Below are 55026 nucleotides of genomic sequence, written 5' to 3' on the forward strand. Positions count from 1 at the left end.
CTGAGCCGAAGCTCTCAGGTACAGCTTGATGCCTCGCTTGCGCTTGGCTTGTCGAGTCCGAAGACTCCTCACACGTCTGGAGTTCCTCGGGGGAGGAACCGCGTGTACCCCCCTGTCGGGCGGCCCTGCTCTCGCATCTCTTCGCCTGTCATGCTCCCCGCCTCGCTTGAGGCTCAGAAAAGATACAGGCTAAACCCAAAGCTGTCAACCCTTGCGCCAGCCTGGGTGGGTCTGGCAGAGGCAGATCAAGAAGACCTAATCGGGCCGCATCATCTGGCTGATGCCCAACTCCCCAGTCACAAGAAGGTTCTGCCCGGCGTCCACTTCCTGCTCGGTGGCCCGCTCGCCGACGCGCTGAGACTGGCGGCGGCGTACGACCTCGCGGCGCGGGTGGGGGGAGGCCGTGGGAGGAGCGGGAGTGAGACGCGGAGACCAAAGACCTCATCTTCACAAAACGGGGGGATACGATTTTCGTGCGGACGTATTGGGCCATGTTGCTCATCTGGCTTGATGAATGGCCAACGGCTAGCCTCCAGCACAACTACGGCAGAAGAAGCTCTACGAGCAACTGCTCATTTGCTCGTAAAATCCAAAAGGCGTAACGCATCTAAAATCTAAGTCCGCTCACTCTTATACTTACTTTATTCCTGATGTATCAAATATATAAATTTTTCGGACCATTCCGCTCTCACATAGCCGGACTTGTTGAGGAAGTCAATCTACCGCTTACGTGGGTAACAAGGGCCATCTTCTACGTTCCCATTACAGTTGTTCTTATGGTGGAGGTTTTTGTCGCGATCACGCTTGTCTTTGCATCCTTTCGATTCAGCAGACACAAATTCTTTGTGATAAACAGCGGCGCAGCAGGACTAATGGTATGCCTTCTCATCTTTCTGTATGGTGCCGTCTATCTCCAGTTCAAACCGATCTTAGATTTTGTGACGCGCTGACAGCGGGAGTCAGCCGACCACCTCCTTGTCTACCCCTCCACGTCTCCCCCGCCCCACCGCGCGCCTATCCTCTCCTCATGCAAGGGGCGCGAATCATCCGGGTGTTCGGGGACTGACGTTTCCGGCCCGCGCGCCCACGTCCACCCCCGCGAGGCAGGCGGGGGCTTTTTCTTGGAGGGACGGACCTCTTGAGGGAGACTGAGGCATGACGCAAACGCAAGACTTCACGCCCGGCTCGCTGGACGCGCAGGACGTGCTGCGGCTGGCGCTGACGAGCAAGGTGTACGGGGCGGCGGTGGAGACGCCGCTGAGCGCCGCGCCGGGCATCAGCGCCCGCACGGGGAATACCGTGTGGCTCAAGCGCGAAGACCAGCAGCCCATCTTCTCGTTCAAGCTGCGCGGGGCCTACAACCGCATGAGCCAGCTCACCCCCGAGGAGGCCGCGCGGGGCGTGATCTGCGCCTCTGCGGGCAATCACGCTCAGGGAGTGGCTTTCGCCGCCCAGCAGCTCAGCCTGCGCGCGGTGATCGTGATGCCCGTGACCACCCCGGAGATCAAGGTACGGGCGTGTCAGGCGCGCGGCGCGTCGGTTGTCCTCCACGGCGATTCCTTCAGCGACGCGGAGGCTCACGCCTACACCCTCCAGCGCGACCTCGGCCTGACCTTCGTCCACCCCTACGACGACCCGCTGGTGCTGGCCGGGCAGGGCACCATCGCGCTGGAACTGCTGCGGCAGGTCGAGGGCGGCGCGTACACCGTGTTCGTGCCCGTGGGCGGCGGCGGCCTGATCGCGGGGGTGGCCTCGGTGCTCAAGGCGCTGTGGGCGGACGTGCGGATCGTCGGCGTGGAGCCGGACGACAGCGACGCGATGTACCAGAGCCTGCGCGCGGGCGAGCGGGTGCGGCTGGACACCGTGGGCATCTTCGTGGACGGGGTAGCGGTCAAGCAGGTCGGCGCGTACACCTTCGACCTCACGCGGCGCTATGTGGACGACTGGGTGCGGGTGAACACCGACGAGGTGTGCGCGGCGATCAAGGACGTGTTCGACGACACGCGGGCCGTGATGGAACCCGCCGGGGCGCTCGCGGTGGCGGGGCTGAAGAAGTATGCCGCCGAGCGGGGGTTGAGGGGAGAAACGCTCGTGGCCCTCACCTGTGGCGCGAACATGAACTTTGACCGCCTGCGCCACGTCGCCGAGCGGTCCGAGATCGGCGAGCGGCGGGAGGCGACCCTCGCCGTGACCATTCCCGAGCGGCCCGGTGCCTTCCGCGCGTTCATCGAGGTGATCGGGCCGCGCGCCATCACCGAATTCAACTACCGCTACGCGCCCCGTGCCGAGGCCCGCGTGTTCGTCGGCGTGCAGCTTCGGCACGCGGGCGAACGCGCCGAACTCGTGGACACCCTCACCGCGCACGGCTACGGCGTCACCGACCTCACCGACGACGAACTCGCCAAAGTCCACATCCGCCACATGGTCGGCGGTCGCGCCCCCGAGGCCACCGACGAGCGGGTGTACTCCTTCACCTTCCCCGAGCGCCCCGGTGCCCTGCTGGAGTTCCTCACCCACCTCCACGCGGGTTGGAACATCAGCCTCTTCCACTACCGCAACCACGGCAGCGCCCACGGTCGCGTCCTCGCCGGAATCCAGGTGCCCGACGCCGAGCTGGACGACTTCGCCGCCTTCCTCGCCGGGGTGGGCTATCCGGCGCAGGAGATGACGGAGAACGCGGCGTATCGGCTGTTTTTGACGTAGTTCTCAGCCATCAGCCGTCAGCAGGAGGGGCTTTTGCTGACGGTTGAAAGCTGACCGCTGACGGCTCTCAAGGCAGCTCCACCACCCGAACATTCCCGTCCCGCGCGCTGAGGTACGCCATCCTCTTCCCGTCGGGACTGACGTTCCAATCGCCCTGCCGCACCTGATCGCCGAGGTCGCCGAGGGTGCGCCACGCGTTGCCCTGAACGTCATACTCGCGCAGGACGTGGGGGGAGCCGTCGGGACGGAGGGGGACGAGGAGGAGGCGTCGGGCGTCGCGCCAGCGATAGGAGCCGAAGGCGTCCAGGCGGCGGGGAGCCGCGCCCGACGTGGGCCGCACCCACAGGCCGTTGCGTGCCGCCGAGTCGAAGGCGACGTAATAGATCACGCGCGAGCCGTCCGGGCTGACGCTCACCCCCCGGAAGGAGAGGGCGGAGGCGAGGACGCGACGGGCACCCGTGCGCGTGTCCAGCGTGAACAGGTCGCGGTCGCGGCCCTGCGGGGTGCGCTTGCCGTTCAGGAGGAGGACGTTCTCGCTGAGCCACCCGCTGATGCCGCCGCCATAGAGGGTGGCGACCTGACGAGGCGAGCCGAACACGTCCGCCACGAACACGCGCGAGGAGCGGCGGTCGAAGTTCCCCGCCGTGTCGCTGCGGGTATACGCCAGCCGATTCTCCGAGGCCGTCCACGCCACATCGCCGCCGCGCGTGGGGAGGGTGAAGCGCCGACTGTCCGCGAGCCGTTCGATGGTCGTGTTCTCGCCTGTACCCGGCCTGACCGCCCAGCGCAGCTTCGGCGAGAAAAAGGCGACGGTGGAGAAGCGGCGCGTGACCTCTCCCCCGTTCACCGGAACCTGATAGATGCCCGTGGAGGCCCGCGCGGGCGGCCCGTCGAGGAAGAGGAGCGCCCGCGAGTCCGGCGTCCACACCGCGCCGGGGCAGCACGTTCCCGACAGCACCGCCCGCGACGGCAGCCCCTTCGTGGGCAGGGCGGCGAGGGCGGGGGCCGTGAGGGCGAGGGCCAGCGCGAGCGTGCGCCTCATCGCGCCCCTCCCGGCGAGGGCGGCCACGGGCGCGCGAATTCGTTGAGAATCGCCCCGCCCCGGCGCACCTCCGGCTGGGATTCCGGCGTCTGCCACCTGCGCGGGGCCGAGAGGTCGTACTCGTACCCGCGCCCAAAAGAACCTGCCAGCGCGAGCGAGTCCCAGTCGGCGGCGATGTACGGCAGTGGGTTGAAGAAGCGCTGGTGAGAGCGGTCGCGCAATTCGAGGTGCAGGTGCGGGGCACTCACGCAGGTGAACTGCGAGTCGCCGCTCTGCCCGATGACCTGCCCGCGCGTCACCCGCTGCCCGACCCGCAGCGACGACCGGACCCGCAGGTGCCCGTACAGGCTGCTGAGGTTGCCCGCGTGGTTGATGACGATGTTGTGCGGCGGGCTGCCGTGCGGGCCGTCCACTTCGGCCACCACCCCGTCCCCGATGGAGCGAACGGGCGTGCCACAGGGGGCGCTGAAATCCAGCCCCGCGTGGACCCCCTGGAGGTTGACGTAGGTGCTGCGGCGCTGGCGGTACGCGCCCGTCGTGTTGCCGTAGCCCTGCCCCAGCAGCCACGAGTTCGGCCCCGGTGCCCCCGCGAACGGCAGGCCGAACTGCCGCGCGGGCCTTGCGATGGCGCTGTCCGGCAGGGCGGGCGCGTAGTGTGCCCACGCCACCGCCCCCCCCGCCAGCAGGGCACCCAGCCCCCAACTTCTCTTCCGCATGAGGGATGCTGACGCACGGGGACCCGCGAAACGGTGCGGAGGCTTACAGGAGCGTTCCTGGGAGAGAGGGAGGTGGACCCGGACAGCAGCCGAATCCACCCCTTTCCACGGGTCCGAGGTCAGCGCAACGAGAGGCTGAAGCCGTTTCCGAAGCTGATCTGGAGGGTGGTCGCCGCCTGCGAGCGGAAGGTCCGCGTCGTCAGCGCGTTCGTGAGCGGCTGCCCGTGCGGTACGACGACGATTCGGTGCTCGCCCGGCCCCACCCGCAGCCGCGTGGCCTGCTGACGCGTCACGTTGTCCAGCACCTTGCGGCCATCGAGGTACACGTCCACCCGGCTGATCTCGGCGCGGCGGGCCTGCGAGGGCTGAGCGGGCTGGCGCTGGGACTGTGCCTGACCATTGCGGTTCGGGGTGGTCTGGGTCTGAGTCTGTCTCGTCTGAGCCTGGTCCGGCTGCTGCTGGGTCGGCTGTTGCGTCCGGGTCGGCTGTTGCGTCCGGTTCGTCGGTGGGCACGCCTGCCGCCCGTCCGTCTGGGGCTGGCCGTCACGGGGAGCACAGACCTGAGCGGGATTCGCCTGTGCCGAGCGATTCGGTCCGGCATTCGATTGGGCGAGGGCACCGCCGCCGAGCAGGCTGGCACTCAACAACACGCTGGTGAACAGGGTGAGGGGACGACGCATACTTCCTCCTTTGAACGGGACTTCCGGCGAGGGTGCCGGGAAGCTGTCTTTGACCTTTTCCAGTCGGAGCGTCCGACCTGCCGCCAGCATGGGCCGCCCGCATCCAGATCGCGTCCACGCCGGATGCAGGAATGACGAAGGAAAGCCTTGTCTGCCTCCCCTCAAGGGGAGGTGCCCCGAAAGGGCGGAGCGGTCGCCTCCGGCTGCACCATCCTCCCCACCCATCCAAACGTCGCGGTGGCCCAAGCGAGCGATTCAGCTTCCAAACCTTCTCCCCCCTCCCCGCTATACTTCCCGGTCTATGGCCCGCCCAGCCTGAGAGATGAGGCGGCGGGCAGCGGCGGAACCTCCTTTGACGCCTGGAGATTCCGACACCGAAAGGAGCGTCCACATTGCGCCCAGACTCCAGTCTTCCGGCCCACATGCGCCGGGTGCGCCTCCAGACTTCCGTCTGGTCGCTGCCTCTCCTCCTCCCCACCCTGAAAACGCGCCTCATGGCAAAGCCAATCGGCGCTGGGTGGTTCGCTCCGCTCGCCGCCCTGACGGGCGTGGAGGTCTTTTATGCATAAAATCGCCATCGTGGGCCGACCGAACGTCGGCAAGTCCAGCCTGTTCAACCGTCTCGTGGGACGGCGCGAGGCCGTCGTCGCCGACTTCCCCGGCGTGACGCGCGACGCGAAAGAAGGGCTGATGCTCTACCACAACCACCGCATCACCCTCGTGGACACGGGCGGGTTGTGGAGCGGGGACGAGTGGGAGCAGGCCATCCGCGAGAAGGCCGAGTGGGCGATGGAGGGCGCGCAGGCCGTGATCTTCGTCCTCGACCCGCGCGAGGGACTCTCAGCCGCCGACTACGAGGTCGCCGAGTGGCTACGCAAGCTCGGTAAGCCCGTCATCGCCGTCGCCAACAAGATCGACAGCCCCAAACACGACGTGTACCTCGCCGAGCTGTGGGGCCTGGGCTTCGGCGACCCCATTCCCGTCAGCGCCGAACACGCGCGCGGCCTGGACGACCTGATGGACCGGGTGCTGTCCCACCTCCCCGTCGACGACGAGGACGTGCCGGAGATTGCGCCCATCCGCATCTCCCTCATCGGTCGCCCGAACGTGGGCAAGTCGAGCCTCCTGAACGCGATCACCCAGAGCGAGCGGGCCATCGTCGCCGACCAGCCGGGCACCACCCGCGACAGCCTCGACGTGGAGTGGAACTACGGCGGGCAACGCTTCGTCCTCGTGGACACGGCGGGCATCCGCAAGAAGCCGGACACCGCCATCGAGGAGTACGCGATCCAGCGCAGCCAGGCGGCCATCGAGAGAAGCGACCTGATCTGGCTCGTCGTGAACGCCACCGAGATCGGCGACCACGAACTCAAGCTCGCCAACCTTGCCTACGACAGCGGCAAGCCCGTCATCGTGGTCGTGAACAAGTGGGACCTCGTGCCCGACGAGGAGCTGAAGCGCACCGAGCGGGACCTGAACCAGAAGCTCCATCACATCTCATACGCGCCGCGCGTCTACACCTCGGCCATCAACGACTACGGCATCCACGACATGCTCGCCGAGGCGATGAAGCTGCACGAGAAGTGGCAGAGCCGCACGCCCACCGCCGAACTCAACCGCTGGCTGGACATCTGGCAGATGCGTCAGGCCGTGCCCAACTTCCACGGCAAGCCGCTGAGGATGTACTTCATGACCCAGGTGGAGACGGCCCCGCCCACCTTCGCGGTCTTCTGCAACCGCGCCGACTTCGTGACCCGCGCCTACGAGGGTTTTCTCCAGAACCGCATCCGCGAGGACCTGGGGATGGCCGGGGTGCCCGTGCGCCTGAAGTGGAAGGAGAAGGGGCCGTACAGGAAGGGGAAGAAGGGGGAAGCGGCGGAGGCGTAGGGGCTGTTGGCTTGTCGTTCGTGGACCGGGGGAAACCTCGGTTCACTTGCTTTTGGGAAGATGGTGGCTTCTTCGTCCATTCGGCAGAGACCGACCTCCGCCAACTCGCGCTTTCAGGTGTCAGGAGACTGCCGCAGCATGGGCGTATGAGACTTGTCACCGCGCCCTACCTCGAACAGACGGCGGGCTGGCCCTCCACCGGGCGTCACATCCTCGCGCAGTTTGACGACACATCCGTCGTCGTGTATCAGGCGTACCGTCCGGCCATCGGGCACCACGCCGCCACTCACGGTCGCTTCGGCGGCGAGTACAGCTTCTCGCGCATGAGCTGGATCAAGCCGAATTTCCTGTGGATGATGTATCGCTCCGGCTGGGGCACGAAGCCCGATCAGGAGGTGACGCTCGCCCTGCGGCTGAGGCGGGAGGGCTTCGAGGAGCTGTTGGCACAGGCCGTCGCGTCCTCCTTCGGGGCCTCGCCCTTCTCCACCCAGGAGAGCTGGCGGGCCGCGCTGCAACAGTCCGACGTGCGCCTCCAGTGGGACCCGGACCACGACCCGGCAGGGCAACCGTTGGCGCGGCGGGCCATCCAACTCGGCTTACGCGGCAGGGCGCTGCGCCGCCTCAACGACGAGTGGCTGCTGGATGTGGAGGACATCAGCGACTTCGTGCGGGAGCAGCGTGCCCACATCGCCACCCCGGAGAGGTTGCTTACGCCGCTGGAGCGGGTCTATCCCGTCTTCAATTCAGCGACCGCTGAACGCCTCGGCCTGGGGTGAGTTACGCCCTCCCCTTTCCCTCCCGCATCGCCACCCAGTCCTCCCACGCGAGCGCGGGCAGCAGCACGAAGCTCCCGACGAACAGCGTGGCAATCGCCGCCGGGATGCGTACCGCCGTCCTCCCGTTCAGCACGAGGTAGAGCGCCCCGAGGCTGCTGAGAACGCCGATGTCCATGAACATGACGCGGGCAAAGGTGCTCTGCCGCAGCGTGCCCACGGTGCCGAGGTCGCCGGTCTGGGCGCGTCCGAGGATGGCAGTCAGGACGAGGAGACCGAAGAGGACGCCGTAGAGCTTGAGCCGTTCGGGGCCGGGCGTGCGGTATCTCTCCAACCAGGCGGGCGCGGGTTTCGTCATGGCCCAGCGTACCCGTTCGAGGGTCGGGAAAAAGCCGGGACGAACCCTGAACGCTCCTCACACCCGCCCCCGCTCGCGCCGTGGGTACGGTAGGCTATGTCAACCTTCCTGCGGTGGATGCTGAGCGGTCTCCTCGTCTTCAGCCTCGCGGCGTGCGGCCCTGCGGGCGAGGGGGACGACGACGAGGACGGCACGGCGGTCGAGCAGAACGAGGGCGGGGGCGACGGGGACGACAACGACAACGACGAGGGCAACTGAATACGGTCACACTCTGCGGCCTGCTTAAGCGCCACACTGACGCATGACCTCAGCCCGTCTGCCCGCCGCGCTGGTCCTCGCCGCCACTCTGCTCACCGCCCCGGCGTGGGCGCAGAACGACACGCCGCAGGTCCGCTTCGTCCCCTTCGTGAGCGGATTAGAGCAGGTGACGACCCTGACACACGCGGGCGACGGTTCGGGCCGGATGTACGCGACCGAGCAGCGGGGCCTCGTGCGAGTGATCGAGGGCGGACGGCTGCGCGCCCAACCCTTCCTCGACGTGAGCAACCTGACCCGCGCGGGCGGCGAGCGCGGGCTGCTGGGCCTCACCTTCGACCCGGCCTATAAGACCAACCGCCGCCTCTACGTCCACTACACCGACCGGGGCGGGAACACGGTGCTCGCGCGCTACACGGCCACCCCCGACTTCAGCCGCGCCGACCCGCAGAGCGCCCGCATCCTCTTCACCGCCGAGCAGCCCTACGCCAACCACAACGGCGGTCAGGTCGCCTTCGGTCCCGACGGCTTCTTGTACCTGGGGCTGGGCGACGGCGGCAGCGGCGGCGATCCGCAGAACAACGGGCAGAAGCTCGGCACGCCGCTGGGCAAGCTCCTGCGCTTCGACGTGAAGGGCAACGAGGCGCGGCCCGCCCCCGGCAATCCCTTCCTCAACCGGGAGGGCGTGAACCCCAACATTTGGGCCTACGGGCTGCGGAACCCGTGGCGCTTCTCCTTCGACCGGGAGACGGGCGACCTGATCATCGCGGACGTGGGCCAGAACGAGTACGAGGAGGTCAACCGCCAGCCCCGCGCGAGCAAGGGCGGCGAGAACTACGGCTGGCGCATCCGTGAGGCGAGGAGCTGCTTCGAGCCGTCGGACGGTTGCCGCACCCAGGACCTCGTGGACCCCGTGTTGCAGTACGGGCGCAACGAGGGCCAGAGCATCACGGGCGGCTACGTGTACCGGGGAAATGCCGTCCCCGCGCTCAAGGGCCAGTACGTCTTCGCCGACTTCGGCACGGGCAACGTCTGGGCCTCCCGCACGAACGGGCAGAACTGGAGCAAGGTCCGCCTGGGTCGCGTGCAGAACCCCTCCACCTTCGGCGAGGACGAGGCGGGCGAGGTGTACGTGGCGGAGTACGGAAGCGGGCGGGTGCTGCGGCTGGGGCGGTGAGGAATTCACCCTCCCCAAGTTCCTTACACTTTATGATGTTTGGTAAGGAAGGAGGGGACTATGAATCGCATCGTCCGCAGCACCATCACGAGCAAGGGTCAGATCACCCTGCCCAAAGCCATCCGCGATCACCTGCGCGTGAGTGGGGGGGAGCAGATCGAGTTCGTCGTGGACGGCGAGACCGTCACCGTCCGCAGCGTCACGCCGTCGCAGAATCCCTTCGCCGCCTGGTTGGGTGTCGCCCCTTTGCCAGATGGGCAGACCGTGGCTGGTCTCATCCGGGAGATGCGCGACGGGGAGGACGGCCCGGACCCGGCGCGTGAGGGGGGACCGGGGGCGCGCGTCGTCCACCTCCACTTCGGCGAACCCATCCCCAGGAATTGACGGCGTGCGAGTTAGCCTCGACACGAACATCATCGTGGGCATCTGGTCGGGCACACCCGAAGGCCAGCGAGATTTGCTGACCCTTCAACACCTCCAGCAGGGCGGCGACGAGTTGCTCGTCTGCGGTGTGGTGTACACCGAGTTGTGTGCCCATCCCGGCATGAACCGCTCTCGGGTGGACGCCTTCCTGACCTCGACCAACATAGACCTGGACTCGTCCATGCCGCCCACCGTGTGGGCCGACGCGGCAGATGTAAATCACGCCTACCAGGTCCGGCGGCGGCGTGGTGGCGTCTCCATCCCAAAGCGGGTTGTGCCCGACTTTCTCATCGGCGCGCACGCCCTCCACCGCGCCGACCGGCTCATGACTCGCAACGGCGCGGATTTCAACGACTTCCCCACCCTGACTCTGTTCGTACCCGTGCCCTAACGCAGAGATGGAGTTAAGACAAGCTCACCCCACCTCGACGACCTCCTCCACCCCCCCGTCCTCGTCCACGCGGAGTCGGGGGGTGCCGAGCGGAACGGTGAGGGTGACGGTCCGCAGATACGCCTGCATCCGCTCGGGCATCTCGGAAAGTTGGAAGGGCGTGCGCGGTGCGGCGACGAGGCGGTAGACGCCCGGCTCGCCCGGCACATGGTCGTAGACGTAGGCTCCCCGGCGCTGCGGAGGCGTGAGGTGTTCGTCGAAACCGCCCGCGACCGCGCCCGGTTCCTCGGTTTCGGGCCGCACGTCGATCCAGACGTGGACGGACTCCAGCAGCTCCTCGGACGCGAGCGCCGCCGCCGGAACGTGGGGGTCGCCCGCCGCCAGAAACTGCGCGACGTGCCCCCGCTCGTCGGTGGCGAACCAGTCGAACTCCACGCCCGTGATCTCCTCGCGGGTGATGACGGTATGGCCTTCCGTCAGGCTCACGCCGCGCCCCCCGCCGCAAAGGCCGCCGCGACGACCTCGCGCGCCTCGGCCATGACCTGCCGCAAGTGTTCCGCGCCCTTGAAGCTCTCGGCGTAAATCTTGTACACGTCCTCCGTGCCGCTCGGGCGGGCGGCGAACCAGGCGTGGTCAGTCGTGACCTTCAGGCCGCCGATGGGTTCGTTGTTGCCGGGCGCGCGGGTCAGCTTGGCGGTGATGGGGTCGCCCGCGAGGGTGGAGGCCGTGACCTGTTCCGGGCTGAGGTTGGCGAGGACCTTCTTCTGCGCGCCGTTGGCGGGGGCGTCCTGGCGGTCGTAGGCGGTCTCGCCGTACCGCTCCGTCAGCGCGGCGAAGCGTTGGCTGGGCGTCTGTCCCGTCTTCGCCGTCATCTCGGCGGCGAGGAGGCCGGGGATGAGGCCGTCCTTGTCGGTGCTCCACGCGCCGCCGTTCATCCGCAGGAAGCTCGCGCCCGCGCTCTCCTCGCCGCCGAAGCCGAAGGAGCCGTCCAGCAGACCCGCGACGAAGTACTTGAAGCCGACGGGCACCTCCACCACCCGCCGCCCAATCCCCGCGCCCACCCGGTCGATCAGGGCGCTAGAGACGAGCGTCTTGCCGATGCCCGCGTCCGCCCGCCAGCCGGGGCGATTCTGGAACAGGTACTCGATCATCACCGCGAGGTAGTGGTTGGGGTTCATCAGCCCGTCCGAGGTCACGATGCCGTGGCGGTCGGCGTCGGGGTCGTTGCCCACGGCCACGTCGTAGTCGTCCTTGAGGGCCAGCAGGCTCGCCATCGCCCACGGGCTGGAGCAGTCCATCCGAATCTTGCCGTCGCGGTCCACGCTCATAAAGGCGAAGCGGGGGTCCACCGCCGGGTTCACGATGGTGAGACTCAGGCCGTGCTGCTCCTTGATCGCCTCCCACACGGGCAGGCTGGCCCCACCGAGGGGGTCCACGCCCAGGCGCACGCCGCTCTCCCGGATGGCGGCGAGGTCCACCACCTCCCCGAGTTCGGCCACGTAGGGCGTGATGAAATCGCAGGGGTCCAGCCCGGCGAGCGCGTCGTCCAGACTCACCCGCTTGACCTCTCGCAACCCACCTTCCAGAATCGCGTTCGCCCGCTCCTGCACGGCCCGCGTCACGTCGGTGTCGGCGGGGCCGCCGCTCGGCGGGTTGTACTTGAAGCCGCCGTCCTGCGGGGGGTTGTGGCTCGGCGTGATGACGATGCCGTCCGCCGTGCCGCCCTGCCCCGCCCGGTTGTGACCCAGGATCGCGTGGCTGACGAGGGGCGTGGGCGTGAAGAAGCCCGGTTGGGCGCGCACCTGCACCCCGTTGGCGATCAGGACCTCCACCGCCGACATCCACGCGGGTTCGGAGAGGGCGTGAGTGTCCAGCCCCAGGTACAGCGGCCCGGTGATGCCCACCGCCGCCCGGTATTCGGCGACCGCCTGCGAGACGGCGAGGATGTGCGCCTCGTTGAAGGTGCCGTTCAGTGACGTGCCCCGGTGCCCGCTCGTGCCGAAGGAGACCCGTTGCGCCACGTTCCCCACGTCGGGCCGCTTCTCGTAGTAGGAGGCGACCAGCCGGGGAATGTTCGTCAGGAGGCTCTGCGGGGCGGTCTTGCCGGCGAGGTCGCTGAGGGTCATGGGGGCAGTTTAAGCAGTCAGGGTGCCCGTCCCTCAAGGCGGCGGCTCGCAGCGCGTTTACGAAGTCTTGGCAAGGGACGCCGGGCACCGCGTTTCGCTGGTGGCTGGAAGCTGGCCGCTGGCTGCCCTCCCAGCGTGAACCTCGTCGCGGAAGCCCCCACCCCTCCCCGCGTACCCTGACCCTATGCGCGAGTTTCTGAACGACTGGTGGCGGCTGCTCAAGCTCATCCTCGGGTCGGTGGCGGTGCCGGTGATCCTGTGGCTCCTGCTGGTGTGGGCGGGCGTGCTGCGGTAAGGAGTTGAGTTTGGGCAAGCGAGGTTTGTTACCCCTCCCAGCCTCCTCACAAACGCTTGATGTGCATTAAGCATTAAGAAGACAAGCGTGCCGGATATGTTTTTTTCTCCCTCTCCCCTTGCGGGAGAGGGTCGGGGAGAGGGGTGACGAGCAACGCTCGTCCTTCTGCCAGAGGGCGAAGACGCTCCCACCACCCGATCTGCAATTCACATCAGGCGTCACAGGGAGGGAGGAGCAACAAGACTCAGCCGCTCGCCTTCATGGGCAGCCAGTCGAAAATCGAGCTGACCTCCCCACTTTGTTCCTGGCGACTGGCGACCCCCTCCCGGTGACACCCTGGAACCACTCCCAGCGCCGCTCACCTCTTCGGCGCGTGATACGGTCGCCCCATGACGGATGACCGCAAGGGGACGGGGCGGGGCAAGAGGACGAACAGCTTCGAACATGCGCTCGTGCTGCCGACGGCGCGGGTGACGGAGGAGGCTGCCCTCGCTGCGAGCCATCTCGTGGGCATGGGCGACAAGAACGAGGTGGACGGCGCGGCGACCGAGGCGATGCGTGAGCTGCTCAACACGCTCGACATCCGGGGCACGGTCGTCATCGGCGAGGGCGAGATGGACGAGGCCCCCATGCTCTACATCGGCGAGACGCTGGGGCAGGGGCAGTATGAGGTGGACATCGCCGTGGACCCGGTGGAGGGCACCGTCGTCACGGCGAAGGGGTTGCCCAACGGGCTGGCCGTCATCGCCCTCTCGGAGCGTGGCGGGCTGATGCACGCGCCCGACTGCTACATGGAAAAGCTGGTGGTGCCGCCCCCCGCCGCCGGGCGGGTGCATCTCGACTGGCCCATCGAGGCCAACCTCAGCGTCCTCGCCCAGAGCCTCGACCGCGACGTGGAGGATTTGCTCATCACCATCCTCGACCGCGAGCGCCACGAGAGCCTGATTCAGCGGGTGCGGGAGGCGGGTGCCCGCGTCAAGCTCATCGGCGACGGCGACGTGGTGGCGAGCCTCGCGGTCGGGGTGCGCGGCACGGGCGTCCACGCGCTGATGGGGTCGGGCGGTGCGCCGGAGGGCGTGCTGAGCGCGGCGGCCCTCAAGTGCCTCGGTGCCGAGATTCAGGGCCGCTTCATCGCCGAGGACGACGCGATGCGCGAACGCTTCCGCACGATGGGCGTGGAGGAGGGGCGCGTCTACAAGACGAACGATCTCGCGCCCGGCGAGCAGATCGTCTTCAGCGCCACGGGCATCACCTACGGCGAGCTGCTCAACGGCGTGCGGCGCTTCGGCGGGGGTGCCCGCACCCACACCCTCGTCATGGGCTACGCCTCGCGCGTCGTGCGCTTCATCGACAGCGTTCACCTGGAGGATGACAAGGCGCGCGTGACGATCCGGGTGTGAGGTGGGCTGGAAGGGTGGGCTGTTGGGTCGCTCCCTCTGACAGCGGGTCTGCGACTCACACCGGCCCTCTCCCACGAACGCTTGATGTGAGTTGCGAACCGGGCAAAAGAAGCGTTGTCTTCGTCCAGCAGGAGGCCGAGCGGTGCTCGTCACCCCCCTCCCCAACCCTCCCCCACAAGGAGGGAGGGAGAACAAAGTATCTCTAGGACGCTTGCCTTCTCCTGCACATCAAGCGTCACCAGGGAGGAGGGAGGAAATCACCTCTAGCTTCACCGACCGTTCAACATTGAAGAATCTGCTGCTCTGGGTTAGGGTGAGGCATGACGACTGCTGCCCCCATCCGAATGACCATCGTCTATTACTCGACCTACGGCACGAACTACCAGATGGCCGAGGTCGCCGCCGAGGCCGCGCGGGAGGCAGGAGCGGAGGTCCGTTTGGTCAAGGCGCGCGAGACCGCCCCTCCCGAGGTCGTGAACGGGCAGGAGGCGTGGAAGGCCCAACTGGAGCGCACGGCCCATATCCCCGACGCGACCGTGGCCGACCTGGAGAACGTGGACGCCATCCTCTTCAGCACCCCCACCCGCTTCGGCGGCGCGGCGAGCCAGATTCGCGCTTACGTCGATACATTGGGCGGGCTGTGGGGCAGCGGGGCGCTGGCCGACAAGACCTTCAGCGCCATGACGAGCGCGCAGAATCCCAACGGCGGGCAGGAGACGACGCTCCAGACGCTGTACGTGATGGCGATGCACTGGGGCGCGATCCTGGTGCCGCCCGGTTACACGGACAAGGTGATCTTCGCGTCGGGCGGCAACCCCTACGGCGCGAGCGTGACGGCCAACGGCGAGCCGCTGAGCGACGAGGACAAGGCCACCATCCGCCACCAGGCCCGGCGTCAGGTCGAGCTGACGCGGCGGCTCAAGGGCTGAGGGTCAAGAGGAGACGCGCCCTGGGACGGACCGGGACGCGTTTCCTCTTGACCCTCAGCGGGGGTACAGGTCCCGGAAATACGGACCCCGCACGTTGGCCGCTGGACGCAGGGCCGAGTAGGGAAGCGTCACCGTCTCCGCGCAGGCGAAGGCGACGTGGGGCAGACCGGACGGCGTGAGGGCGAGGCCCTTGCCCGTCAGGTGCGCCGTGAACTTCGGTTCGCGGTCCGTCAGCACGTCGCGGCAGATGCCGTCCGCCCGACCGTGGGCGAGGGAGAGGGCGGAGAGGCGCGCGGGGGTCAGGCCCGGCCAGAGCGCCGTGACGGGCACTTCCCGTCCTGTCGCGCGGTCGAGGATCAGGCCCACGTCGTAGGCGTCGGGATGCACCCCGCCGCAGGAGTACGAGGCCGTCTCGAACAGGCTGACGAGGCGGCGGCCCTGCCACGTCACGCGGGCGGTGAGCGTGTAGCCGTCACCCGACTCGCGGCCCGGCGGCTGACCCAGGTCCGACGTGCAGGTGAGGGCGTTCGCGGCGTGTTCGAGCTGGCGGTCTTGCAGGGCGGCATTCAGCGCGGCACTTCCGTTCGAGATGCGTGGGTAGGACACCCCGCTGAGCGGTTCGCGGACGCCGCCCGCCTCCCTCACCCACGCCCGGTTGAGCTTGAGGAAGGTCAGGGGGTCGGACGCGCGCAGCCGCCGCAGGCCGGGCGAGCTGGGCAGGTTGAGGGGCAGGCGCGTCACGTCGAGCGGGGCGAGAGCGACGGGGAGGGTCCTCCGCCCGTCCGGGCCGGTCCAGGTTCCCGACAGTGCCGCCCCGGCGCGGCGCAGGCGAAGGCACCCGGTCACTCTTCTGCGGCCCTCGGCCACCGACCAGACCTCCTCCCGCAGGAGCAGGGTGTCACCCGTCCAGCCCGGCACGAGCGCAATGTTCACGCCCCGCCGCTCATAGAAATACCGCGCCTCCTCGCCGTCCTCCCCCTTTCCCAGCGCGAGGGCGACGGGCAGACCACCCACGCTGCCCCGGAAAACGCCCGACTCCGCCCACGTCGGGACGCCCGCCTGCCCCTCACACACCTGCTGGGCCGTGGCCGACGCGCCGAGGAGCAACGTCCCCACCACTGCATCCATCAAGCCGCGCATGGAAGCAGGCTACCCCGTGCGGCTGTCGAAGGTCCCGGAGCGCAGGAGTTCCGCCTGTTCCCGCCCGAAGGGGGTGTGGGCGGTGGCCCATGCCACGGCGGCCTCCACGTCGTAGGGGACGGCACGGAAGTCCACAGTCCACACGTCCAGACGGCGTTCGAGCAGCGTCCAGCGGGCGCGCGGGTCGCCGTCCACCTGATCGCTCACGGCACCTGCGTTCACCACGAGGGTGTCCCCCACACGGGTCGCGCCGGGGCGGTGGGTGTGGCCGCATAGCACGACCTCGGCACCGAGCGGCTGAACGAGCGCCCGCAGCTCGCGCGGGTCGCGGGCACGGTAGAAGCCTCCGCCCGCCGGGTCCGCTTGCCAGACCCACAGCAGGCTCTCCCAGGTGCTCGCGGGCGTGCCGTGACAGGCGAGGAGGGCACCGTCCAGCGCGCAGGCCGTGAGGGGCAGGGCGGCCAGCCGGGCGAGCATGCCCGCGTCCACATGGGCCTCCAGCCACGCCCCGTAGGCGCGGGTAAGGGGCGAGCGGCGACCGCCGGGCCACAGCTTTTCCTCGTTGTTGCCGCGCACCTCCAGCGCCCCGGCCTCCGCCAGTTCCGCCTGCCATGCCGCCGCGCAGGCCGGGTCCGCCGCACCCTCCACCTGATCGCCCAGGTTCACGGTCAGGTCGGGGGCCGCCGCCCGCACCTCGCGCAAGACGGCCTCCAGCGCGAAGGCGTTGCCGTGAACGTCGCCGATCACCGCCACCCTCACCAGTCCCGCCTCACGGGTGCAGGCTAACGCCGCCCGGTAGGATACGGGTCATGAGCATCCTGCCCGACTGGCGCATCCGCGAACTCGCCCGAGCGGGGATGATCGAACCCTTCGAGGACCGCCTCGTGCGGACCGCCGAGAACGCCAGCGTCATCTCCTACGGCCTGAGCAGCTTCGGCTACGACCTGCGCTGTGCCGACGAGTGGAAGGTCTTCACCAACGTCCACGGTGCCCTCGTGGACCCCAAGAACTTCGATGCCCGCTCCTTCGTGGACATTCAGGCGAATGAAATTATCATTCCGCCGAACTCGTTTGTCTTAGCACGGAGCTTGGAGTACATACGGATTCCCGACAACGTGATGGTGGTGGCGCTCGGCAAGTCTACCTACGCCCGCTGCTTCTCCGGCGATACGCGCGTCGCGCTCGTGGATGGTCGCGCCCCCACGCTGGAGGAGATGGCGGAGGGAGCCGGGCGGGGCGAAGTGTACTTCGGCTACAGTGTCGGTCCACGCGGGCAGGTGATGGTGACGGAATTGACGGCCCCGCGCCTCGTGGGCCGGGACACGCTGCTGGAGGTCACGCTCGACAACGGTCGGGTCGTCCACGCCACGCCCGACCACGAGTTCCTGCTGCGCGACGGGGCGATGCGGCCCGCCGGGGAACTGCGGCCCGGCGCGTCCCTGATGCCGCTGTACCGTTCGCTGCGGCGCGGGTATGAGATGACCTTCCAGCCCCTGACGGGCCACATGCTCGCCACCCACCGCCTCGCGGACGCCTGGAACCTCCGGCACGGCGTCTACCCGGAGCAGCCCGGCACCCACCGCCACCACCTCGACGGCGACCGGCTGAACAACAATCCGTGGAACCTCACCCGCATGGAGGCGAGCGCCCACATCCGGTGGCACAACACCCGGAACTACGGCGAGGACTTCGACGCGCAGGCCCACGGCGCGGCCATCGGGGACGCCCTGACGCGTCTGCGAGAGGACGACGCATGGTACGCGCGCTACCGGGCCGCCCAGGCGAGCCGCGCGACGCGCTTCTGGACAGAAGACGCCTACGCTTCCCAACGCGCCGCCCTGCTGGAATACCACCGGACCCGCTGGACCGAGGAGGAACGGGAGGCCCAACGCGCGAGGCAGGAGGCGTACTGGACGGCCCACCCGGAGGCCCGAACAGCTCAGGGCCAGCGTTCTCAGGCCGCGTGGGAACGGGGCGGCAGCGAGCGCCGCGAACGGCAGGCCGCCCACGCCCGCACCCTCAAGCTGCGCGAGGACATCACCGAGGAGGCGGTACGCCGGGCACTCGACGCCACCGGCTCCCTGCGCGGCGTGGCCCGCCTCCTCAACGTGGACCGCAGCGCCTTCCGCCGCTTCCCGCACGTCATCGCCGAGTTCCGGGGCCAGCCTGGACGGGGCCGACCCAGCGCCAACCACAAAGTCACCCACATCCGTGAGCTGGCAGGAGACCACGACGTGTACTGCCTGACGGTGCCGGAGGCGGGCAATTTCGCCCTCGATGCCGGAGTCTTCGTGAGCAATTGCGGCATCGTCGCAAACGTAACTCCTTTAGAACCCGGCTGGGAAGGCCATGTCACCCTCGAATTTAGTAATACAACTCCTCTTCCCGCCAAGATGTACGCCAACGAGGGCTGCGTTCAGCTTCTCTTCTTCGAGGGTGAGCGGCCCGAAGTCACGTACGGCGACCGTCAGGGGAAGTATCAAGGACAGAAGGGCGTCACCCTTCCGAAGATGTGAGGGAAGAGATGGAATCCAAAGAGAATTCAAAACTCACCCCCGGCCTGCTGGCCCTCGCCGCCCTGTTCATAGGCGCGGGCATCCTCCATTTCGTGAGACCGGAGCCGTTCGACCGGATCGTGCCGCCGGGGCTGCCCCTCCCCGCGCGCACGGCCACCCTCGTCAGCGGGGCGGCGGAGATTGCGGGCGGGCTGGGACTCCTCCATCCGGCCACGCGCCCGGCGGCCCGGCTGGGACTCCTCACCCTCCTCGTCGCCGTGTTCCCGGCGAACGTCCTCATGGCGCAGCACCCCGAACGCTTCCGCCCGCTGCCGGAGTGGGGACTGTGGGCGCGGCTGCCGCTCCAACCGCTGCTGATGTGGCTCGTGTGGCGGGCGGGGAGGGGGCGCTAATCCGCCCGCAGACCTTCCAGCGCGGCGCGTAACTCGGCGGGAAGCTCGGTCGGGCGGCGGGTCCCCCGGTCCACGTAGACATGGACGAAGTGGCCCTGCGCGCAGGCCGCGTCCTCCCCCTCGCGGAAGACGGCGAGTTCGTAGCGCACGCTGCTGCGGCCCACATGGGCGACCCGCACGCCGACGCTCAGCAGCTCGGGGAACGCGGCGGGGGCGAAGAAGGCACAGCCCGTCTCCACGACCAGCCCGATCACGGTGCCCGCGTGTGGGTCCAGCGCCCCCCGCGCGGCGAGGTAGGCGTTCACGGCGGTGTCGAAGTAGGCGTAGTAGGTGACGTTGTTGACGTGCCCGTACACGTCGTTGTCCGCCCAGCGGGTCGGGGTGGGGTGGTGATGGGGGTAGGCGGTGCGCGCTTCGGGGGTGGGCCGGGTCATGCGACGAGCGTAGAACGTGGGCGATGGACCGTGGGCTACGAGCCGTGAGCTAAAAAGGGGCGAGTCCCCCCAACGGCCTTCAAGGTCAGGGAGACTCGCGGTTCTGGCGCTGGCGACTGGAAGCTGGCGACCCTTCCGAATCAGCCGCTGCTTCGCTGAACGGTCGAGCCTTCCGGAACGGGTGAGGCCGAGTGGAACACGCCCAGACGCGGCAGCACCCAGCGGTCGAGGCCCCACCAGCCCGCCACCCGCCACCCGAGGACGAGCCACGTCGCCAGGATGAACAGCACGGGGTTGGAGGACAGCGTGCCCGCCAGCAGGAAGTTCGCGTTCATCAGGCCGCCGAAGAAGGCGGCGATGCCCGTCAGCAGGCCCAGGATCAGGGCGATGCCGACGGCCACCTCGCCGAACGCCACGAGATACGAGAACAGGGTGGCATTGGGCAGCGCGACGTTCTCGATGAACCACGCGTACCACCCCGTCACCGAGGGCCGCTCCCCGCCCGCCCGTTCCAGAGCGCCACGCAGGAAGCCGCCGATGGCGGTGCCTGCCCCCGACCCGACCCAGGCGGGGTCCGTGACCTTGTGCCAGCCCGCCTGTAGCCATTGCCAGCCCACATAGACGCGAATCAGGGTCCACAGGGGTGCGAGGCGCGTGTCGGCGAAGAGCAGCCGGGAGAGGCGAGGTTCGTTTACGGTGGGAGCTTGAGTGACAGTCATGTCCGTCTCCTTGTCGAGAAGATCGTCCCGCCGTCCCATTACCACGTCGTTACGGGCCGTCCCTGTAACGCCCCCTCGCTACACTGCCCCGCATGGACAATCTGGTAGTCACGGTGGCGAAGCGCACGCCCATCGGCAGCTTTCTGGGCACCCTCGCGGACGTGAGCGCCGCCGATCTCGCCATCACGGTAGCGAAGTCAGTGCTGGAGGGCGTGAACGGCGACGACGTGGCCGACGTGATCGTGGGCAACGTGCTTCAGGCCGGGCAGGGCATGAACGTCGCCCGGCAGGTCGCGGTGAAGTCGGGCCTTCCCCAGCACGTGCCGGGCCTGACGGTGAACCGAGTCTGTGGCTCCGGCCTCCAGGCGGTCATCAGCGCCGCGCAGGGCCTCCGGGCCGGGGACGGCAGGCTCTACCTCGCGGGCGGCACCGAGAGCATGAGCGGGGCACCGCACCTCCTCCCCCGCGCCCGGCAGGGCTACCGGCTGGGGCACGTGCAGGCGCGCGACTCCATCCTCAGCGAGGGCCTGACCGACGCCTTCCACGACATTCATATGGGCCTCACCGCCGAGAACATCGCCGAGCAGTGGGGGCTGAGCCGCGAGGAGCAGGACGCCTTCGCGCTGGAAACGCAGAACCGCACCGCCCGCGCCATCGAGCAGGGTCACTTCAAGACCGAGACCGTGCCCGTCGAGGTGCCGGGCAGGAAGGGGCCGACCCTGTTCGACACCGACGAGTACCCGCGCGCCACGAGCATGGAGGCCCTCGCCAAGCTGAGGCCCGCCTTCAAGAAGGACGGCACGGTGACGGCTGGGAACGCGAGCGGGCTGAACGACGGCGCGGCCATGCTCGTCGTGACGACCGAGGACTACGCGGCGGCGAACGGGCTGCCCGTGCTGGCCGAACTCGTGAGCTACGCGGCCATCGGTGTTGATCCGGCCATCATGGGCATCGGTCCGGCCAGGGCTGTTCCCATCGCACTCGATAAGGCGGGAATGACGCTCGCGGACGTGGACCTGCTGGAGCTGAACGAGGCGTTCGCGGCGCAGAGTCTGGCGGTCATTCGTGATCTGGGGGCCGACCCGGCGAGGGTGAACATCACGGGTGGCGCAATTTCGCTGGGGCATCCTATCGGGGCGTCGGGGGCGCGGGTGCTGACGACCCTGATTCACTCGCTGCGGCGGGAGGGCAAGGAGACGGGCGTGGCGAGCCTGTGCATCGGTGGCGGCATGGGCATCGCTGTGGTTGTGCGGGCGCGGTAGCGGTGAGGGTCGCGCTCGCCCTGCTTCTAAATGAACCGTCGTCGGGGTAGACGGCGAGTCCGACGCCTAGCATGACCCCATGACCGACCCTGCCCCCGATCCGTCCCCCGAACAGAGTTTCTTCGCCACCATCCAGAAGAACGACGAGGCAGGCGTCCGCGAGTGGCTGGCCCACGACCCGGCGCTCCTGCGTGCCCTGAGTCCGCTCGGCGTCTCGCCCATCCTCTTCGCCACGTACTACGGGAAACACGACCTCGCCCGCGTGCTGATCGGGGCCATGCGGGAGGCGGGCCTGCCCCTGACCGTCTTCGAGGCCGCCGCGACGGGGGAACTGGCCGACCTGGGGGGGCAGTTGGACGCGCGGCCCAACCTCCTGAACGCCCACAGCCCCGACGGCTTCACGCCGCTCGGCCTCGCCGCCTTCTTCGCGCGGGAGGAGGTTGCCGCCGAACTGCTCACGCGCGGGGCGGACGTGAACCGGGCGAGCACGAACGCGATGGGTGCCCGCCCTCTCCACTCTGCCGTGGCGGGAGACCACACGGCCCTCGCCCTGCGGCTCCTGGAGGCGGGCGCGGACGTGAACGCCACGCAGCACGGCGGCTTCACGCCCCTCCTCGGCGCGGCGCAGAACGGGAACGCGGTACTGGTGGAGGCGCTCCTCTCGGTGGGCGCGGACCCGGCGGCCCGCACGGAGGAGGGCCGGGACGCGGCGGCCCTCGCCCGCGAGGAGGGACATGCGGCGGTCCTGGAGATTCTGAGCGCGTCACCGAGCGACCCTGAAGGAAGCCGGAAGGCACCCCTCACCCCCACGCGGAACACTGGGGCCATGACGAACGACCGAGACGGACGCAAGGACGGCGGAATCGACGCCCCCGACGGGCCACCCACCGGCGAGCCGATCAACGAGCTGACCAGACAGCCCGACCATCACACGGGCTACCAGACCCGCGACCCGAAAGACACCTCCCAGCCCTTCTACACGACCACGCCCCCCGAGGACCGGGTGAGCAGCGCCGACGAGGGCAAGTACGAACCCGTGCAGGTCCCCGACCCCAAAGAAGTGACCGGGCAGTTCGACCACCTCGCCACCCGTGACCCGGCGGCGATGGAACACACACTCCAGGACGCCGAGTTTGCAGGAGCACAGACGGTCGGCCCCGGCCTCGATCCCGCCGTCCTCAATGCCGTGGCCCCCGGCGAACTCGGCCTCACCGCCAACATCAGCGCCTCCCTGGAGCGCCAGCGCGAGGCCATTGACCCCAACCCCGGTTACACGCCCCCCAGCCAGAAGATTCAACCCGACCTCGGCTCCACCCCCGGCGACCTGCCGCGCGGCCTGCGCCCCGAGCTTCAGGAGGCGGTGCGGGGGGACGGGGACCCGAAGGACACGTAGCGGTCGCCAGTCGCCAGAAGAAACCCCCGCCACTCGGACGGGGGCTTTTTGCTGACCGCTGACGGCTGATAGCTGACGGCTACAGACTAATCAGGAACGGGTCCTCCAACGTCTCGCAGATCGCCCGCACGAAGCGCGCGGCGTCGGCCCCGTCGATGAGGCGGTGGTCGTAGGTCAGCGAGAGGGGCAGCATGTTGCGCGGCTCGAAGGCTCCCGTCTCGCGGTTCCACACCGGCTCGAAGCCGCCGCGCGACACGCCGAGAATGGCGACCTCCGGCGCGTTGACGATGGGCGTGAAGGCGTAGCCGCCGATGCCGCCGAGGTTGGAGATGGTGAAGGTCGCGCCCTGCATCTCGTCGGGTTTGAGCTTGCGCTCGCGCGCCTTGCCCGCCAGCTCGTTCAGCTCCAGCACGATCTCGGTGATGCTCTTGCGGTCGGCGTCCTTGAGGACGGGGACGAGCAGGCCCTGCGGAGTGTCCACCGCCACCCCGAGGTTCACGTAGTCCTTGTAGACGACCTGCTGGGCGGCGAGGTCGAGCGACGCCCCGAACTTGGGGTACTTCCGCAACACATTCGCCACGACCTTCATCAGGATGTGGGTCATCGTGAGCTTGCCGCCCGCCTTCTCCACCCGCGCGCCGAACTGCTTTCTCGTCTCCTCCATCCGGGTCACGTCCGCCTTGTCGAAGTGCGTGACCATCGGAATGGCGGTGGAGGCCGTCATGGAGCGCACGGTCGCCTTGCGGATGCCGCTCATGTCCTCGCGGCGCACGGTGCCCCATTTCTCGAAATTGGGGAGGGCGGTGGCGGCAGCGGCGGGGGCCGGAGCGGCGGGCTGAGACGGGGCGGGCGTCGGCTGGGGGGCGGGTTGGGCAGCAGGTTGAGGGGCGACAGGCTGAGCGGCGGGCGCTGCCGGCTGACTCGCCGTACGCCTCACGTCCTCCTCGCTGATGCGTCCGGCAACCCCGGTGCCCTGCACGGAGCGGAGGTCCACCCCCAGCTCACGGGCGAGGCGGCGCACCGTGGGCGAGGCGGGCAGCACCGGGCGACCGTCGAAGGTCGGCGGCGTGGGCGGGGGGGCGGTGGGCGTGCTCACGGGTTGGCCCGCCTGCTCCTTCTGCGCGTCCACCTGCGCCTGCGCGACGCGGTTCGCCGTGTTCGGATCGGCGGCCACGGCGGTACTTTCGGCCTCGGCGGCGGGACCGACCATGCCGGGCGCGGTGCTGGGCTGGCTCGTCGCGTCGCCACCCGAGGCAGGCTGAGCGGTACCGGACGGCACGCCCCCGGCCAGCGTCAGGATGACCCCGCCCACCTTCACGGCGTCGCCCACCTTCACCGCCACGTCCTGCACGGTCCCGGCGGCGTTCGCGGGCACCTCAACCACGGCCTTGTCCGTCTCGATCTCGATGACGGGCTGGCCCTCGGTGATCGTGTCTCCGGGCTTGACGAGAACCGTGACGACCGTGCCCTGCTCGATGTTGTCGCCCACGTCGGGGAGGGTGACTTGGGCACCGCCCGCCGAGCCTCCACCCGACGTTCCCCCACCTTGCGTGGGTTGCCCGGCCTGCTCGCGTTGCGCGTCCTGCTGGGCCTGGGCGACGCGGTTCGCCGTGTTGGAATCGGAGGCCGTCGCGGGCGCTTCCGGTTCGGCGGCGGGGCTGGTGGGCGCGGCACTTCCAGCCGAAGCCGCCCCGCCCGCCAGCGTCAGAATTGTGCCGCCGACGGGCACCGTGTCGCCCACCTTGACCTGCACGGCCTCGACGGTGCCGCCCGCGCTGGCCGGAACCTCGACCACCGCCTTGTCGGTCTCGATCTCGATGATGGGCTGGCCCTCGCTGATACTGTCGCCGGGCTTGACCAGCAGCGTGACGACCGTGCCCTGCTCGATGTTGTCGCCCACGTCGGGGAGTTTGAGTTCGGTAGCCATATTGGACTCCTTCGGAGTGTCTAGGGTCTGACGGTCAAACCGTCTAACCGCGTTTTGCTGTTCGACCGTTCGACGGTTAGACAGTTTGACAGCCGCGCATCAGCGCAGAACCGGGGCCACCCGCTCCGGGTCGATGCCGAGGTCCGTGATCGCCTTCTGCACCACGTCGCCCGTCACCTGCCCGTCACGCAGCAGGGCGTACAGGGTGGCGAGGACGATATGGTTCGTGTCCACCTCGAAGAAGTCGCGCAACTCCTCGCGGGCCTCGCTGCGCCCGAAGCCGTCGGTGCCCAGCGTCCACAGCTTGCGGTCGAGGTGCCCGTTCAGGCCGTCCGCGCCGAGCTTGACGTAATCGCTCACCGAGATCAGGACGCCGGGCGCGTTCTCGCGGCTGAGCTGGGAGGCGACGTAGCTCAGCTTCGGCTCCTCGGTCGGGTGCAGCATGTTGTGGCGCTGGACGAGCAGGGCCTCCTGGTGGAGTTCCTTGTAGCTCGTGACGCTCCACACGTCGGCGGCGACCCCGTAGGCTTCGAGCTTCCCCACGGCCTCCAGCGCCGCGCCCATCGCCGGGCCGCTGCTGAGAATCTGCGCCCTCAGCTCCGCGTCCCCCTTCCCGCTCGCCTGGAAGCGGTACATCCCCCGCATGATGCCGTCACGAATCTCCTCGTGGCTGCGCCCGTCCTCCGGCATGGGGGGCTGGACCTCGTTCTCGTTGTCGATGGTGACGTAGTAGAACTCCTCGATGTCGTCCACGTACATCCGCTGGATGCCGCGCTCGACGATCACCGCGAGTTCGTAGGCGAAGGCGGGGTCGTACACCTTGAGGGTGGGCACGACGTACGCCTGGAGCAGCGAGTTGCCGTCCTGGTGCTGCAACCCTTCCCCCGCCAGCGTCGTGCGGCCCGCCGTCGCGCCGAAGAGGAAGCCACGCGCCCGCTGGTCGGCGGCGGCCCACACGAGGTCGCCGATGCGCTGCATCCCGAACATGGAGTAGAAGACGTAGAAGGGAATGGTCGGCACGCCGTGGTTGGCGTAACTCGTGGCGGCGGCGATCCACGAGGACATCGCGCCGTCCTCCGTCAGCCCCTCCTCGAGCATCTGACCGTCTTTGGCCTCCTTGTAGGCCATCAGGCTGCCCGCGTCCACGGGCTGATAGGTCTGCCCGCGCGGCGAGTAGATGCCGATGCGCGGCACGAGCGCGTCCATGCCGAAGGTCCGGGCCTCGTCGGGCACGATGGGGACGACCAGCTTGCCGATCTCCTTGTCGCGCAGCAGCTTGCTCATGATCTGCACGGCGGCCATCGTGGTGCTCACCGCGCGGCCCTTGCTCCCGGCGGCGAACTCCTCGTAGAACTCGCCCGTCGGCACGGTGGGATGCGGGTAGTTCACGATGCGTTCGGGGACGAAGCCACCCAGCGCCTCCCGCCGCTCCAGCATGTACTTGATCTCGGGACTGTCGGAGGCGGGGCGGTAGTACTCCAGATGCTCGACCTGCTCATCCGTCAGCGGCAGCTCCAGCAGGTCGCGCAGGTTCTTCATCGCGTGGAAGTCGAGCTTCTTGACCTGGTGCGACACGTTGCGCGCCTGCGCCGTCTCGCCGAGGCCGTAGCCCTTCACCGTGCGCGGGATGATGACGGTGGGCTGCCCCCTATGCCGCACGGCGGCCTCGTAGGCGGCGTAAATCTTGTTCACGTCGTGCCCGCCCCGGTTCAGGAGTTCGAGGTCCGCGTCCGTCCACCCCTCGATCAAAGCCCTGAGTTCGGGCGTATTGAAGAACCCCTCGCGCAACTCCTTGCCCCCGAAGGCCGCGTACCGCTGCGACTCACCGTCCACCAGCGTCTCGAACCGCTTGACGATCTCGCCGTTGTAGTCCTTCTGGAGCAGCTCGTCCCACTTGGAGTCCCACACGACCTTGATGACGTTCCAGCCCGCGCCCCGGAACAGCGCCTCGAACTCCTGAATGACCTTCGAGTTGGCGCGCACCGGCCCGTCGAGGCGCTGGAGGTTGGCGTTCAGCACGAAAACGATGTTGTCGAGGTTCTCGTAGGCGGCGAATCTCAGCGCCCCGATGCTCTGCGGCTCGTCCATCTCGCCGTCGCCGACGAAGGCCCACACCTTCGCGTCGCCCACGGGCTTGAGGCCCCGGTTCTCCAGATACTTGATGTAGCGCGCCTGATAGATCGCCTGGATGGGGCCGAGGCCCATCGAGACGGTCGGGAACTCCCAGTAGTGCGGCATCAGCCACGGGTGGGGGTAGCTGCTCAGGCCCTCGCCGTCCGGGCTGAGTTCGCGCCGGAAGCGGTCCATCTGCGCCTCGCTGAAGCGGCCCTCCAGGAAGGAGCGGGCGTACACGCCGGGGCTGGCGTGCCCCTGGTAGAACACGAGGTCGCGGTCCTGCCCCGCCCCGTGCCCCCGGAAGAAGTGGTTGAAGCCGACCTCCAGCAGCTCGGCGGAGGACGCGTAGGTGGACAGGTGCCCGCCGAGGCCGTCCGACTTCTTGTTCGCGCGGATGACCATCGCCACGGCGTTCCAGCGGATCGCGTTGCGAATCTTGCGCTCCAGCTCCAGATTGCCGGGGTACTCGGGCTGGGCGGACACGTCGATGGTGTTGATGTACGGCGTGTTCTGCTTGAACAGGATGGGCGCGCCGTGGAAATAGGCGTAGTGGTCGAGGTCTTCGAGCAGTTGCGCGGCCCGGTCGTCCCCCGCGTTCGCCAGCACGTAGGCGAGCGAGTCGAGCCACTCCTGCGTCTCGATACTGTTGAGCTGCTCGCGTTCCTGGGAGGACAGACCTGCGCGCGGCGGCGTTTTTGTCATGCGGTCAGTGTAAGCCCGCGCATTCACCGCTTCCAACAAGGCAAAGGCCAATCATTCACCAGCCGGGGAGGTGAGTGTGACAAGCTGGAGTGGAGGAGCCTTGTTCCTCGCCTTACCTCTATGGAACTCCGCCACCTGCGCCATTTCGTCGCCCTCGCCGAGGAGGAACACTTCGGGCGGGCCGCCGAGCGCGTGTTCGTGGTGCAGCAGGCCCTGAGCAACTCCATCCGCAACCTGGAGGACGAGGTGGGCGTGCCCCTCGTGCTGCGAACAACTCGGCGCGTGCAACTGACCCCGGCGGGGCGCGAGTTCCTGATCGGGGCGCGGGAGACGCTGGCGCAGGCGGGGCAGACGGTCGAGCGGGCGCGGCGGGCGGCGCGGGGCGAGGTCGGGCGACTGACGGTGGGGTTCGTGGGCGGGCTGGCATTCGGCGGCCTGCCGGAGATCGTGCGGGCTTTCCGGGAGGCTTTCCCCAACGTCTCGGTGGACCTGCGCGAACTCACCGCGCAAGAGCAGGAGGCGGCGTTGCGCGGCGGCCAGATCGAGGTCGGCCTGATGCTGCTGCCCGTGCGCGATCCCGGCCTCGACTCGCGCCCGCTGTGGCGTCAGCCCCTCGTCGCCGCGCTGCCCGCCGGGCATCCGCTGGCCCGCAAACGGCGACTGAGGATCGGGGACCTCGCCGGGGAACGCTTCGTCTTTTTCCCCCGCCACCTGCGCGCCACCTATTTCGATCAGGTCATGCGCTGGTGCGCCGCCTCCGGCTTCACGCCCAACGTCGTGCAGGAGGCCATCGAGATTCCCACCCTCCTCTCGCTCGTCGCGGCGGGCCTCGGCGTCTTCCTGCCCATCGAGTTCTTCAGCCGCCTCGCCCTGCCGGGGGTGGTCTACCGTCCGCTGGAGGACGCCCCCGTGGTGGAGATCGTCGCCGTGTGGCGGCGCGAGGAGGGCCAGGACCCGACGCTGAGGGCCTTCCTGACCGTGGCGCGGGAGGCGCTGGAGAAGGGGGAGTGAGGCGGGATTGAGCGTTGAGGGGCGCGGCTCGGTCGCTTCGTTCACCCCCTCCCGACCTCCCCCCTCAAGGGGGAGGGGCTAAAAAGCTCATGCTTCTGCTCTCCAAAAACCGTCACTCTCGACGCCCGATTCTTACCCGTGGGCGGACGGTCCACTCCCACCACCACGTCGGCTCGCGCAGCTTCCTGGGTGGGCCTTCCAGATAGAGCGCAACAAGATCAGACCTTGCCACGCCAAGAATCCGACCACGGGCGCGGCCAACAGGCCCTTTGCCCAGCGCAGCGCCACTCCCCCTGCCCCCTCTGGGGGTAGGGGGCTGGGGGGTGGGGGCAAACGGAGCAAGATGCCTCGCCCCTCCTTCACCCAGCCAACATCCCTCCCCTCAGCCCTTCCCACCCACTACGTTCAGGGCGTAAACTGGAGGGATGCTACGGGTCAAGTCGGAATTCACGCCGTCCGGGGACCAGCCGACCGCCATTCGCAGTCTCGTGGACGGGCTGGAGTCGGGGCTGCGCTACCAGACGCTGCTCGGAGCTACGGGCACGGGCAAAACGTACAGCATGGCGAAGGTCATCGAGGAGACGGGCCGCCCCGCCCTCATCATGGCCCCCAACAAGATTCTCACCGCCCAGCTCGCCTCGGAGTTCCGCGAGTTCTTCCCCGATTCGGCGGTGGAGTTTTTCATCTCCTACTACGACTACTACCAGCCCGAGGCCTACGTGCCCGGCAAGGACCTCTTCATCGAGAAGGACGCGGCCATCAACCAGGAGATCGAGCGGCTGCGGCACTCCACGACGCGCAACCTGCTCACCCGGCGGGATACCATCGTGGTGGCGTCGGTGTCGTGCATCTATGGCCTCGGCGACCCCGCCGAGTACCGGGCGCTGAACCTGATCCTGAAGGTCGGCGACAAGGTGAGCCGCGACGACCTGCTGGGCCGCCTCGTCACCATGCAGTACGAGCGCAACGACATCGAATTGGCGGCGGGCCGCTTCCGGGCGAAGGGCGACACGATAGAAGTGTGGCCGAGCTACGACGAGCAGCCGCTGAGGATCGAGCTGTGGGGCGACGACGTGGACCGCCTCCAGATCGTCCACCCGCTGACGGGCGACAAGCTCGGCGACCTCGACGCCACGGTGGTCTATCCCGCCAAGCACTACGTCTCCAGCGCGGGCAACATCGAGCGGGCCATCGTGACGATTCAGGAGGAACTGGACCAGCGCCTCGACTACTTCAAGAGCGTGGGCAAGCTGCTGGAGGCGCAGCGCATCAAGGAGCGCACCCTCTACGACCTGGAGATGCTCAAGGTGCTGGGCTACTGCTCGGGCATCGAGAACTACTCGCGGCACATCGACGGGCGGGCCATCGGTGCCACGCCGTACACCATGCTCGACTACTTCCCGGACGACTTCATCACCTTCATCGACGAGTCGCATGTGACGGTGCCGCAGATTGGCGGCATGGCGAACGGCGACCGGGCGCGCAAACAGACCCTCGTGGACTACGGCTTCCGCCTGCCCTCGGCGATGGACAACCGCCCGCTGAACTTCGCGGAGTTCTCGGAGAAGACCGGGCAGACCGTCTTCGTCTCCGCCACGCCCGGCCCCTACGAGCGCGAGGTCAGCGACTCCGTGGCCGACCAGATCATCCGCCCGACGGGGCTGGTAGACCCGCCCGTGACGGTGCGGCCCATCCAGGGCCAGATCGATGACCTGCTGGGCCGGGTGCGCGAGCGGGCTTTGAGGGGCGAGCGAACGCTGGTCACCACCCTGACTAAGCGCATGTCGGAGGACCTGACCGAGTACATGCTGGAGAAGGGCGTCCGCACCCGCTACATGCACTCGGACATCGACTCGGTGGAGCGTCAGGTCATCATCCGCGACCTGCGGCTGGGGCATTACGACGTGCTGGTGGGCATCAACCTCTTGCGCGAGGGACTGGACCTGCCGGAGGTGTCGCTCGTCGCCATCCTCGACGCGGACAAGCCGGGCTTCCTGAGAAGTGAGCGGGCGTTGATTCAGACCATCGGGCGGGCGGCGCGCAACCTGAACGGCGAAGTCATCCTGTACGGAGACACGATCACGCCCGCGATGAATTACGCGATGGAGGAAACCCGCCGCCGCCGCGAGAAGCAGACCGCCTACAACGAGGAACACGGCATCACGCCCACCACGGTCGTCAAGGGAGTCCGCAACGTGATTCGCGGCGAGGAGACGCCCGACGAGATCAGCTCCGAGAACGTGGGCGACGACCGCGACGCGCTGACCGCCCAGCTCACCGACCTCGAACTCGACATGTGGCAGGCGTCCGAGGACCTCGACTTCGAGCGCGCGGCCTCCCTGCGCGACCAGATTCGCGCCATCGAGGCCAAGTTGCAGGGCAGGGAGTTCAAGCAGGCGACGGTGCCGGGGCAGAAGGTGCGGAGGAAGGGGCGGCGGTAGGAACAACCCGGAGGGAGGGCCGCTTCACACGAGGCGGCCTCTTTCCTTGGTCGCGTTGGTGGGTCGTCCTACATCCAACCGTCCGGCTTTTCCTTAAGCTTCAGACAGTCACTCAAAGGAGAGCGTATGAGCAACGACTACCGGCAGGACCTGTTCCGCTATGTGGCCGAGGAGTTCGCCGAGGATTACCGCGAGGGAGAGCTGCCCCGCCGCGAGTTCCTGCGCCGGAGCGTGCTGCTGGGCGGCTCGGTCCTCGGCGCGCGGGCGCTGCTCGCGTCCCTGGGCGTGATGGGCATCAGCGCCGCCGAACTGGCCGAGGCGCAGACAGCCCCACCCCAGAACGAACCCGCCACCAGCAGCTATCAGGTGGCACCCGACGATCCCAGCATCGAGGCCGCGCCCGTGGCCTACGAGGCGTTGGGGCGGACCAACTTCGCCTACCTCGCCCGTCCCCGTGGCGTGGCGAGTGCGCCCATCGTCATGGTCATCCACGAGAACCGGGGCCTCCAGCCGCACATTCAGGACGTGGCCCGGCGGGTCGCCAAGGCGGGCTTCATCGCGCTCGCGCCCGATTTCGTCTCGTCGGAGGGGGGGACGGCGCGGTTCACCGATACCGCCCAGATTTCCGCCTTCATCGCTCGCACGCCCGCCGAGACGCACGCCGCGCACGGGCTGGAGGCCGTGAAGTTCCTCAAGGCGCAGCCCGGCGCGCAGGTCGAACGCTTCGGGATGCTGGGCTTCTGCTGGGGTGGGGGCATGACGTGGCGCATGTCCACGCTGCTGCCGGACCTCAAGGCCGCCATCCCCTACTACGGGCCGTCCCCCTCCTTCGAGGACATTCCCAAGATCAGGGCCGCCGTGCTGGGCATCTACGGGGGGCGCGACGCCCGCATCACCTCCAACGCCCCGGCGACGAGGGAGGCACTCGCGGCGGCGAACGTGCGGCACGAGTTCCTGATCTATCCGGGGGCCAACCACGCCTTCCACAACGACACCGGGCAGAATTACAAGCGCGACGCGGCGGAGAACGCCTGGGCGACGACGCTGGTGTGGCTGCGGGGGAACTTGTAGGGGGTCGCCAGTCGCTAGAGAGTGCATAGGGCGGCGGGGGGAGGTTGCCACGGGTACCATCGGGCATGAACCCTCGCCTGCGCGGCCCCTGAGCGTGGTGGACTATCTGCGGACGGAGCGTGAAAGCTCCTTCCGGCGGGAGTATGTGGGCGGCTTCTGGTACGGGCCTCACGGCGAGGCGGCGGACGAGGACGGCGCGAGCGCGGGGCACGGCCTCATCAAGACCAACCTGTTGGGCACGCTGTATCCGACATGCCGGGGCCTGGGCTTCCGCCTCTTCTCCTCCCAGTTCAAGCTTCATATCGCCGAAAAGGCTGCGTTCTACTCCCCCGACGTGATGGGCTGCCTGGACGCACCCGAGGACGACTCTTACGCCACCTCGCCCTGCCTCCTTGCCGAGATCGTCTCGGAACGGTCGGAATGGACCGATAGACACGCCAAATATCACGCCTATACGTCCATCCCCAGTCTCCAGACCTACCTGATCGTCGAGCAGGACGAGCGGCGTGTCTATGCCTACGAGCGCGAGGGCGGCGAGTGGGAGCTTCAGGAACTCGCCGGGCGGGGCAGCGTCCACATCTCATGTCTGGGACGGACGCTCTCACTGGACGATATCTACGCCTGGGTCCTCTGATCCCACCGTCCGATCCCACGGCTGGCCCACCCGCACGGTAGGCTGGCGGGCATGACGGCCATGAATCCTAAGGGGGACCTGATCGCACGGCTGACGGCGCTGGGTCTGGGCACGCCGACCTTCGACGCGACGGCGGAGGGACCGCCCCACGAGCGCACCTTCCACGTCACCGTCTCGGCGGCGGGGCGCACGCTCGGCGAGGGCGAGGGCCGCTCCAAGCGCGACGCGGAGAGGGCGGCGGCGGAGGCGGCCCTGGCAACGCTGGACAGCGGGCCGAACGCCGCAGAGAGGGGGGAGCCGGAGGCGAGCGGCAGATGGCCGATCTACTCGCATGTTCTGGCCGAGGCGCTGGAGGTGGCCCTCGACCTCGCGGACGACGATGCGGAACTGGACGACGTGCGCCGGGACGCCGCGCGGCTGTACCGGGGGCTGCTCGCCGACCTCGGGCACGGGCCGGAGGGGGGGTGAACCTTTGAGCCTCACCCTCCCCGCCCGACCTGCGGGCGTGCTGTTCGACATGGACGGCGTGCTGACCTCCAACAATCCCTGGCACCGTCAGGCGTGGCAGGAGGTCGCCGCCGAGCTGCTGGGCCTGACCCTCACCGACCACGACCTCGACACGAAGGTGGACGGCGGGCGCAATCCCGAGATCATCGAGCGGCTGACCGGACAGGTGCCGGACGAGGAATTGGCCCTGCGCTTCCACCACGCCAAGGAGGGCCGCTACCGCGACCTGGCACGCGGCAATCTGCGCGAGGTCGTGGGGCTGGGCGAGTACCTGGACGCGCTGGAGACACGCGGCATCCCCTTCGCCCTCGTCACGAGCGCGGACGCCGTGAACGTGGAGTTCGGGATGGAGGCGCTCGGCTTCGGCCACCGCTTCGGGCCGCGTATCCTGGGCGAACACGTCACGCGCGGCAAGCCCCACCCCGAACCCTTCGAGCGCGGGGCGGCGCTGCTCGGCCTCGACCCCCGCGCCTGCCTCGCCCACGAGGACGCCGTGAACGGGGTGAGGAGCGCGGTGGGGGCAGGTTGCACGGTCGTGGCGTTGACGACCACCGCGCCCTCCACCTCCTTGATTGCGGCGGGGGCGGCGCTGACGGTGCCGGATTTCACGAGTTGGCGGGAATGGCTGGAGGAGTGAGCCGCCAGCAGCCAGCTTCCAGCGACCGGCAGAACACGGCCTTTCTGCTCCTCCCCCCTTACGGGAGAGGCTGGGAGAGGGGTGGCAAGCACAGCCTGCCCTTCTCGTCGCCGTCCATCTGCCCACCCGGAACCAGCCCGACATGAAAGGAGCCGATGCCGAGGACCGCGCCGCCGCCCACCTCGCCTTGCTAGGGCGGGAGGTCGTGGCGCGCAACTACCGCATTCCGGGCGGGGAGATCGACCTCATCACCCGCGAGGGCGAGACGCTCGTCTTCACCGAGGTCCGGCAGAGGAAAAACGCCCGACATGGCAGCGCCGCCGAGAGCGTGACTGCGCGCAAGCTCGCGCTGATGCACCGCGCCGCCCTCACGTACCTGACGCGCGAGCATGGCCGCGACGACCTCCCCTGCCGCCTGGAGGTGCTGACCATCGACGGACCGGCGGCGACGGGAACGGTCACGCTTATTCCGTTGGACGGGGCGTAGCCCGCGTTACCAATTCCTCAGCGACTCAAGGAATATCCGCGCCAGATCGTCGGCACTCGGCATCTTCGGCGCGACGGCGAGGAGGCGTTGTTGCTTCATGGCACCGTCCACGAGAGCGGGAATATCGGCCTCGTCGTAGCCGAGTTCGCGGATACCGCTGGGAGCGCCCACGTCGCGCATGAGAGCGGTCAGGGCACGGGGCAACGCCTCGCGGTCGTCGGGGTCGTACTCCTCGCCCGTCAGGAAACTCGCGGCCTGAAGGTGCCTTGCCGGGGCCGCGTCGAAGGTGAAGCGGAAGGCGGCGGGGGCGGTCACGATCACGGAGAAGCCGTGGGGCACGAAGACCTTTTCGCCGGGGTAGCCCGGATGGCGGTAGACGTGCCGCCGCCCGGCGAGCGGGTACGCGCAGGCGTGCGGAATGTGGACGCCTGCCGAACCGAACCCCACGCCCGCCATCGTCGCGCCGAGCATCATGAAGCCGCGCGCCTCCACATCGTCGCCGCCCTCGACGGCCCGGCGCAGGTACTCGCCGCCGTAGCGGATGGCCTGCGCCGACCACAGGTCCGCCACCGGGTTGCTGCCCTGATAGGGCGGGCGCTCGTCCGCGCTGGCGGGGCGGGGGCGGCTGGTATACGGGCGGCTCAGGAAGCTCTCGGCAGCGTGACACACCACGTCCAGTCCGGCGGCGGCGACCACGGCCCCCGGTGCTGTGCGGGTGAGTTCGGGGTCCACGAGGGCCTGCGTGGGCCGGAGCGCCCGGTGGCTGATGCCCGTCTTGATGCCGAGGTGCGGAAGGTCGAGAATCGCCACGGTCGTCGCCTCCGACCCCGAGCCGGAGGTCGTCGGGATGGCGAGGAGGGGACGCAGGGGTCCGGGCGGTTTGCGTCCCCCGCCGACGGGTGGATTTACGTAATCCATGATCTCGCCGCCGTGCGTGGCGAGGAGGTTCGCCACCTTCGCCGTGTCGATGGCACTCCCCCCGCCGAGGGCCACGAAGCCGTCCGCGTTCGCCTCCCGCGCGGCCCGCACGGCGCGGTTCAGGGCGTCCAGCCCCGGCTCCGTCTCCACGTCGTCCCACTCCATGAGATCGGCCCCGGAGGCGCGCAGGCTCTCCAGCACGGGGTCCGCCACGCCACACGACCGCACGTGAGGGTCCACGACCACGAAGGCGCGGCGCACCCCCAGCCGGGCGAGTTCCCACCCCGCCTCCCGCGCGGCCCCCGGCCCAAATTTCACGGGCGTGGCCTCGATGGTGAAGATCGTCTCGTGGTCGGCCAGTGTCATGCGTTCCCCCCCAAGCTGATTGCCCTGTCCGGGGAGGCTAGCACCGGGCGGGGGACGGCTCAACTGGGAGCGAGGGTCTAGCGGGCGGTTGGGGCACTTCACCGCGTGCGACCCCTCCGCCCCTTCGGGGCACCTCCCCTTGAAGGAAGGCCAACGGCCAACAAAGGCTCCCTTTAAGGGGAGCTGTCAACGAAGCTGACTGAGGGGTCGCACGCAGCGTCACTGAGTCAGCACCCATCCACAACCGTCACACCTGCCCCAAGATCAGAAGACGGGCGGAAGCTCCTGCACGCCGCTCGGCTCGCCGCCCTCCTGATAGGAGTCAGCGGGCGGCTCGGGCAGCTCGTATTCCGGCGCGATGTTCTCCTCGGGCAGGGGTTCGGGCAGCGGCTCCGGCTCGATGGGCGCAGGCTCCGGCGTCTCCACGGGTTCGGGGACGACAGGTTCCTCAACGGGCGCGATGGGCACTTCCGGCAGCGGGTCGGGCTGCTCGGCGGTGGGGATGTCCTCGGGGGGCGTGATCTCGGTGCCCTGCTCGCCCGTGAAGCCCTCCTCCACGGGAGGCTCAGTGGGAATTTCACTGACAGGAACTTCTTCCGGGAGAGGTTCGGGGGTCGGTTCCGATGCGGGCGTCTCCGTCACGACCTCGGGTTGAGGTTCGGGGACGGGGGCTGGGGTCGGGTCGCGCCGTCCGCCGAAGAAACCACCGCCACTGTTCCCGCTGCCGTCCCGCGCGACCTGTTCCCGGTCGGCTTCCTCCTCTCGGAAGGCCATCTCCACCTGACGGACCACCCGGTAGGTGATGCCGCCCGGCTCGGCGAAGGTCTGCCGGGGCCGACCCGCCAGCGCACCCGCCACCGCCTGTTGCCACACCGGGGTGGGAATCTCGCCGCTGTAGGCCCAGTTCGGCAGCGCGCCGCCCGCTTGCTTGCCGACCCAGACGGCCCCACTCACGAGGGGCGTCACGCCCGCGAACCACAGGTCCTTCACGTCGTTCGTGGTGCCCGTCTTGCCGCCCACGTCCCAGCCGGGAATCTGCGCGCGGGTGGCGAGGCCGCCCTGATAAACGGTGAGGTCGTTCACCACGCCCCGAATCATGTCCAGCCCCAGCCACGCCGTCCGCACGTCCCACACCCGCTTGGCCTGCGGCGCGGGCCGGGTGTAGAGGACCTGTCCCCGCCCGTCCTCCACCCGGCGCACGAGGCTCGGCGCGTAGTACAGCCCCCCGTTGGCAAAGGAGGCGTAGGCGGCGGCCATCTGGAGCGGACTCGCCTCCAACGTCCCGATGCTCAGCGGCAGGCCCGCGTTCGGCGGCGGGGTCAGGCCCAGCTCGCGCAACTTGGCCTCGAAGCTCTTCAGCCCGAGTTCCTGCGCGATGCGGACGGTGGGGAGGTTGAGGCTGTGGTCGAGCGCGTACCGCATCGTGACGTAACGGCCCGTCCAGCGCCCGTCGTAGTTCTGCGGCTGGTAGTCGCCCCCGATGGGTGAATCGAGTACCGTGTCGCTCTGCTTCCAGCCCCGCTCCAGCGCGAGGGTGTAGAGCAGCGGCTTGATGGAGGAGCCGACCTGCCGCCGCGCCTGGGTCGCGTTGTTCCAATCGCCGGGCCGCCCGCCCGTGAGCTTCTGCCCGACGAGGGCCAGTGCCTCACCGTTCGCCGGGTTGACGAGCGCGATGCCGAGCGTCGCCCCGTCGGGCAAGCGGGCGTTTAGACTCGCCTGTTCGGCACTCCGCTGCGCCGTGAGGTCCATTCCGGTGAAGACCTTGCCGCCGCCGTACAGCGCCTTGCGCCCGATGGCGGGAATCAGTTCGCGCTCCACCGCTTGAAGGTAGTGGAAGGCCGACTGCACGGGCGGGGGCGGCATGTTCTCCTGAATGCGCTCGGGCCGCTCCAGCACGGCGGAGCGCACAGTGCCGTCCGCATTCCAGCCGATGCGCCAGCCCGCCGGGTAGATCGGGGTGCGCCACGCCTCGTTCGCCTGCGCCCGCGTCACGCGCCCGTCCTCCACCATGCGGTCGAGCAGGCTCCGCATCAGGGGGCGGTACGCCTTGAAGTCCTTGTACCGCTTGTTGGGCGCGGGCACGATGGTCGTGAGGTAGACGCTCTCGGCGAGGTTGAGCTGCGCCGCACTCTTCCTGAAGTACGCACGCGCCGCCGTCTCCGCCCCGATGATGTCGCTGCGGCCCCCATCGCCCCAGTAGATGACGTTGAGGTAGGCGTTCAGAATCTGCTGCTTGCTGAAGTTGCGCTCAAGCTGGTAGGCGAGGATCGCCTCCTTGAACTTGCGCTCCGCCGTGCGCGCACTCTTCAGGTCGGCGAGCAGCGTGTTCTTCACGACCTGCTGCGTGATGGAACTTCCGCCCTCCAGGTCGTTCTGGAGCAATCCCTTGAGCAGCCCGCGCGCGATGCCGATGTAATCGACTCCGTGGTGCTCGAAGAAGCGGCGGTCCTCGCTCGTCACGATGGCCTTCTGCAAGGGCGGGCTGATCTGATCCAGGCGCAACAGGTTGCGGTTGACACCTTCCCCGCTGCCCAGCGTCGGCGTCAGCGTGCCGACGAGCGCCCCCGTCCGGTCGTACACGCGCGTCTGCCCGCTGAACTCCAGCACGTCGAGGTCCTGCACGCTCGGCAGGTCGCGCCCCCACATCCACCACAGGCCGCCCGCGCCCGCCGTTCCCAGCAGGAGCAGCACACCCAGGCCAGTGAAAAACCGCATAGCCCTCACTCTACCGGCCTTTCATGTGACCGCTCAGGGCCAGGGTCACGGTGCGGGGGGAGGTCGGCGGGGGCAGTGAGGGGCATCTCACCGCCCAGGGTAGGGGGCTGGGGAGGGCGCGTCATCCACCGGAAGGGTGAGGGATGGGGGTTGGACGGGGGTTAATGCAGAGTAGTCAGAGGTCATACCGAGCGGCTATGGCATGGAGGGCGTCAAGAGTCGGCGTCAGGCGTCCGGCCTCAATCTCACCCAACCAACGCGCCTCCGGGCCGGGTCCCAACCTGAATAGCTTCAGGAGCGACTCGAACGCCACCCGGCGAACGTCCTCGTCGGAATCATCCGTCAACGCTCGAACGAGGGCGTCATCCCAGGCGTCAGCCTGCACACCGAGGACAGCGGCGGCGGTGAGACGGACATGCTCGTTCACATCCGAAAGCAGCAAGGAACGGACGTGTTCGAGAAGCTCGGCATCTCCTGACAAGTCGTAGTGAAAACCGACGAGTTGTAAAGTCTCACCCCGAACGAATCCGTCGTGGTGGCACAGCGCACGCCGCAGCAGGAGCAGGAGATCGGCGTCCTGCCACTCAGCGAGTTGGTGTACGTCTGTCCAGAGCGCACCCCACTCCTGTAACCACTTCTCGAAGAGGTCGTCCGAGATCGGCCCCTCTACCCAGTGAGCGAAGCGGGCGAGTATTTGCAAACGGTCCGCGAGCATGTCCTTTTAAATCAACCGCCCGTCATCCGCCGGATCAGGCGTCTTCACCGGAACGCCCCGCGCATTCAACGCCTCACGCAGCATGGGAATGTTCTTCAGCGCATGACCCTTCGTCGTGTTCTGGAAAAACACATACAGCTCGCTCAAATCATCCACCACCAGAGCGATCTTCTCCGCCCACTCGTCCATCTCGGCGCGGTTATAGAGATAGTCGTGGCGCTCGGCGGCGCTGCTGCCCTCCCACCAACTGCCCTTGTTGCGCCCGTGCAGCCGCAGGTAGCCCACGTCGGTCGTGACGTGGACCTGCGGTTCGGGCATTCCGCCCACCACCGGGTAATCGGGGCTGACCCAGATCAGGCCGTACTCGGCCATGCCCTCGCGGACCTCCGGCTTGTCCCAACTGGCGTGCCGGAGTTCGACGGCGAGTTCGTGCCCGGTGAAGCGTTCGGCGAGGCCGAGGAGGTACTTGCGGTTGTCCGCCGTCCGGTGGAAGGAGTACGGGAACTGGGCGAGGTACGGCCCCTTCAACCCGGCCTCACGCAGCGGCTCGGGACTCTGGAGCATCCGGTCGAAGTCGGCGTCGGTGGGGGCGCAGTCGTGGGTAAAGACCTTGTTGAGCTTGACGGTGAAGCGCGTGCGACCGGCGCTCTTGCGCGCCATGCCCTCGAACGCTTTCAGGCCGGGGATGGCGTAGAAGGACGAGTTCAGCTCCACGGCGTCGAAGTGCCGGGCGTAGGTCTCCAGGAAGGCGTCCTTCTTCACGCCCTCGTAGATGAGTCCGGGGGCCGCCCACTCCTCGTTGCTGTAGCCGCCACAGCCGATCCATACGCGCATGGGGTCAGCCTAATGCGGCGGGCGGAGGACGGCACCGGGAATGAACGCGAGGTCAAGCTCAACCGAAGCGCGGATGCCGGTTCAGCCGTGCCCAGAAGTCGGAGATCGTCTGCACCGCCTCCTGAAACTGGCCGAAGTCGAGCGGCTTGATGACGTAGGCCGAGGCACCGTGGGCGTAGCTCGCCTGGATGTCGCGGTCCTCGCCGCTGGTGGTGAGCATGACCACGGGGATGTCGCGGGTGGCGGCCTCGCCCCGGATGGCGTCGAGCACGGCGAGGCCGTCCATGTGGGGCATCTTGAGGTCGAGGAGGATCAGGTCGGGCAGGTGTTCGGAGGAACGCAGCACGGCGAGCGCCTCGGGACCGCCGCCCGCGACCGTGATGTCGTGTTCGTCGCCGCTCTCCTCGAAGGCGCTCAGCGCGAGTTCCACGTCGTGCGGGTTGTCGTCTACCAGCAGGATGCGTCGGCGTTCCACAGCAGTCTCCCCTTGCTCCCCCTCAACGGTCGTTCCCAAGCTCCGAACTGTCGGGACATAAAGATTCTATCAAGGCGGGGTGTGAAGGGGCGTTGAACTGCGTCCCGGCGGGGGAAGTCGTCTACACGCCTCCGGGGCGCGGGCGGGACGGTCGCCGCGTAGACTGGCCCCGTGTTGACGAAGCGCATCATCCCCTGCCTGGACGTGCAAAACGGGCGGGTGGTCAAGAATGTCCGGTTCTTCGAGAACCACCGCGACGCGGGCGACCCCCTCGCCTTAGCGCGGGCCTACGAGACGCAGCAGGCCGACGAACTCGTGTTCTACGACATCACCGCCACGCACGAGGGCCGTTCCCTCATGCTGGACGTGGCCGCCCGCGTCGCCGAGCAGGTCATGATGCCGCTGACGGTGGGGGGCGGCGTGAACGCCGTGTCCGACTTCCGCCAACTCCTCCTCGCCGGGGCCGACAAGATCAGCGTGAATAGCGGCGCGGTGCGGCGGCCCGACCTTCTCCGGGAGGCCAGCGACCACTTCGGGGCGCAGTGTGTGGTGCTAAGCATCGACGCCAAACGGCGGAAGGACGGCGAGGGCTGGACCGTCCACGTCGGCGGCGGGCGGGTGGACACGGGCCTGGACCTGTTGGAGTGGGCGGAGCGGGGGCAGGAACTCGGCGCGGGCGAGATTTGCCTCAACGTCATGGACGCCGACGGCACCCGCGCGGGCTTCGACCTCCCGGCCACACGCGCCGTCGCCTCGGCGGTGGACCTGCCGGTGATCGCGTCGGGGGGGGCAGGCAGGCTGGAGGACTTCCGGGACGTGCTGCGGGACGGGGGAGCCGACGCCGCCCTCGCCGCCAGCGTCTTCCACTTCGGGGAATTGACGGTGCCGGAGGTCAAGACGTACCTCAAGGGTGAGGGACTACCCGTGCGCCCGGACTGGCGGGATGCATGACGCCGAATCTGGAGGCCCTGAAGTTCGGCGCGGACGGTCTCATTCCCGTCGTCACCCAGGACGCGCGGACGGGCGCAGTGCTGATGCAGGCATACGCCGACCGGGCGGCGGTGGAGCGCACCCTGACAACGCGAGAAGCCACCTACTACAGCCGCTCACGCGGGGAGCAGTGGGTCAAGGGCGCGACGAGCGGGCACACCCAGCGGGTCGTCTCGGTCCACCTCGACTGCGACGGCGACAGCGTGCTCTACCGGGTGGAGCAGACCGGCCCGGCGTGCCACACCGGGGAGTATTCCTGCTTCCACACGCCGCTGCTGGAGGGCGAGGAGACGCAGACTGGGCTGGACGGCACGCTGGAGCGCGTCTACGCCACGATCACCGAACGGCTCGCCACCCTGCCGGAGAACAGCTACGTCGCGCGGCTGCACGCCGGGGGTCTCGACCGGGTACTTAAGAAGGTCGCGGAGGAGGCGGGCGAGGTTCTGCTCGCGGCGAAGAACGGGGACCGGGCCGAACTGGCGACTGAGACCGCCGACCTCCTGTTCCACACCCTCTTCGTGCTCGCGGAGGTCGGGGTGTCGTCCGCCGACGTGGCCGCCGTCCTGCGGGGGCGGGAGGGGCGGAGCGGGCTGAGGGGGCCGAAGGAGGCGGGTTGAGTGTGAAGTCCGGGTGAAGCTCATCCGGTGATCCGAAGGCGCGGCGTCCGCATACGCTCGGGTGAACCACCAGATCACGGGGAGGCTCCACCCATGAAACGACTTGCGCTGCTGTCCGCCACCTGTGCCCTCGCCCTCTCCGCCTGCGGACTGAACTCGCCCGTCGCGCCCACCGGACGTACCGCCTACGGGCTGGACACGTCCGGGCGGCTCGTCGTCTTCGGCACCGACAACGCGACCGTCAGCGTGGTCCGCGTGACCCTCACGGGCCTCGGCGCGGGCGAGACGCTCGTGGACCTCGATGTGTTCAACGGCAACGGCAGCCTGTACGCACTGAGCGACACGGGCAAGCTGTACCTCGTGAACACGTCCACGGGCGTCCTGACCGCGAACACGGGCGGCAGCCTCGGTGCTCCCCGCGTGATGGATTTCAACCCGGCGGCGCTGCGTCTGCGCGTCTTCAGCACCGGGGACATGAACTACCGCCTCACGCCCGCCACGGGCACGGCGAACGACGGCACGGTGACGGCGGACGGCACGCTGGCCTACGCGGCGAGCGACGCCAACACGGGCAAGGACCCCAACCTCGTCGCGGCGGCGTACACGAACTCCTTCCAGGGCTACCAGCCCGTCGTGGCCGACTACACCCCGGCGACCACCCTGTATTCGCTCGACGCGGACCTCGACACGCTCGTGACGCATACGGGCGGCCCGGCCTTCAGCACCCTGAACACGGTCGGCACCCTCGGCGTGGACGTGAGCGCCGAGCGCACCGGCTTCGACATCGCCGGGACGAACGAGGCGTACCTCACGGCGGGCGGCAGCGCCACCACGACCCTCTACACGCTGGACCTCACGACGGGCAAGGCCACGGTGAAGTCCGTCATTCCTGGCCTCGTTCTCAAGGCGTTCGCGGTGCAGCTCTCCACGCGCTCGTAGGGCAGCTCTCAGCGGTCAGCATTCAGATTTCAGCCGTCAACCACCCGCAGGTCCTGAGTTGTCCCCAACGCCGCAGCGATTGGCCCGAGTGGGCGCGTTCGCTGCGGCGCTCTATGCTGCCCGGCGTGACCGCCCCTCCCCCGCCCGACGCCCCGAAAGCCGAGTGGCGACGCTGGGCGCGAGGGGTGCGGGCAACCCTCAACCCTCATCCCTCATCCCTCATCACCCCTCACCTCCTCCCCTTCCTCCACGCCCACGGCGCGCGCCGCGTCCTCGCCTACCGCGCCCTGCCGGGGGAGCCGGACGTGGGCGGGCTGGCGCACGAGTTCGAGCTGCTGACCACCCGCGCCCGCTTCCGGCCCCAGCCGCACCTGACGCTGCACCCGTGGGAGACGGCGACGGAGATGAGCCGCTTCGGGGCGCTCCAGCCCCCGGCGGACGCGGCGCGCGTGCCGCTCGCGTCCGTGGATGCCGTGCTGCTCCCCGCGCTCGCCTTCGACAGCTCCGGCGTGCGGCTGGGGTACGGCGGCGGCTTCTACGACCGCCTGCTCGCCGACTTCACCGGGCTGACCGTCGGCGTCATTCCGCAGGCCCTCGTCGTGCCCGCCCTGCCCGCCGAGGAGCACGACCGGCGGGTGGGCTTCCTGACGACGGAGGCGGGGGTTGGCGCTACTGCGGCGCGGACTGTAACCAGAATGTGACGCGGGCCGTGTATCTTCCTTCCCGTATCACAACTTCGGAAGGGGGGAAGATGCCAGAACACGCCTCCGGCGTCCGCGCATGACGGCCTCGCAGGCTGCTGCAAATGTTTCGTCCGGCGGACCGGGCACCGTCGCCCTTCAGGCACGCGGGCTGGTGAAGGAGTTCCGGGGCTTCCGGGCGACGAACGACGTGAACCTGAGCGTCCGCGAGGGCGAAATCCACGCGATCATCGGACCGAACGGGGCGGGCAAGACCACGCTGTTCAACCTGCTTTCGGGCTTCCTGCGGCCCACGAGCGGGGAAGTGATTCTGTTCGGTGAGCGCATCGACACGCTGCCGCCCCACGCAATCGTCCGGCGGGGGCTGTCGCGGTCGTTCCAGATCAGCAGCGTCTTTCCGAGCCTCAGCGTGCGCGACAACGTGATCGTGGCCCTGCAATCGCCGACGCGGCTGCCGGGGCAGTTCTGGACGCCGCTCTCCCGGCTGGAGGAACTCGGGCCGCGCGCCGACGCCATCCTTACGGACGTGGGGCTGGAGGGCGCGCACGCCCGGCCCGCCGCCGACCTCGGGCACGGGGAGAAGCGGCAACTGGAGATCGGCATCTCGCTGACGCAGGACCCCCGCGTGCTGCTTCTCGACGAGCCGACGAGCGGTATGGGGTCGGAGGGGGTCAACCGCGTCATCGACCTCGTGCGGCGGGTGGCGCGCGGGCGCACGGTCGTCCTCGTCGAACACAACATGAGCGTGGTCGCGCAGCTCGCCGACCGCATCACCGTCCTGCAATACGGGCAGGTCCTCGCCAGCGGCAGCTACGACGAGGTGCGGCGCGATCCGCGCGTCATCGAGGCGTATCTGGGCGAGGAGGCGCACGCATGACGGCCCCGACCGTCTCCCCCGCCCGCCCCGGCCTGACGGGCACGCCCCTGCTCGAAGTCCGCGACCTCAATGCCTTCTACGGCCAGAGCCACGTCCTGCACGGCGTCAACCTCCACGTCATGCCCGGCGAGGTCGTCAGCCTGATCGGGCGCAACGGGGCGGGCAAGACGACCACGCTGAAGTCCGTCATGGGTGTCCTCCGCAGCCGCACGGGGCGCGTCACCTTCGAGGGGCAGGACCTCACGCGGCTGCCGAGCCACCGGGTCGCCGCCCGTGGCCTCGCGTGGGTGCCGGAGGAGCGGGCCATCCTGAGCAGCCTCTCCGTGCGCGAGAACCTGGAACTGCCGCCCGCCCGGCCCGGCGGCTGGAGCACCGAGCGGGCCTACGAGGCCTTTCCCGTCCTGCGCGAGCGCGGGCACCACCCCGGCTCCAAGCTCTCGGGGGGCGAACAGCAGATGCTCGCCATCGTGCGGGTGCTCCGCAGCGGCCCCAAGCTCCTGCTCCTTGACGAACCGAGCGAGGGCCTCGCGCCCGTCATCGTGCAGAGGATCGGCGACATGCTGGCCGAACTGCGCCGCGAGGGACTCAGCATCATCCTCGTGGAGCAGAACCTCAAGTTCGCCACCCGCCTCGCCGACCGGCATTACGTGCTCGTGGATGGACACGTCGTGGACGAGGTTCACGCGGGCGAGGTGGAGGCGCGGCGGGAGGACCTGTTGCGGTACCTCAGCGTATGAGCGGTCAGTCGGGAGCTTTCAGCTTTCAGCGATCAGCCGTCAGCAAGACAGGCGACGCCGTGTTTCTGCTCCCCAACCCACCTTTCCCCTCTCCCCTTCCCCGGAGGAATTCATGCATAAGCGCACCCTGACCGCCCTTCTCTCCACCGCCGCCCTCGCCGCCGCGCCCGTCGCTCTCGCCCAGAGTGTGAGACTCACCGACAACGCCGTGCGGGTGGGCGTGCTGACCGACCTCTCCGGCGTGTACTCCGAGCTGTCCGGGCAGGGCAGCGTCCGCGCCGCGCAACTGGCCGTGCAGGACTTCGTGGCGGCCAATCCCAGCTACAGGGGCCGGGTGCAGGTCGTCGGTGTGGACCACCAGAACAAGGCGGACGTGGCGAGCAACAAGGCCGCCGAGATGATCGACCGTCAGAACGTGGACATGCTCGTGGACCTGCCGACGAGCAGCGCCGCGCTCGCCGCCTCCGAGGTCGCCCGCCAGAAGAAGATTCCCGTGATGGTCGTCACGGGCGGCACCACCGCTCTGACGAACGAGAAGTGCAACAAGTACACCTTCCACTACGCCTACGACAACTACATGCTCGCCAACGGCACGGGCACGGCGGTCACGAAGCGCGGCGGCAACAGCTGGTACATCATCTACCCCAACTACGCCTTCGGGCAGGACCTCAACAAGCAGATGATCGCCGCCGTCACCGAGAACAAGGGCCGCACCGTCACCGCGAGCGACGCGACCCCCTTCCCGAACACGGACTTCTCCAGCTACCTGCTCAAGGCGCAGGGCCTCAAGCCCAAAGTCTTCGGCACCATGCAGGCGGGCGCGGACCTCGTGAACGTGGTCAAGCAGTACAACGAGTTCGGCCTCCGTCAGCAGGGCATCGGGCTGGGCATCGGCCTGCTGTTCGAGACGGACGTGGCCGCGCTGGGGCAGGACGCCTTCGCGGGCGCGCTCGCCACCGTGCCGTGGTACTGGAACCTCGACCAGCGCAGCCGCGACTGGGCCGCCAAGTTCGAGAAGAGCTTCGGCAAGAAGCCCACCTTCGCGCAGGCGGGCGTGTACTCCGCCACGATGACCTACCTGCAAGCCGTCGCCCGCGCGAGGAGCGACGACGGCGACGCCGTGGTGAAGGCGCTGGAGGGCCACCGCTTCAGCGACTTCTTCGCCCGCAGCGCCTACATCCGCCCGCAGGACCACCGCGTTCTCCTCGACGTGTACACCGTGCAGGTCAAGTCGAAGGCGCAGGCGAAGGAGAACGGCGACTACTACACCCGCGTCTCGACTATCCCCGCCGCGCGGGCCTTCCAGCCGCTGACGGAAAGCAAGTGCAAGTTCTGAGGAGGGTCTAGGGGTCGAGGAGTCGGGCCGTCGAGGCTTTCTCGACCTCTCGGCCCCTCGACTCCTCGACATTTGGAAAAACAACCATGAACACGCAACTCTTCCTCATCCAGGTGTTCAACGGCCTCGTCAACGGGGCCTTCTACGCGCTGCTCTCGCTCGGCCTCGCGGTCATCTTCGGGATGCTTCGCATCGTCAATTTCATGCACGGGGCGCTCTACATGCTCGGCGCGTTCACGGCCTTTGCGCTGGGGCAGGCGCTGGGGCTGGGGTTCTGGCCGTCGCTGATCCTCGCGCCGCTCATCGTGGGAGCCATCGGCATGGTGCTGGAGCGGTCGCTGCTCTCGCGGCTGTACGGGCTGGAGCCGAGTTACAACCTGCTGCTGACCTTCGGGCTGACGCTGCTGACGCAGGACCTCGTGAAACAGGTCATGCTCTCGCAGTACGCGGTGTCGAGCGCACCCTACACGCCGCCCGCCGCGCTCTCCGGGGTGGTGAACCTCGGCTTCGTGGTCTTTCCCAAGTACCGCCTCTTCGTGATCGCGCTGGCGCTCGCCATCTGCCTGATCACATGGTTCGTGATCGAGAAGACGCGGGTGGGCGCGATCATCCGCGCGAGTACGGAAAATCCGAACGTCACGCGCGCCTTCGGCATCGACGTGGGCAAGTGGGTGACGGGCATGTTCGGCGTCGGCGTGGGGCTGGCGGGTCTCGCCGGGGTGCTGGCCGCCCCGATCTACTCGGTGGAGCCGTACATGGGCGCGGAACTCATCATCACGACGTTTGCCGTGGTCGTGATCGGCGGGATGGGCAGCATCCTGGGCAGCGTGGTGACGGGCTTCGCGGTGGGCGTGCTCGCCGCCATCGGTGCGGCACTTTACCCCCCGATAGCAAATACCCTCGTCTTCATCCTGATGGCGATTGTGCTCCTCGTGCGGCCCAGCGGCCTGTTCGGATTGCCGGAGGGGGCGCGATGACCGTCATCCCCCGCACCGCCGCCCGCACGGGCCGGGAGCGCAACGTCCGTGCCGCGTGGCTGATCGGCCTCGGGATCGTTCTGCTCATCCTGCCCCGGCTGATCTACCCGGTGCTCGCGCTCGATATTCTGGCGTGGGGCCTCTTCGCCGTCGCCTTCGACCTGCTGTTCGGCTTCTCCGGCCTGCTGAGCTTCGGGCACGCGGCCTTCTGGGGCACGAGCGCGTATGTCACGGCCTTCCTCCTCGCGCAGGGGCAGAGCGTTCCCGTCGCCATGCTGGGCGGGACGGGGGCCGCGCTCCTGATCGCCGTACCCGTCGCCTTTCTCAGCGTGCGCTCGGTGGGCATCTACTTCTCGATGATCACGCTCGCCTTCGCGCAGATGCTCTCGTTCCTGGCGCTGCAATGGACCGCCGTGACGGGCGGCGAGAACGGCCTTCAGGGCTTCGCGCGCCCGAACTTCCTGGGGCTGGACTTCAGCGACTCCGTGACCCGGTACTACTTCGCGCTGGCGGTATTCGCCGTGGGCTTCTACGTCGCCTACCGCACCGTCCGCAGCCCCTTCGGGCAGGCGCTTCAGGCGGTGCGCGACAACGAGCAGCGGGCGCAGAGCATCGGCTATAACCCGGCCCGCTTCAAGTTCACGGCCTTCCTGATCAGCGCGGGGCTGGCGGGTCTCGCCGGGAGCCTGTACACCTTTGGTCACGGGGTCGTCAGCCTGGAAGTCGTCAACTGGCGCACCTCCGGCGAGGTCGTCATGATGACCCTCCTCGGCGGCACGACCACCCTCTTCGGCCCGGTGATCGGCGCTGGGCTGGTGCTCCTCCTGCGCGACGTGCTGACGACCGCGAACCTGCCCGTGGGCATCGTGACGGGCCTCGTCTTCGTGCTCGTGGTGCTGTTCTTCCGGCGCGGGGTGGTGGGGACGGTTCAGCACTGGCGAAGAAGATAAGCCGTCAGCAGTCAGCGATCAGCCGTCAGCCCACCAAAGCTGACGGCTGAAAGCTTTCTACATGTCCTCCCCGTCCTTCAGCCCCCGAATCTCCTCGATGAACCTCTCCAGGCTGTCGAAGTCGCGGTACACGCTGGCGAAGCGGATGTAGGCCACGTCGTCGAGGGGACGCAGGAAGCTCATCGCCCGCTTGCCGATCTCACCGCTCTCGATCTCGGGGACCTGCACCTCGTCCTCGAAGCCGTAGGCAAAGGCGCGCAACCTCTCCCCCGGCACCGGGCGTTTCTCGGTGGCGAGGGTCAGCCCACGCAGCAGTTTGTCGGGATTGAACGCCTCGCGCTGTCCGCCGCGCTTGACGACCATCAGCGGCTCAAGCTGGGCACGCTCGTAGGTCGTGAACCGCCGCGCGCAGCGCAGGCACTCGCGGCGGCGGCGGATGCTCGCCCCATCGTCGCTGGGCCGCGAGTTCACCACTTTGGAGTCCGGGGCAGAACAGTAGGGGCACCTCACGAGGCCACTCTCCCACGGCACCGTTCCAGAAGCCCGCAGGCGACCCTTTTCCCCGCTGGCGGCTGGAAGCTGGCGGCTGGCGGCTTCCTCACAGCAGCAGCGCCGGGTCCACCACCCGTCCCCGTGGCGCGGCGGGCAGGGGCACCTCCAGCACCGTGCCGCGCAGGTGGAGCAGGGCGGGGGTGGCAAGGGCGAGCACGGCGTCGGCGAGGGGACGGTCCAGACTCTCGTCCCCGCTGCTCGCCCGTCCCGGCAACACGAGGTTGAGGCGCAGGTCCTCGTCGTGGCCGTGTTCCACGAGGCCGCGCAGGGCACCGCGTTGCGGGTGGACTTGCAGGCCGCGCTCGTCGAGGTGCGGGCCGACGAGGGTGAGCCATGTCCCGCCGAGGCGGCGGCGCACGATCTGGGCGATGGCGACGCTGCTCTTGACGTTGTTGTTGAACAGGTCCATCCACTCGCCCTCGCTGAGCATCGTGAAATTGGTGTGCGCCCGCCGGTCGGCGAGGTGGACGATGCCGTGGAGCGCCCCGAAGATTTCCAGCACGCGGTTTTGCGCGCTCAGCCAGTCGAGCGGTACGCTCACGTCGGCCTGGATCGGCACGGCGGTCCCGCCCCCCGCCTCCAGCACGCTCGCGGCGGCAGCCAGCGTCTCGCTGTTGTCCCCCACGAGGACCACGCTCGCCCCCGCCCGCGCCAGCGCCGCGCTGATCGTCCGTCCGTAGCCCTGGCACGCCCCCGTCACGGCGATCACCTGCCCCGCCAGCACGGGCGGGACACCGGGAGGAAAGGCAGCGGCGGTCATGCCCCGCAGCATAGCGCCCCCACTCGGGCGGGAGCGGGGGCGCGGCTTCGGGGATGGAGGGTCAGCCCGCGTGTGGCAGGGGCCGCAGCGCCCCCGGCGGCAGCTCGCCCGCCCGGTGCCCCCGCCCGCACGGCCCGCACCAGTACCCCTGGTCGCCGTCGCGCAGGTCGAACAGAGTGAGGGCTTCCCCGCAGCGGGGGCAGACGTGGGCATACCCGCGCCCGCTGACGGGAAGGGAATCGTCCTTGATACGTAACACCCGCTTCATATTCTGATTCTAACAGAAAGAGCAGGGCGTGAAAAGATGTGCCACACGCCGGAAGTGCAGGTGTTCCCCGCAAAGCTGGCGACTGACTGCCCCTAGAGGTCCGCCTCCTCCCCCACATCGTCGCTCACCTCGGGTTCGACCGCGCCCACGCCCACCCGCCGCCGTTTGCGGAGCATGGCGGGTTCCTTGTCGAGATTGAAGACGAAGTGCCGGGGCCGCCGCTCGCGCAGCCACGTTTCCAGCGCGACGAGGCGGGGGCGGAAGCGGATGAACTCGCGCAGTTGCCGGATGGGGACGAACTTGGCCTCCTGTACGTCGCGGTCGGGGTCGCGCGGCCCCAGCGTCCCGCCGACCTCCCGCCCGGTGTAGAAGAACTGAAGGTGATGGCCCCACGTCTGCGCCTGGAACTCCACGATGAAGGCGAGGTCGCGCAACTCCACGACGAGGCCCGTCTCCTCGTAGGTCTCGCGCCGCGCCCCCTCCTGCACGAGTTCGCCCGCCTCCAGCCCACCTTTGGGCAGCGACCAGCGCCCCCGCTCGCGCACGAGCAGAATCTCGTCGCCGCGCAGCACGATGCAGCCCACCCCGATGCGCGGCTCGGCGAGCGGACGCTTCTGCCCGCGCTTCTGGGGCGCGGCGGGAATGGGCACGCTCGTCACCGCCGGAGCTGTCCCAGCCGGGGCCGGGCGCACGTTGCGCCGCCGCCTGCGCCGCCGCTGCCCGCCCGCGCCGCCCGTCGCCGTCTTCACGTCGTCCGCCATCAGACACCCTCCGGCGCGAGGTCGTTGAAGCGCACGTGAGCGGAGTGGAACTGCAACTTCACCGTGCCGACCGGGCCGTTACGCTGCTTGCCGATGATGATCTCGGCAATTCCTTGTTGGTCGGTCTCTTTGTTGTAATACTCGTCTCTGTAGATAAACATGACGATATCTGCGTCCTGCTCAATTGCGCCGGAGTTGTGGCTCACGAGGCCGTCCGCGAGCCAGGAGGCCGGGCCGGGTACCGTGAGGTCGTAGACGGTCTCCTCCCCGGCGGGCGTCACGCTCACCACCTCGTCCCAGGAGAGGTCGTTCTGCGCCCACTCGCGCAGCACCTCGTCTTCCAGCAAGTCGGCGTACTCCAGCGCCACGGCCCTGGACGGGGCGAACGAGAAGTGCGCGTTTCCGCCGTAGGCCGTTCCTCTCCGGGCCGCCATCTCCCGGTGAGTGACGCCGCGCTCGCGCATGACCGAGCGCACCCGGTCGAAGACCTCTCCCGACAGGGTGTCCACGTTCGTGTTGCCGGGGCGGGAAGCAAGCAGCGCCCGCAGCCGCTCCCCCACCTCCACGCGCGGCCCGAAGGTGCCCACGCGCTCCAGAAAGGCGAGTTGCGCCCCCGTCCCGCTCACGTCCACATTCCAGACGGGCCGGGTCCCCTGCGGAACCGCCCTGAGCCGCGCCACAATCCCGAAGCGCAGCAGCAGCGCCGCCACGTCCCGTGCCAGTCCCTCGCTGCACGTGGCGAAGTACACCCGGCTGGAGCCACCGCGTTCCCGAACGTGGATGCAGCCGTCCGTGGCCCACAGATGCCGCAGGAAGGTCGCCACCAACCCATCCGGCAGGGTGAATATCTCCACTGGAACACGCTTCTCGGCGGAACGCTGCCCGAAGATGCCCAGGTTCTTGAGCCACGCACCCACACCCGCCGCCTGCCAGCGGGTCCCATTCCCGCTGATCACAAGCTGATGCCAGTTCCCGCGCCCGGCGTGACGGCTGACGGTGGACCCCAGCCCCTCCGCCGCGCGAGTCACGAGGCTGCTGTTCTCCTCGGAGGCGGTCGTGTAGCGGAGCGGCTGCCCCCTCAGGAAGCTCCCGTCGCCGATCAGGTGGGCGAGGAGGGCCACCCGGTCCCCCGTCCACTCGCCCGGCGCGGCCCCCACGGGTTCGGGCACGCGCCGCGCCAGGGCCACGCGGTCGCCGGGCCGCACTTCGTCCAGCGTGACCCAACCGCCCAAACGGTAGACGCGGTGCCCGCCCGTCGCGCGCAGTCGCCGCCCACTCCGCGTCACGAGGTCCAGCACGGGCCGCCGCCCGACCTCCCACACGAGGTCGCTGCGCGCGGGCACGATCCGTCCGTCCTCGCGCATCGCCAGGACCTCCGGCGTCTCCCCCACGAGGTCCCGGATGGGCACGCGCCGCCCGTCCGCCAGCGTCACCAGCGTGTCACCCGTTACACACTCGCGCAGGTCGGAGAGCATCGGCCTATGGTTCGGCCTCTGCTCTACAGCACGGCTCAACTGACTTAAAACCATGACCGGCACTTCCAACTCACGCGCGAGTCCCTTGAGTCCGCGCGAAATGGTGCTGATTTCCTGCTGCCGATTGTCACTTCCGCCGTTGCTCTTGCCGCCCGACATGAGTTGCAGGTAGTCGATGACGACGAGGCCGAGTTGCCCGTGTTGCGCGGCGATGCGGCGGAGCTTGCTCCTCAGCGCGTTGAGGGTCAGGTCCGGTTCGTCGTCGATGACCATCGGGGCCTCGGCGAGACGGCCCGCCGCGTGAGCCAGCCGCTCGAAGTCGCGCTCGTTGAGCTGCCCGCTCCGGATGCGGTTCATGTCCACCCGCGCCTCGCTGCACAGCATCCGCAGGGCGAGCTGCACCGAGGGCATCTCCAGGCTGAAGACCGCGACCGTCTTCTCACCGCGCAGGGCGACGTTTTGCGCTATAGACAGCGCGAACGCGGTTTTTCCCATACTAGGCCGCGCCGCCAGCACGTTCAAGCTCCCCTTCTGCAACCCGCTGATCTGCTCGTCGAGGTCCTTGAAGCCGCTGCTCACGCCGTCGGGAATGCCCTTGTTGGCGTGCAGGAGGGTGATGTACTCGAAGGTGTCGTGGACGACCTCGCTCATCTCCTGAAAGCCCTCGGTCTTCTTCTGCTGGGCGACCTCGAAGATCAGCTTCTCGGCGCGGTCGAGCAGGTCCTCCAGGGGCAGTTGCGCCTCGTAGGCGAGTTGCATCGCCTTGCCCGACGCGCTGATGAGCTGACGCAGGGTGTGTTTTTCCTGCACGATGCGCGCGTAGTGCTCGGCGTAGGCGGCGGTGGGCACCTGATCCGCCAGCCCGATGAGGTAGGCCAGCCCGCCCACCTCGTCGAGCTGCCCCCGCACCCGCAGGTCCTCGCTGAGGGTCACGAGGTCCACCGGCTCGCCCCGCTCCTGAAGGATTCGCATCGCCGCGAAAATCTTGCGGTGGCCCTCCCGGTAGAACATCTCGGGGCCGACCGTATCGCCGAGCTGGGCGAGGGTGTCGTTGTCGAGCAGGATGCTGCCCAGCACGCTGATCTCGGCGTCGTTGCTGTGGGGGGGAACACGCGGGGTGAGTTCCAAAGTCGGGGCCTCTCTTTGCAATCTGGTCAGGCACGCCAGGCCGGACGCGGCACCCCAGGCGGGAGGCGCGCGGCAGATGGCGGAAATGAACTGGGTGGGCCAGCGTCGGCCCATTCGCCCGGCGGCGGGCCAGGCTGAACTGCCGCGCATCATACCACCCCGCCCCGCGCCGTATCCCCCACCCCCCCGGCTGCCCCGCTCCTCACGTCCACCTCAGTAAGAGGCTTGTTAGGAGCGCCCACATAACCTTTTCTCAGCAAGGACGGGAGACACCCGGACCTGCAACGCCATCCCAGACCCGACGGAACATCTCCCGATTCCTTATCCCGACGGTCCACCAGGAGAGAAGACATGAAGAACCAGAACCGCACCCAGGGCTTCACCCTCATCGAGCTGCTCATCGTGATCGCTATCATCGGTATCCTCGCGGCGGTCCTCATCCCCAACCTGCTCAGCGCCCGTGGTAAGGCCAACGAGAGCGCCGCGCAGAGCTTCGTCCGCAACACCGTGACCGCCGTCGAAACCAACCGCGACAGCGTGACTGGCAAGCTGATGAAGGCTGACAAGACGGCGATGGCTGCCAACGCCACGGAGGACTGCACGGTGGCTCAGGGTAAGACGGCGACCGAGCTTCCCGCTGGCGTCACGTCCTGCGTCGTTACGGCTGGCACCGCCGACAACTACACCATCGCTCTCGTGATGAACAGCGGCGTCAAGTTCGACTACGACGGCAGCAAGATCAGCAAGTCGTAAACCAACATAGCAGCGCTTGAAGAGGGGTTAGCCCCTCTTTTTTCATATATGGAGTAAACATGCGAAAGACGGCTCGTCAGTCGGGCTTCACCCTGATAGAGCTTCTGATCGTCCTGGGAGTTATCGTGCTTCTCGCCTCGTTCGTCTTCCCTAACGTTCTGGCCTCACGCGCCAAAGCCAACGACCTCGCCGCCCGCGCCTACGGCAAGCAGCTTTTCGGGCACGTGACGGCGTGGGTAGCCGAGCAGCCGGGAGACAGCACGAGTCACCTGCTGCCGGATTGCACTGCTCCCCAGTACCTCGCGCAAGGAGCGCCCAGCTCCCCGCCGCTCGGGGTGACAAAATGTCAGGTTCAACAACTGGGAAGCGCCCGCTACCTCGTCAGAGTGACCACCGTGAACGGTAAAGTCTTCGACTTCAATCAATAGAGGTTACAGGGCAGAAGGGGCGCTCTCCAAACGGGGCGCTCCTTCGCACTTTATTTAAACCACCCCCAACCGCTTCTCTTCCTCGTATACCCGCTCCAGCCCGAACTCCTTGAGGAGCGTCTGGTAGGAGGTGCCCTTCAACTCCGCCAGATGCCGCAGCCGCCGCTCCAGGTCGGTGCTCAGGCGGATGCTGGTGGGGTTAGACTTGCGG

The 55026-nt window shown here is 68.4% G+C and carries 54 protein-coding genes (1 of these 54 only partly in view); 31 read left to right on the top strand and 23 right to left on the bottom strand.

Annotated features, from left to right (window positions below; translation table 11 throughout):
* Positions 1-1155 precede the first annotated feature (1155 nt).
* The gene (ilvA, locus tag V3W47_RS13320) at positions 1156-2703 is read left to right on the top strand and encodes a threonine ammonia-lyase, biosynthetic (protein ID WP_331825710.1); all 1548 of its coding nucleotides are present in this window, start codon (positions 1156-1158) and stop codon (positions 2701-2703) included.
* Positions 2704-2770: 67 nt separating this feature from the next.
* Here the strand turns inward: ilvA and V3W47_RS13325 are convergent, their stop codons facing one another.
* The 3 genes from V3W47_RS13325 to V3W47_RS13335 all read right to left on the bottom strand — a co-directional run bounded on the left by V3W47_RS13325 (position 2771) and on the right by V3W47_RS13335 (position 5141).
* Positions 2771-3745: a hypothetical protein gene (locus V3W47_RS13325; RefSeq protein ID WP_331825711.1), complete on the bottom strand. Its 975-nt coding sequence runs from the start codon at positions 3743-3745 to the stop codon at positions 2771-2773.
* Positions 3742-4461, bottom strand: coding sequence for a M23 family metallopeptidase (locus V3W47_RS13330; protein ID WP_331825712.1), 720 nt, complete (start codon positions 4459-4461; stop codon positions 3742-3744). The genes V3W47_RS13325 and V3W47_RS13330 overlap by 4 nt, the downstream gene beginning before the upstream one ends.
* Positions 4462-4580: 119 nt before the next feature.
* Complete coding sequence (locus V3W47_RS13335; RefSeq protein WP_331825713.1) at positions 4581-5141, bottom strand: hypothetical protein; 561 nt, start codon at positions 5139-5141, stop codon at positions 4581-4583.
* Between the two features lie 561 nt (positions 5142-5702).
* Here V3W47_RS13335 and der point away from each other — a divergent pair.
* Together der and V3W47_RS13345 are read left to right on the top strand one after the other, a co-directional pair.
* On the top strand, positions 5703-7028 hold the full coding sequence (gene der, locus V3W47_RS13340; RefSeq protein WP_331825714.1) for a ribosome biogenesis GTPase Der: 1326 nt from the start codon (positions 5703-5705) through the stop codon (positions 7026-7028).
* A 146-nt stretch (positions 7029-7174) separates the two neighbouring features.
* Positions 7175-7804 carry a DUF4291 domain-containing protein gene (locus tag V3W47_RS13345; protein WP_331825715.1) on the top strand — a complete coding sequence of 210 codons (630 nt, stop codon included), beginning with the start codon at positions 7175-7177 and terminating at the stop codon, positions 7802-7804.
* A gap of 1 nt (position 7805) precedes the next feature.
* On the opposite strand, the gene V3W47_RS13350 is transcribed toward V3W47_RS13345, so the two are convergent.
* The gene (locus tag V3W47_RS13350; RefSeq protein ID WP_331825716.1) at positions 7806-8159 is read right to left on the bottom strand and encodes a hypothetical protein; all 354 of its coding nucleotides are present in this window, start codon (positions 8157-8159) and stop codon (positions 7806-7808) included.
* Between the two features lie 96 nt (positions 8160-8255).
* Here V3W47_RS13350 and V3W47_RS13355 point away from each other — a divergent pair, with 96 nt between their 5' ends.
* From V3W47_RS13355 to V3W47_RS13370, 4 genes are read left to right on the top strand one after another with little or no spacing between them, the layout of a single operon-like run.
* Positions 8256-8417, top strand: a complete 162-nt coding sequence (locus V3W47_RS13355) for a hypothetical protein (RefSeq protein WP_331825717.1) — start codon at positions 8256-8258, stop codon at positions 8415-8417.
* A gap of 43 nt (positions 8418-8460) precedes the next feature.
* Positions 8461-9591 (top strand): PQQ-dependent sugar dehydrogenase, encoded by a 1131-nt coding sequence (locus tag V3W47_RS13360; protein WP_331825718.1) that lies wholly within the window; start codon positions 8461-8463, stop codon positions 9589-9591.
* A gap of 60 nt (positions 9592-9651) precedes the next feature.
* On the top strand, positions 9652-9975 hold the full coding sequence (locus tag V3W47_RS13365) for an AbrB/MazE/SpoVT family DNA-binding domain-containing protein (RefSeq protein ID WP_331825719.1): 324 nt from the start codon (positions 9652-9654) through the stop codon (positions 9973-9975).
* A 4-nt stretch (positions 9976-9979) separates the two neighbouring features.
* Positions 9980-10405 (top strand): type II toxin-antitoxin system VapC family toxin, encoded by a 426-nt coding sequence (locus V3W47_RS13370; protein WP_331825720.1) that lies wholly within the window; start codon positions 9980-9982, stop codon positions 10403-10405.
* A 24-nt stretch (positions 10406-10429) separates the two neighbouring features.
* Here the strand turns inward: V3W47_RS13370 and V3W47_RS13375 are convergent, their stop codons facing one another.
* Both V3W47_RS13375 and pgm read right to left on the bottom strand, forming a co-directional pair.
* Entirely contained in the window at positions 10430-10891 is a 462-nt protein-coding gene (locus tag V3W47_RS13375; RefSeq protein WP_331825721.1) for a hypothetical protein, read from the bottom strand.
* A complete protein-coding gene (gene pgm, locus V3W47_RS13380; RefSeq protein ID WP_331825722.1) occupies positions 10888-12531 on the bottom strand; it encodes a phosphoglucomutase (alpha-D-glucose-1,6-bisphosphate-dependent) in 1644 nt (547 codons plus the stop codon). The genes V3W47_RS13375 and pgm overlap by 4 nt, the downstream gene beginning before the upstream one ends.
* A gap of 684 nt (positions 12532-13215) precedes the next feature.
* Here pgm and glpX point away from each other — a divergent pair.
* Complete coding sequence (gene glpX / locus V3W47_RS13385; protein ID WP_331825723.1) at positions 13216-14226, top strand: class II fructose-bisphosphatase; 1011 nt, start codon at positions 13216-13218, stop codon at positions 14224-14226.
* Between the two features lie 320 nt (positions 14227-14546).
* Positions 14547-15155, top strand: coding sequence for an NAD(P)H:quinone oxidoreductase (gene wrbA, locus V3W47_RS13390; RefSeq protein ID WP_331825724.1), 609 nt, complete (start codon positions 14547-14549; stop codon positions 15153-15155).
* 54 nt (positions 15156-15209) lie between these two features.
* On the opposite strand, the gene V3W47_RS13395 is transcribed toward wrbA, so the two are convergent.
* Both V3W47_RS13395 and V3W47_RS13400 read right to left on the bottom strand, forming a co-directional pair.
* Positions 15210-16295, bottom strand: a complete 1086-nt coding sequence (locus V3W47_RS13395) for a hypothetical protein (RefSeq protein WP_331825725.1) — start codon at positions 16293-16295, stop codon at positions 15210-15212.
* A 9-nt stretch (positions 16296-16304) separates the two neighbouring features.
* A complete protein-coding gene (locus V3W47_RS13400; RefSeq protein ID WP_331825726.1) occupies positions 16305-17054 on the bottom strand; it encodes a metallophosphoesterase family protein in 750 nt (249 codons plus the stop codon).
* A 50-nt stretch (positions 17055-17104) separates the two neighbouring features.
* On the opposite strand from V3W47_RS13400, the gene V3W47_RS13410 reads away from it, so the two are divergent.
* A complete protein-coding gene (locus V3W47_RS13410) occupies positions 17105-18811 on the top strand; it encodes a dCTP deaminase domain-containing protein (RefSeq protein ID WP_442877228.1) in 1707 nt (568 codons plus the stop codon).
* Positions 18812-18819: 8 nt separating this feature from the next.
* The gene (locus tag V3W47_RS13420; RefSeq protein WP_331825727.1) at positions 18820-19203 is read left to right on the top strand and encodes a DoxX family protein; all 384 of its coding nucleotides are present in this window, start codon (positions 18820-18822) and stop codon (positions 19201-19203) included.
* Here V3W47_RS13420 and V3W47_RS13425 read toward each other — a convergent pair.
* Complete coding sequence (locus V3W47_RS13425; protein ID WP_331825728.1) at positions 19200-19637, bottom strand: acyl-CoA thioesterase; 438 nt, start codon at positions 19635-19637, stop codon at positions 19200-19202. The two genes, V3W47_RS13420 and V3W47_RS13425, sit on opposite strands and share 4 nt — an antisense overlap.
* 140 nt (positions 19638-19777) lie before the next feature.
* Positions 19778-20356: a DoxX family membrane protein gene (locus V3W47_RS13430; RefSeq protein ID WP_331825729.1), complete on the bottom strand. Its 579-nt coding sequence runs from the start codon at positions 20354-20356 to the stop codon at positions 19778-19780.
* A 92-nt stretch (positions 20357-20448) separates the two neighbouring features.
* Here V3W47_RS13430 and V3W47_RS13435 point away from each other — a divergent pair, with 92 nt between their 5' ends.
* Together V3W47_RS13435 and V3W47_RS13440 are read left to right on the top strand one after the other, a co-directional pair.
* Positions 20449-21618 carry an acetyl-CoA C-acetyltransferase gene (locus tag V3W47_RS13435; protein ID WP_331825730.1) on the top strand — a complete coding sequence of 390 codons (1170 nt, stop codon included), beginning with the start codon at positions 20449-20451 and terminating at the stop codon, positions 21616-21618.
* A 79-nt stretch (positions 21619-21697) separates the two neighbouring features.
* Positions 21698-23011, top strand: coding sequence for an ankyrin repeat domain-containing protein (locus V3W47_RS13440; protein WP_331825731.1), 1314 nt, complete (start codon positions 21698-21700; stop codon positions 23009-23011).
* A 79-nt stretch (positions 23012-23090) separates the two neighbouring features.
* Here the strand turns inward: V3W47_RS13440 and aceF are convergent, their stop codons facing one another.
* Both aceF and aceE read right to left on the bottom strand, forming a co-directional pair.
* Entirely contained in the window at positions 23091-24938 is a 1848-nt protein-coding gene (gene aceF, locus V3W47_RS13445) for a dihydrolipoyllysine-residue acetyltransferase (protein ID WP_331825732.1), read from the bottom strand.
* Positions 24939-25037: 99 nt separating this feature from the next.
* Positions 25038-27755: a pyruvate dehydrogenase (acetyl-transferring), homodimeric type gene (gene aceE, locus V3W47_RS13450; protein WP_331825733.1), complete on the bottom strand. Its 2718-nt coding sequence runs from the start codon at positions 27753-27755 to the stop codon at positions 25038-25040.
* Between the two features lie 120 nt (positions 27756-27875).
* Here aceE and V3W47_RS13455 point away from each other — a divergent pair, with 120 nt between their 5' ends.
* The 7 genes from V3W47_RS13455 to V3W47_RS13485 all read left to right on the top strand — a co-directional run bounded on the left by V3W47_RS13455 (position 27876) and on the right by V3W47_RS13485 (position 34543).
* Positions 27876-28766, top strand: a complete 891-nt coding sequence (locus tag V3W47_RS13455; protein ID WP_331825734.1) for a LysR family transcriptional regulator — start codon at positions 27876-27878, stop codon at positions 28764-28766.
* Positions 28767-29191: 425 nt separating this feature from the next.
* On the top strand, positions 29192-31207 hold the full coding sequence (gene uvrB / locus V3W47_RS13460) for an excinuclease ABC subunit UvrB (RefSeq protein ID WP_331825735.1): 2016 nt from the start codon (positions 29192-29194) through the stop codon (positions 31205-31207).
* Positions 31208-31333: 126 nt separating this feature from the next.
* Positions 31334-32278: a dienelactone hydrolase family protein gene (locus tag V3W47_RS13465; protein WP_331825736.1), complete on the top strand. Its 945-nt coding sequence runs from the start codon at positions 31334-31336 to the stop codon at positions 32276-32278.
* 97 nt (positions 32279-32375) lie between these two features.
* On the top strand, positions 32376-32912 hold the full coding sequence (locus V3W47_RS13470) for a Uma2 family endonuclease (RefSeq protein WP_331825737.1): 537 nt from the start codon (positions 32376-32378) through the stop codon (positions 32910-32912).
* A gap of 51 nt (positions 32913-32963) precedes the next feature.
* Positions 32964-33380 (top strand): putative dsRNA-binding protein, encoded by a 417-nt coding sequence (locus V3W47_RS13475; protein ID WP_331825738.1) that lies wholly within the window; start codon positions 32964-32966, stop codon positions 33378-33380.
* Between the two features lie 4 nt (positions 33381-33384).
* Entirely contained in the window at positions 33385-34056 is a 672-nt protein-coding gene (locus V3W47_RS13480; protein ID WP_331825739.1) for an HAD family hydrolase, read from the top strand.
* Positions 34057-34198: 142 nt separating this feature from the next.
* Positions 34199-34543, top strand: coding sequence for a YraN family protein (locus V3W47_RS13485; protein ID WP_331825740.1), 345 nt, complete (start codon positions 34199-34201; stop codon positions 34541-34543).
* Between the two features lie 6 nt (positions 34544-34549).
* Here the strand turns inward: V3W47_RS13485 and V3W47_RS13490 are convergent, their stop codons facing one another.
* The 5 genes from V3W47_RS13490 to V3W47_RS13510 all read right to left on the bottom strand — a co-directional run bounded on the left by V3W47_RS13490 (position 34550) and on the right by V3W47_RS13510 (position 40566).
* Positions 34550-35827, bottom strand: a complete 1278-nt coding sequence (locus tag V3W47_RS13490; RefSeq protein ID WP_331825741.1) for a hydroxyacid-oxoacid transhydrogenase — start codon at positions 35825-35827, stop codon at positions 34550-34552.
* A 264-nt stretch (positions 35828-36091) separates the two neighbouring features.
* Positions 36092-38542, bottom strand: a complete 2451-nt coding sequence (locus V3W47_RS13495; protein WP_331825742.1) for a transglycosylase domain-containing protein — start codon at positions 38540-38542, stop codon at positions 36092-36094.
* A gap of 175 nt (positions 38543-38717) precedes the next feature.
* The gene (locus V3W47_RS13500) at positions 38718-39242 is read right to left on the bottom strand and encodes a HEAT repeat domain-containing protein (RefSeq protein WP_331825743.1); all 525 of its coding nucleotides are present in this window, start codon (positions 39240-39242) and stop codon (positions 38718-38720) included.
* Positions 39243-39263: 21 nt separating this feature from the next.
* The gene (locus tag V3W47_RS13505) at positions 39264-40091 is read right to left on the bottom strand and encodes a DUF72 domain-containing protein (protein WP_331825744.1); all 828 of its coding nucleotides are present in this window, start codon (positions 40089-40091) and stop codon (positions 39264-39266) included.
* A gap of 58 nt (positions 40092-40149) precedes the next feature.
* Positions 40150-40566, bottom strand: a complete 417-nt coding sequence (locus tag V3W47_RS13510) for a response regulator (protein ID WP_331825745.1) — start codon at positions 40564-40566, stop codon at positions 40150-40152.
* A 171-nt stretch (positions 40567-40737) separates the two neighbouring features.
* Here V3W47_RS13510 and hisF point away from each other — a divergent pair, with 171 nt between their 5' ends.
* The 9 genes from hisF to V3W47_RS13555 all read left to right on the top strand — a co-directional run bounded on the left by hisF (position 40738) and on the right by V3W47_RS13555 (position 48690).
* The gene (gene hisF, locus V3W47_RS13515) at positions 40738-41517 is read left to right on the top strand and encodes an imidazole glycerol phosphate synthase subunit HisF (protein WP_331825746.1); all 780 of its coding nucleotides are present in this window, start codon (positions 40738-40740) and stop codon (positions 41515-41517) included.
* Positions 41514-42173, top strand: a complete 660-nt coding sequence (gene hisIE, locus V3W47_RS13520; protein ID WP_331825747.1) for a bifunctional phosphoribosyl-AMP cyclohydrolase/phosphoribosyl-ATP diphosphatase HisIE — start codon at positions 41514-41516, stop codon at positions 42171-42173. The genes hisF and hisIE overlap by 4 nt, the downstream gene beginning before the upstream one ends.
* A 93-nt stretch (positions 42174-42266) precedes the next feature.
* On the top strand, positions 42267-43112 hold the full coding sequence (locus V3W47_RS13525) for a DUF4394 domain-containing protein (RefSeq protein WP_331825748.1): 846 nt from the start codon (positions 42267-42269) through the stop codon (positions 43110-43112).
* A gap of 125 nt (positions 43113-43237) precedes the next feature.
* Positions 43238-43813, top strand: a complete 576-nt coding sequence (locus tag V3W47_RS13530) for a 5-formyltetrahydrofolate cyclo-ligase (protein ID WP_331825749.1) — start codon at positions 43238-43240, stop codon at positions 43811-43813.
* Between the two features lie 79 nt (positions 43814-43892).
* Positions 43893-44690, top strand: a complete 798-nt coding sequence (locus tag V3W47_RS13535; RefSeq protein ID WP_331825750.1) for an ABC transporter ATP-binding protein — start codon at positions 43893-43895, stop codon at positions 44688-44690.
* Entirely contained in the window at positions 44687-45427 is a 741-nt protein-coding gene (locus V3W47_RS13540) for an ABC transporter ATP-binding protein (RefSeq protein ID WP_331825751.1), read from the top strand. Before V3W47_RS13535 ends, V3W47_RS13540 begins: the two co-directional genes overlap by 4 nt.
* A gap of 112 nt (positions 45428-45539) precedes the next feature.
* Positions 45540-46763 (top strand): ABC transporter substrate-binding protein, encoded by a 1224-nt coding sequence (locus V3W47_RS13545; protein WP_331825752.1) that lies wholly within the window; start codon positions 45540-45542, stop codon positions 46761-46763.
* 86 nt (positions 46764-46849) lie between these two features.
* Positions 46850-47740, top strand: a complete 891-nt coding sequence (locus V3W47_RS13550) for a branched-chain amino acid ABC transporter permease (RefSeq protein WP_331825753.1) — start codon at positions 46850-46852, stop codon at positions 47738-47740.
* Positions 47737-48690 carry a branched-chain amino acid ABC transporter permease gene (locus V3W47_RS13555; protein WP_331825754.1) on the top strand — a complete coding sequence of 318 codons (954 nt, stop codon included), beginning with the start codon at positions 47737-47739 and terminating at the stop codon, positions 48688-48690. Before V3W47_RS13550 ends, V3W47_RS13555 begins: the two co-directional genes overlap by 4 nt.
* Before the next feature lie 57 nt (positions 48691-48747).
* Here V3W47_RS13555 and nrdR read toward each other — a convergent pair whose 3' ends face one another.
* From nrdR to V3W47_RS13580, 5 genes are all read right to left on the bottom strand, one after another.
* On the bottom strand, positions 48748-49200 hold the full coding sequence (gene nrdR, locus V3W47_RS13560) for a transcriptional regulator NrdR (RefSeq protein WP_331825755.1): 453 nt from the start codon (positions 49198-49200) through the stop codon (positions 48748-48750).
* An 88-nt stretch (positions 49201-49288) separates the two neighbouring features.
* Positions 49289-50002, bottom strand: a complete 714-nt coding sequence (locus V3W47_RS13565; RefSeq protein WP_331825756.1) for an SDR family NAD(P)-dependent oxidoreductase — start codon at positions 50000-50002, stop codon at positions 49289-49291.
* Positions 50003-50063: 61 nt separating this feature from the next.
* A complete protein-coding gene (locus V3W47_RS13570; protein ID WP_331825757.1) occupies positions 50064-50270 on the bottom strand; it encodes a hypothetical protein in 207 nt (68 codons plus the stop codon).
* Between the two features lie 92 nt (positions 50271-50362).
* The gene (locus V3W47_RS13575) at positions 50363-51031 is read right to left on the bottom strand and encodes an NUDIX hydrolase (RefSeq protein ID WP_331825758.1); all 669 of its coding nucleotides are present in this window, start codon (positions 51029-51031) and stop codon (positions 50363-50365) included.
* Positions 51031-53634 (bottom strand): replicative DNA helicase, encoded by a 2604-nt coding sequence (locus tag V3W47_RS13580; RefSeq protein WP_442877229.1) that lies wholly within the window; start codon positions 53632-53634, stop codon positions 51031-51033. Before V3W47_RS13580 ends, V3W47_RS13575 begins: the two co-directional genes overlap by 1 nt.
* A gap of 351 nt (positions 53635-53985) precedes the next feature.
* Here V3W47_RS13580 and V3W47_RS13585 point away from each other — a divergent pair, with 351 nt between their 5' ends.
* Both V3W47_RS13585 and V3W47_RS13590 read left to right on the top strand, forming a co-directional pair.
* Complete coding sequence (locus V3W47_RS13585) at positions 53986-54387, top strand: prepilin-type N-terminal cleavage/methylation domain-containing protein (RefSeq protein WP_331825760.1); 402 nt, start codon at positions 53986-53988, stop codon at positions 54385-54387.
* A 59-nt stretch (positions 54388-54446) separates the two neighbouring features.
* On the top strand, positions 54447-54815 hold the full coding sequence (locus V3W47_RS13590) for a type II secretion system protein (RefSeq protein WP_331825761.1): 369 nt from the start codon (positions 54447-54449) through the stop codon (positions 54813-54815).
* A gap of 54 nt (positions 54816-54869) precedes the next feature.
* Here the strand turns inward: V3W47_RS13590 and V3W47_RS13595 are convergent, their stop codons facing one another.
* Positions 54870-55026: the 3' portion of a hypothetical protein gene (locus V3W47_RS13595; RefSeq protein WP_331825762.1), read on the bottom strand. 5 nt of this gene lie beyond the right edge of the window; the window shows 157 of its 162 coding nt (coding positions 6-162); the start codon falls outside the window, past its right edge; it ends in the stop codon at positions 54870-54872.

Source organism: Deinococcus sp. YIM 134068, from assembly GCF_036543075.1.
Taxonomy (GTDB): domain Bacteria; phylum Deinococcota; class Deinococci; order Deinococcales; family Deinococcaceae; genus Deinococcus; species Deinococcus lichenicola.

What these genes read in the sequence shown, in the direction of transcription:
- V3W47_RS13395 (WP_331825725.1), bottom strand. Translation starts at nt 16,295, where the DNA reads ATGCGCGGCTTGATGGATGCAGTGGTGGGGACGTTGCTCCTCGGCGCG.
- V3W47_RS13475 (WP_331825738.1), top strand. Translation starts at nt 32,964, where the DNA reads ATGACGGCCATGAATCCTAAGGGGGACCTGATCGCACGGCTGACGGCG.
- V3W47_RS13535 (WP_331825750.1), top strand. Translation starts at nt 43,893, where the DNA reads ATGACGGCCTCGCAGGCTGCTGCAAATGTTTCGTCCGGCGGACCGGGC.
- V3W47_RS13335 (WP_331825713.1), bottom strand. Translation starts at nt 5,141, where the DNA reads ATGCGTCGTCCCCTCACCCTGTTCACCAGCGTGTTGTTGAGTGCCAGC.
- aceF (WP_331825732.1), bottom strand. Translation starts at nt 24,938, where the DNA reads ATGGCTACCGAACTCAAACTCCCCGACGTGGGCGACAACATCGAGCAG.
- pgm (WP_331825722.1), bottom strand. Translation starts at nt 12,531, where the DNA reads ATGACCCTCAGCGACCTCGCCGGCAAGACCGCCCCGCAGAGCCTCCTG.
- V3W47_RS13590 (WP_331825761.1), top strand. Translation starts at nt 54,447, where the DNA reads ATGCGAAAGACGGCTCGTCAGTCGGGCTTCACCCTGATAGAGCTTCTG.
- V3W47_RS13410 (WP_442877228.1), top strand. Translation starts at nt 17,105, where the DNA reads ATGAGCATCCTGCCCGACTGGCGCATCCGCGAACTCGCCCGAGCGGGG.
- V3W47_RS13365 (WP_331825719.1), top strand. Translation starts at nt 9,652, where the DNA reads ATGAATCGCATCGTCCGCAGCACCATCACGAGCAAGGGTCAGATCACC.
- V3W47_RS13360 (WP_331825718.1), top strand. Translation starts at nt 8,461, where the DNA reads ATGACCTCAGCCCGTCTGCCCGCCGCGCTGGTCCTCGCCGCCACTCTG.
- V3W47_RS13570 (WP_331825757.1), bottom strand. Translation starts at nt 50,270, where the DNA reads ATGAAGCGGGTGTTACGTATCAAGGACGATTCCCTTCCCGTCAGCGGG.
- wrbA (WP_331825724.1), top strand. Translation starts at nt 14,547, where the DNA reads ATGACGACTGCTGCCCCCATCCGAATGACCATCGTCTATTACTCGACC.
- V3W47_RS13345 (WP_331825715.1), top strand. Translation starts at nt 7,175, where the DNA reads ATGAGACTTGTCACCGCGCCCTACCTCGAACAGACGGCGGGCTGGCCC.
- V3W47_RS13490 (WP_331825741.1), bottom strand. Translation starts at nt 35,827, where the DNA reads ATGACACTGGCCGACCACGAGACGATCTTCACCATCGAGGCCACGCCC.
- V3W47_RS13485 (WP_331825740.1), top strand. Translation starts at nt 34,199, where the DNA reads ATGAAAGGAGCCGATGCCGAGGACCGCGCCGCCGCCCACCTCGCCTTG.
- V3W47_RS13330 (WP_331825712.1), bottom strand. Translation starts at nt 4,461, where the DNA reads ATGCGGAAGAGAAGTTGGGGGCTGGGTGCCCTGCTGGCGGGGGGGGCG.
- V3W47_RS13585 (WP_331825760.1), top strand. Translation starts at nt 53,986, where the DNA reads ATGAAGAACCAGAACCGCACCCAGGGCTTCACCCTCATCGAGCTGCTC.
- V3W47_RS13435 (WP_331825730.1), top strand. Translation starts at nt 20,449, where the DNA reads ATGGACAATCTGGTAGTCACGGTGGCGAAGCGCACGCCCATCGGCAGC.
- V3W47_RS13355 (WP_331825717.1), top strand. Translation starts at nt 8,256, where the DNA reads ATGTCAACCTTCCTGCGGTGGATGCTGAGCGGTCTCCTCGTCTTCAGC.
- V3W47_RS13440 (WP_331825731.1), top strand. Translation starts at nt 21,698, where the DNA reads ATGACCGACCCTGCCCCCGATCCGTCCCCCGAACAGAGTTTCTTCGCC.
- V3W47_RS13455 (WP_331825734.1), top strand. Translation starts at nt 27,876, where the DNA reads ATGGAACTCCGCCACCTGCGCCATTTCGTCGCCCTCGCCGAGGAGGAA.
- hisIE (WP_331825747.1), top strand. Translation starts at nt 41,514, where the DNA reads ATGACGCCGAATCTGGAGGCCCTGAAGTTCGGCGCGGACGGTCTCATT.
- der (WP_331825714.1), top strand. Translation starts at nt 5,703, where the DNA reads ATGCATAAAATCGCCATCGTGGGCCGACCGAACGTCGGCAAGTCCAGC.
- V3W47_RS13430 (WP_331825729.1), bottom strand. Translation starts at nt 20,356, where the DNA reads ATGACTGTCACTCAAGCTCCCACCGTAAACGAACCTCGCCTCTCCCGG.
- ilvA (WP_331825710.1), top strand. Translation starts at nt 1,156, where the DNA reads ATGACGCAAACGCAAGACTTCACGCCCGGCTCGCTGGACGCGCAGGAC.
- uvrB (WP_331825735.1), top strand. Translation starts at nt 29,192, where the DNA reads ATGCTACGGGTCAAGTCGGAATTCACGCCGTCCGGGGACCAGCCGACC.
- V3W47_RS13420 (WP_331825727.1), top strand. Translation starts at nt 18,820, where the DNA reads ATGGAATCCAAAGAGAATTCAAAACTCACCCCCGGCCTGCTGGCCCTC.
- V3W47_RS13525 (WP_331825748.1), top strand. Translation starts at nt 42,267, where the DNA reads ATGAAACGACTTGCGCTGCTGTCCGCCACCTGTGCCCTCGCCCTCTCC.
- aceE (WP_331825733.1), bottom strand. Translation starts at nt 27,755, where the DNA reads ATGACAAAAACGCCGCCGCGCGCAGGTCTGTCCTCCCAGGAACGCGAG.
- V3W47_RS13325 (WP_331825711.1), bottom strand. Translation starts at nt 3,745, where the DNA reads ATGAGGCGCACGCTCGCGCTGGCCCTCGCCCTCACGGCCCCCGCCCTC.
- V3W47_RS13565 (WP_331825756.1), bottom strand. Translation starts at nt 50,002, where the DNA reads ATGACCGCCGCTGCCTTTCCTCCCGGTGTCCCGCCCGTGCTGGCGGGG.
- V3W47_RS13425 (WP_331825728.1), bottom strand. Translation starts at nt 19,637, where the DNA reads ATGACCCGGCCCACCCCCGAAGCGCGCACCGCCTACCCCCATCACCAC.
- V3W47_RS13505 (WP_331825744.1), bottom strand. Translation starts at nt 40,091, where the DNA reads ATGCGCGTATGGATCGGCTGTGGCGGCTACAGCAACGAGGAGTGGGCG.
- V3W47_RS13465 (WP_331825736.1), top strand. Translation starts at nt 31,334, where the DNA reads ATGAGCAACGACTACCGGCAGGACCTGTTCCGCTATGTGGCCGAGGAG.
- V3W47_RS13545 (WP_331825752.1), top strand. Translation starts at nt 45,540, where the DNA reads ATGCATAAGCGCACCCTGACCGCCCTTCTCTCCACCGCCGCCCTCGCC.
- V3W47_RS13540 (WP_331825751.1), top strand. Translation starts at nt 44,687, where the DNA reads ATGACGGCCCCGACCGTCTCCCCCGCCCGCCCCGGCCTGACGGGCACG.
- V3W47_RS13555 (WP_331825754.1), top strand. Translation starts at nt 47,737, where the DNA reads ATGACCGTCATCCCCCGCACCGCCGCCCGCACGGGCCGGGAGCGCAAC.
- V3W47_RS13495 (WP_331825742.1), bottom strand. Translation starts at nt 38,542, where the DNA reads ATGCGGTTTTTCACTGGCCTGGGTGTGCTGCTCCTGCTGGGAACGGCG.
- V3W47_RS13550 (WP_331825753.1), top strand. Translation starts at nt 46,850, where the DNA reads ATGAACACGCAACTCTTCCTCATCCAGGTGTTCAACGGCCTCGTCAAC.
- V3W47_RS13575 (WP_331825758.1), bottom strand. Translation starts at nt 51,031, where the DNA reads ATGGCGGACGACGTGAAGACGGCGACGGGCGGCGCGGGCGGGCAGCGG.
- glpX (WP_331825723.1), top strand. Translation starts at nt 13,216, where the DNA reads ATGACGGATGACCGCAAGGGGACGGGGCGGGGCAAGAGGACGAACAGC.
- V3W47_RS13350 (WP_331825716.1), bottom strand. Translation starts at nt 8,159, where the DNA reads ATGACGAAACCCGCGCCCGCCTGGTTGGAGAGATACCGCACGCCCGGC.